General features: G+C 62.2%; 47 protein-coding genes. 21 read left to right on the top strand and 26 right to left on the bottom strand.

The features are described 5' to 3' along the window. Nucleotides 1-1,703: hypothetical protein (locus tag G7B69_RS14570; RefSeq protein WP_207786039.1), on the top strand; the 1,703-nt coding region annotated here is incomplete at its 5' end. Nucleotides 1,704-1,946: 243 nt separating this feature from the next. Here G7B69_RS14570 and G7B69_RS14565 read toward each other — a convergent pair. From G7B69_RS14565 to G7B69_RS14535, 7 genes are all read right to left on the bottom strand, one after another. Next, nucleotides 1,947-2,639 (bottom strand): hypothetical protein, encoded by a 693-nt coding sequence (locus G7B69_RS14565; protein ID WP_166180577.1) that lies wholly within the window; start codon nucleotides 2,637-2,639, stop codon nucleotides 1,947-1,949. After that, nucleotides 2,636-5,191 carry a TcfC E-set like domain-containing protein gene (locus G7B69_RS14560; RefSeq protein ID WP_166180575.1) on the bottom strand — a complete coding sequence of 852 codons (2,556 nt, stop codon included), beginning with the start codon at nucleotides 5,189-5,191 and terminating at the stop codon, nucleotides 2,636-2,638. The genes G7B69_RS14565 and G7B69_RS14560 overlap by 4 nt, the downstream gene beginning before the upstream one ends. Beyond that, entirely contained in the window at nucleotides 5,188-5,682 is a 495-nt protein-coding gene (locus tag G7B69_RS14555; protein ID WP_166180573.1) for a hypothetical protein, read from the bottom strand. The genes G7B69_RS14560 and G7B69_RS14555 overlap by 4 nt, the downstream gene beginning before the upstream one ends. Nucleotides 5,683-5,788: 106 nt before the next feature. Further along, a complete protein-coding gene (locus G7B69_RS14550) occupies nucleotides 5,789-6,316 on the bottom strand; it encodes a hypothetical protein (RefSeq protein WP_166180571.1) in 528 nt (175 codons plus the stop codon). Nucleotides 6,317-7,477: 1,161 nt separating this feature from the next. Beyond that, on the bottom strand, nucleotides 7,478-7,834 hold the full coding sequence (locus G7B69_RS14545) for a hypothetical protein (protein WP_166180569.1): 357 nt from the start codon (nucleotides 7,832-7,834) through the stop codon (nucleotides 7,478-7,480). A gap of 857 nt (nucleotides 7,835-8,691) precedes the next feature. Then, on the bottom strand, nucleotides 8,692-9,294 hold the full coding sequence (locus G7B69_RS14540) for a PEPxxWA-CTERM sorting domain-containing protein (RefSeq protein WP_166180567.1): 603 nt from the start codon (nucleotides 9,292-9,294) through the stop codon (nucleotides 8,692-8,694). A 154-nt stretch (nucleotides 9,295-9,448) separates the two neighbouring features. After that, nucleotides 9,449-9,688, bottom strand: a complete 240-nt coding sequence (locus G7B69_RS14535; RefSeq protein WP_166180565.1) for a hypothetical protein — start codon at nucleotides 9,686-9,688, stop codon at nucleotides 9,449-9,451. Nucleotides 9,689-10,364: 676 nt separating this feature from the next. Here G7B69_RS14535 and G7B69_RS14530 point away from each other — a divergent pair. The 9 genes from G7B69_RS14530 to virB11 all read left to right on the top strand — a co-directional run bounded on the left by G7B69_RS14530 (nucleotide 10,365) and on the right by virB11 (nucleotide 20,297). Beyond that, a complete protein-coding gene (locus G7B69_RS14530) occupies nucleotides 10,365-11,825 on the top strand; it encodes a sigma-54-dependent transcriptional regulator (protein WP_166180563.1) in 1,461 nt (486 codons plus the stop codon). Between the two features lie 791 nt (nucleotides 11,826-12,616). Further along, a complete protein-coding gene (locus G7B69_RS14525; protein ID WP_243415201.1) occupies nucleotides 12,617-13,177 on the top strand; it encodes a lytic transglycosylase domain-containing protein in 561 nt (186 codons plus the stop codon). A gap of 5 nt (nucleotides 13,178-13,182) precedes the next feature. Next, complete coding sequence (locus G7B69_RS14520; protein ID WP_166180559.1) at nucleotides 13,183-13,485, top strand: TrbC/VirB2 family type IV secretion system protein; 303 nt, start codon at nucleotides 13,183-13,185, stop codon at nucleotides 13,483-13,485. Nucleotides 13,486-13,494: 9 nt separating this feature from the next. Next, nucleotides 13,495-13,776 carry a VirB3 family type IV secretion system protein gene (locus G7B69_RS14515; protein WP_166180557.1) on the top strand — a complete coding sequence of 94 codons (282 nt, stop codon included), beginning with the start codon at nucleotides 13,495-13,497 and terminating at the stop codon, nucleotides 13,774-13,776. Nucleotides 13,777-13,793: 17 nt separating this feature from the next. Then, complete coding sequence (locus G7B69_RS14510; RefSeq protein WP_166180555.1) at nucleotides 13,794-16,229, top strand: VirB4 family type IV secretion/conjugal transfer ATPase; 2,436 nt, start codon at nucleotides 13,794-13,796, stop codon at nucleotides 16,227-16,229. Then, nucleotides 16,226-17,392, top strand: a complete 1,167-nt coding sequence (locus G7B69_RS14505) for a TrbL/VirB6 family protein (protein WP_166180553.1) — start codon at nucleotides 16,226-16,228, stop codon at nucleotides 17,390-17,392. The genes G7B69_RS14510 and G7B69_RS14505 overlap by 4 nt, the downstream gene beginning before the upstream one ends. Further along, the gene (locus G7B69_RS14500; RefSeq protein ID WP_166180551.1) at nucleotides 17,389-18,159 is read left to right on the top strand and encodes a TrbG/VirB9 family P-type conjugative transfer protein; all 771 of its coding nucleotides are present in this window, start codon (nucleotides 17,389-17,391) and stop codon (nucleotides 18,157-18,159) included. The genes G7B69_RS14505 and G7B69_RS14500 overlap by 4 nt, the downstream gene beginning before the upstream one ends. A 4-nt stretch (nucleotides 18,160-18,163) precedes the next feature. After that, nucleotides 18,164-19,282 (top strand): TrbI/VirB10 family protein, encoded by a 1,119-nt coding sequence (locus G7B69_RS14495; RefSeq protein ID WP_166180549.1) that lies wholly within the window; start codon nucleotides 18,164-18,166, stop codon nucleotides 19,280-19,282. A 10-nt stretch (nucleotides 19,283-19,292) separates the two neighbouring features. After that, nucleotides 19,293-20,297, top strand: a complete 1,005-nt coding sequence (virB11, locus tag G7B69_RS14490) for a P-type DNA transfer ATPase VirB11 (RefSeq protein WP_166180547.1) — start codon at nucleotides 19,293-19,295, stop codon at nucleotides 20,295-20,297. 20 nt (nucleotides 20,298-20,317) lie between these two features. On the opposite strand, the gene G7B69_RS14485 is transcribed toward virB11, so the two are convergent. After that, a complete protein-coding gene (locus tag G7B69_RS14485; RefSeq protein WP_166180545.1) occupies nucleotides 20,318-21,061 on the bottom strand; it encodes a hypothetical protein in 744 nt (247 codons plus the stop codon). Nucleotides 21,062-21,889: 828 nt separating this feature from the next. Beyond that, nucleotides 21,890-22,537, bottom strand: a complete 648-nt coding sequence (locus G7B69_RS14480) for an Npun_F0296 family exosortase-dependent surface protein (protein WP_243415203.1) — start codon at nucleotides 22,535-22,537, stop codon at nucleotides 21,890-21,892. Nucleotides 22,538-22,887: 350 nt separating this feature from the next. Here G7B69_RS14480 and G7B69_RS14475 point away from each other — a divergent pair, with 350 nt between their 5' ends. Further along, nucleotides 22,888-23,130 carry an XrtV sorting system accessory protein gene (locus G7B69_RS14475; protein WP_166180541.1) on the top strand — a complete coding sequence of 81 codons (243 nt, stop codon included), beginning with the start codon at nucleotides 22,888-22,890 and terminating at the stop codon, nucleotides 23,128-23,130. A gap of 50 nt (nucleotides 23,131-23,180) precedes the next feature. Continuing rightward, nucleotides 23,181-24,575 carry an exopolysaccharide biosynthesis polyprenyl glycosylphosphotransferase gene (locus G7B69_RS14470; RefSeq protein ID WP_166180539.1) on the top strand — a complete coding sequence of 465 codons (1,395 nt, stop codon included), beginning with the start codon at nucleotides 23,181-23,183 and terminating at the stop codon, nucleotides 24,573-24,575. Nucleotides 24,576-24,633: 58 nt separating this feature from the next. Here G7B69_RS14470 and G7B69_RS14465 read toward each other — a convergent pair whose 3' ends face one another. From G7B69_RS14465 to G7B69_RS14455, 3 genes are all read right to left on the bottom strand, one after another. Continuing rightward, on the bottom strand, nucleotides 24,634-25,674 hold the full coding sequence (locus tag G7B69_RS14465) for an acyltransferase family protein (protein WP_166180530.1): 1,041 nt from the start codon (nucleotides 25,672-25,674) through the stop codon (nucleotides 24,634-24,636). 69 nt (nucleotides 25,675-25,743) lie between these two features. Beyond that, nucleotides 25,744-26,499, bottom strand: coding sequence for an FkbM family methyltransferase (locus tag G7B69_RS14460; protein WP_166180529.1), 756 nt, complete (start codon nucleotides 26,497-26,499; stop codon nucleotides 25,744-25,746). Between the two features lie 214 nt (nucleotides 26,500-26,713). After that, a complete protein-coding gene (locus G7B69_RS14455; protein WP_166180528.1) occupies nucleotides 26,714-27,943 on the bottom strand; it encodes a glycosyltransferase family 4 protein in 1,230 nt (409 codons plus the stop codon). Between the two features lie 255 nt (nucleotides 27,944-28,198). Here G7B69_RS14455 and G7B69_RS14450 point away from each other — a divergent pair, with 255 nt between their 5' ends. The 3 genes from G7B69_RS14450 to G7B69_RS14440 all read left to right on the top strand — a co-directional run bounded on the left by G7B69_RS14450 (nucleotide 28,199) and on the right by G7B69_RS14440 (nucleotide 32,861). Continuing rightward, a complete protein-coding gene (locus G7B69_RS14450; RefSeq protein ID WP_207786038.1) occupies nucleotides 28,199-29,167 on the top strand; it encodes a glycosyltransferase family 2 protein in 969 nt (322 codons plus the stop codon). Further along, the gene (locus tag G7B69_RS14445; RefSeq protein ID WP_166180527.1) at nucleotides 29,164-30,354 is read left to right on the top strand and encodes a glycosyltransferase family 4 protein; all 1,191 of its coding nucleotides are present in this window, start codon (nucleotides 29,164-29,166) and stop codon (nucleotides 30,352-30,354) included. The genes G7B69_RS14450 and G7B69_RS14445 overlap by 4 nt, the downstream gene beginning before the upstream one ends. Before the next feature lie 365 nt (nucleotides 30,355-30,719). Continuing rightward, complete coding sequence (locus G7B69_RS14440; RefSeq protein ID WP_166180526.1) at nucleotides 30,720-32,861, top strand: WD40/YVTN/BNR-like repeat-containing protein; 2,142 nt, start codon at nucleotides 30,720-30,722, stop codon at nucleotides 32,859-32,861. On the opposite strand, the gene G7B69_RS14435 is transcribed toward G7B69_RS14440, so the two are convergent. Genes G7B69_RS14435 through G7B69_RS14425 form a run of 3 tightly spaced genes read right to left on the bottom strand, consistent with a single transcriptional unit; the run spans nucleotide 32,837 to nucleotide 36,271 of the window. Beyond that, the gene (locus G7B69_RS14435; RefSeq protein WP_166180525.1) at nucleotides 32,837-33,724 is read right to left on the bottom strand and encodes an FkbM family methyltransferase; all 888 of its coding nucleotides are present in this window, start codon (nucleotides 33,722-33,724) and stop codon (nucleotides 32,837-32,839) included. The two genes, G7B69_RS14440 and G7B69_RS14435, sit on opposite strands and share 25 nt — an antisense overlap. 56 nt (nucleotides 33,725-33,780) lie before the next feature. After that, nucleotides 33,781-35,184 carry an oligosaccharide flippase family protein gene (locus G7B69_RS14430; protein ID WP_166180524.1) on the bottom strand — a complete coding sequence of 468 codons (1,404 nt, stop codon included), beginning with the start codon at nucleotides 35,182-35,184 and terminating at the stop codon, nucleotides 33,781-33,783. Between the two features lie 34 nt (nucleotides 35,185-35,218). Then, nucleotides 35,219-36,271 carry a glycosyltransferase family 2 protein gene (locus G7B69_RS14425; protein ID WP_166180523.1) on the bottom strand — a complete coding sequence of 351 codons (1,053 nt, stop codon included), beginning with the start codon at nucleotides 36,269-36,271 and terminating at the stop codon, nucleotides 35,219-35,221. Between the two features lie 204 nt (nucleotides 36,272-36,475). Between G7B69_RS14425 and G7B69_RS14420 the strand changes: the two genes are divergently transcribed. Then, a complete protein-coding gene (locus tag G7B69_RS14420) occupies nucleotides 36,476-37,819 on the top strand; it encodes an O-antigen ligase family protein (RefSeq protein ID WP_166180522.1) in 1,344 nt (447 codons plus the stop codon). Beyond that, a complete protein-coding gene (locus G7B69_RS14415; protein ID WP_166180521.1) occupies nucleotides 37,816-38,877 on the top strand; it encodes an acyltransferase family protein in 1,062 nt (353 codons plus the stop codon). Before G7B69_RS14420 ends, G7B69_RS14415 begins: the two co-directional genes overlap by 4 nt. A 340-nt stretch (nucleotides 38,878-39,217) precedes the next feature. On the opposite strand, the gene G7B69_RS14410 is transcribed toward G7B69_RS14415, so the two are convergent. The 4 genes from G7B69_RS14410 to G7B69_RS14395 are packed head-to-tail and all read right to left on the bottom strand — an operon-like array spanning nucleotide 39,218 to nucleotide 43,203. Next, nucleotides 39,218-40,003, bottom strand: a complete 786-nt coding sequence (locus G7B69_RS14410) for a CpsD/CapB family tyrosine-protein kinase (protein WP_166180520.1) — start codon at nucleotides 40,001-40,003, stop codon at nucleotides 39,218-39,220. 1 nt (nucleotide 40,004) lies between these two features. After that, nucleotides 40,005-41,462 carry a Wzz/FepE/Etk N-terminal domain-containing protein gene (locus tag G7B69_RS14405; RefSeq protein WP_166180519.1) on the bottom strand — a complete coding sequence of 486 codons (1,458 nt, stop codon included), beginning with the start codon at nucleotides 41,460-41,462 and terminating at the stop codon, nucleotides 40,005-40,007. Next, nucleotides 41,459-42,694 (bottom strand): hypothetical protein, encoded by a 1,236-nt coding sequence (locus G7B69_RS14400; RefSeq protein ID WP_166180517.1) that lies wholly within the window; start codon nucleotides 42,692-42,694, stop codon nucleotides 41,459-41,461. Before G7B69_RS14400 ends, G7B69_RS14405 begins: the two co-directional genes overlap by 4 nt. After that, nucleotides 42,691-43,203, bottom strand: a complete 513-nt coding sequence (locus G7B69_RS14395) for a polysaccharide biosynthesis/export family protein (RefSeq protein ID WP_243415200.1) — start codon at nucleotides 43,201-43,203, stop codon at nucleotides 42,691-42,693. The genes G7B69_RS14400 and G7B69_RS14395 overlap by 4 nt, the downstream gene beginning before the upstream one ends. 157 nt (nucleotides 43,204-43,360) lie before the next feature. Between G7B69_RS14395 and G7B69_RS14390 the strand changes: the two genes are divergently transcribed. After that, the gene (locus G7B69_RS14390) at nucleotides 43,361-44,947 is read left to right on the top strand and encodes a tetratricopeptide repeat protein (RefSeq protein ID WP_166180513.1); all 1,587 of its coding nucleotides are present in this window, start codon (nucleotides 43,361-43,363) and stop codon (nucleotides 44,945-44,947) included. Next, the gene (locus G7B69_RS14385; RefSeq protein ID WP_166180511.1) at nucleotides 44,944-45,705 is read left to right on the top strand and encodes a WecB/TagA/CpsF family glycosyltransferase; all 762 of its coding nucleotides are present in this window, start codon (nucleotides 44,944-44,946) and stop codon (nucleotides 45,703-45,705) included. Before G7B69_RS14390 ends, G7B69_RS14385 begins: the two co-directional genes overlap by 4 nt. Here G7B69_RS14385 and G7B69_RS14380 read toward each other — a convergent pair. After that, nucleotides 45,689-46,864 carry a glycosyltransferase family 2 protein gene (locus G7B69_RS14380; protein ID WP_166180509.1) on the bottom strand — a complete coding sequence of 392 codons (1,176 nt, stop codon included), beginning with the start codon at nucleotides 46,862-46,864 and terminating at the stop codon, nucleotides 45,689-45,691. The genes G7B69_RS14385 and G7B69_RS14380 overlap by 17 nt on opposite strands. A 136-nt stretch (nucleotides 46,865-47,000) precedes the next feature. Here G7B69_RS14380 and G7B69_RS14375 point away from each other — a divergent pair, with 136 nt between their 5' ends. Then, nucleotides 47,001-47,957 carry a UDP-glucuronic acid decarboxylase family protein gene (locus G7B69_RS14375; RefSeq protein ID WP_166180507.1) on the top strand — a complete coding sequence of 319 codons (957 nt, stop codon included), beginning with the start codon at nucleotides 47,001-47,003 and terminating at the stop codon, nucleotides 47,955-47,957. Here G7B69_RS14375 and G7B69_RS14370 read toward each other — a convergent pair. The 4 genes from G7B69_RS14370 to xrtV form a co-directional block, all read right to left on the bottom strand. Continuing rightward, nucleotides 47,954-49,027 carry a glycosyltransferase gene (locus tag G7B69_RS14370; RefSeq protein ID WP_166180505.1) on the bottom strand — a complete coding sequence of 358 codons (1,074 nt, stop codon included), beginning with the start codon at nucleotides 49,025-49,027 and terminating at the stop codon, nucleotides 47,954-47,956. The genes G7B69_RS14375 and G7B69_RS14370 overlap by 4 nt on opposite strands. A 99-nt stretch (nucleotides 49,028-49,126) precedes the next feature. After that, on the bottom strand, nucleotides 49,127-49,987 hold the full coding sequence (locus tag G7B69_RS14365) for a SurA N-terminal domain-containing protein (protein ID WP_166180503.1): 861 nt from the start codon (nucleotides 49,985-49,987) through the stop codon (nucleotides 49,127-49,129). 29 nt (nucleotides 49,988-50,016) lie between these two features. Continuing rightward, nucleotides 50,017-50,703, bottom strand: coding sequence for an exosortase-associated protein EpsI, V-type (gene epsI / locus G7B69_RS14360; protein ID WP_166180501.1), 687 nt, complete (start codon nucleotides 50,701-50,703; stop codon nucleotides 50,017-50,019). Then, nucleotides 50,696-51,649 carry an exosortase V gene (gene xrtV / locus G7B69_RS14355; protein WP_166180499.1) on the bottom strand — a complete coding sequence of 318 codons (954 nt, stop codon included), beginning with the start codon at nucleotides 51,647-51,649 and terminating at the stop codon, nucleotides 50,696-50,698. The genes epsI and xrtV overlap by 8 nt, the downstream gene beginning before the upstream one ends. A gap of 338 nt (nucleotides 51,650-51,987) precedes the next feature. Here xrtV and G7B69_RS14350 point away from each other — a divergent pair, with 338 nt between their 5' ends. Continuing rightward, nucleotides 51,988-52,794: a cell wall hydrolase gene (locus G7B69_RS14350; protein ID WP_207786037.1), complete on the top strand. Its 807-nt coding sequence runs from the start codon at nucleotides 51,988-51,990 to the stop codon at nucleotides 52,792-52,794. Nucleotides 52,795-52,816: 22 nt separating this feature from the next. Here the strand turns inward: G7B69_RS14350 and G7B69_RS14345 are convergent, their stop codons facing one another. Together G7B69_RS14345 and G7B69_RS14340 are read right to left on the bottom strand one after the other, a co-directional pair. Beyond that, nucleotides 52,817-53,536: a helix-turn-helix domain-containing protein gene (locus G7B69_RS14345; RefSeq protein WP_166180495.1), complete on the bottom strand. Its 720-nt coding sequence runs from the start codon at nucleotides 53,534-53,536 to the stop codon at nucleotides 52,817-52,819. A 1,084-nt stretch (nucleotides 53,537-54,620) separates the two neighbouring features. Continuing rightward, nucleotides 54,621-55,145 carry a hypothetical protein gene (locus tag G7B69_RS14340; protein WP_166180493.1) on the bottom strand — a complete coding sequence of 175 codons (525 nt, stop codon included), beginning with the start codon at nucleotides 55,143-55,145 and terminating at the stop codon, nucleotides 54,621-54,623. Nucleotides 55,146-56,274: the final 1,129 nt, after the last annotated feature.

The following is a 56,274-nucleotide window of genomic DNA, read 5'->3' as shown; positions in this document are numbered from 1 at the left end:
GTATTCAGAACAACGTCACCTACAACAACGTCGGCCACTGCTTCTTCCTCGAGGATGCGGTCGAGCACGGCAACCAGATCGTCCACAATCTGGCGATCCTCACCAAGTGCCATCCCGACGGCAAGCCCTGCGAGCCGACGGACCTCGGCCCGTTCGGTGCGGAGGCGGACGGCAAGAACTTCAAGCTGGCCGGCCAGGACGCCAAGGATATCCTGATTCCCTCGGACAACACCGCGTCGAGTTTCTGGATCACCAATCCGGACAACACTTACATCGACAACGTCGCCGCGGGATCGGAGGCGACGGGCTTCTGGCTGGCCACACCGCAGCATCCGACGGGCGCGTTCCTGAACAAGGCGGGCAGCGAGAGCATCTGGCCGCGCAGTACCCGCTTGCGCGAGTTCAGGGGCAATACCGCCCACTCGAACTTCGACGGGTTCATGTTCGACCGCGGCCCCAGGTCCGATGGTCATTTCGGTCCCGGCGGCCATATGGCCCTTGCCAATCCGGCTGACCCGAAGAGCCCGGTCGTGGAGACGGTGTTCGAAGACCTCACCGGCTACAAGAACCGCAACAGCGGCATCTGGGCCCGCGGCGAGATGGACAGCTTCAGGGGCCTTAAGATGGCCGATAACGCGATCGGCTATACTCACGCGTCCGGCAACTTCGGCAATTCCGAATTCACCTCACGGGTGATCGATTCGCGCTTCGTGGGCGAAAGCGACAATATCGGCAATCCGAAGGCGCCGGCTGAGATCGCCTACGGCCGCAGCTTGCCACAGCCCAAAGTCCCGGACTTCCCGATCCGCGGCTACGAGTTCTACGATTACCTTCATCACCTGGACAACGACACCTTCGTGAATTTCCAGGACAACGAGACCCGCAAGACCGGGGCAATCTCCTACCTGTTGTATACCAGCTTCGGCATGAGCTCGAACAACACCGTGCAGCACGCGAAGTTCGTCAATGCCAAGCCGGTCTATTTCCCGCCGATGGAACACAAGTGGAGCAACGACGACTACGGCAACGGGAGCTACAGGACCTCGGTGTTCCACGATGTGGACGGTTCGGTAACAGGCGCCCCTGACTCATTCATTCTCATCAACGACGAAAACAACGCTGTCGCCATCGATAACGCCTGCGAGGTCAGGCCCAGCTGGAACGCCGCCGTGTGCAAGGGTGATATCGGACGCTTCACTGTTGGTGCGCTCGGCGGCCCTGGCCTTCCCGGCTTGGGCGGGGCTCCGGGCGCAGGTCCTGCCAGAGGCCCGGCTGCCCCTTCCGGTGCGGCCGCTGGTCCCGGTCGCGGCCCAGGCGCGGGTCCCGGCGGGCCACCGTTTGGCCGGCCCGCGGGACCTCCCCAACCACCCGTCGTTCTCAGCCGCAACGGCAAGGAGTTCACCCTGGCTGGAGATACCAACGTGCGCGCAGGGACCGAGATCAAGTTGACCACCGCAAGGCCGTCCGTCGCCCTGCGCCTCAGCGAACTCGACAAAGGCTCGTGGGTGATCTTCGAGATGCCGGGATTCACCACGGCGGCCGCGGGCACGCCGCAGGACAGCTTGGAGGCGTTGCGCAAGGCCAGCGCCACGTCCTTTTACAAGGACAAAGACGCCCTGTGGGTGAAGGTTGTCTCCACCGGCGAAGGCGCCCGCATCGCCGGCCCTGGCGCCGGTGGAACCAGCGTTGAGGTCAGCCGGTAAGTTTGGCCTGGCCCTTTAGGCAGCAGCCCCGGCGCAGGCCGGGCCCCTCTCCGCATCCTCCGGTCCACCGCCGCCGAGCATCCAGGGGCCTCACTTGCAGGAGGAGCAAAGTGGCGGAGAGCGAGGGATTCGTAGGTCGAGTCTAAGAACGTCAAGTTTCGCAACTTTCTCTAGTGGCGGGGCCGCTCAGCGACAATGGAACCCCGCGGCATCGCCAGCGCATGAGAGTGTGCCGGATGAAGGTTAGAAGCGCCTCTCGCGGATTAGCGAACCGATGGCGACCTTATAGATTACCGGCGTGTCGAACGGCAGCGCCTGCTGCCAAGTGGCGCCGGGGTAAAGCCGCTTCGCCTCAAGAGACCGACAGTTCTTGCCGCTCGTGTCGCACTGCCTGCCGTCAAACAGCTCCTGTGCGGTGTTGCCGGCGTTGGTAAGGAGGAGCGCCTTGCCCTTGCGCTCTGCGGCAACGTCGCCCGTAAACTGCGCTGGTCTGATGAGCACTAGCGCGTCATAGCCGACGAACATCTTGAGCGCGCTCGCGTCCGCCGAGAGGGGGCCGGCGACCGGTTTGATCGCCACGCGATAGACGCGGTCTGCGGCCGGCCGCTCGCCAATCGCGGCGATGCGGATCGTGCGTCGCTCGCCCGGAGAAAGGACAAGCTTTTGCGGCGAGACGAGGATGCCAGATCGTTCGGGGTCGGTCGCCGGCAGGCGTTGTTCGAAAGGTGTGCCGGCGAACCGGATCTCAAACGGCTCAGCCGAGACGTACATCCGCTCGGAGCCATCGTTGAACACTTCGATGTCATCGCGCGGGGGCTTACCCGGAAGCAGATCGACGATGACCTGGCTCAGGACCATCTCGGCGTGCGCCAACGAGGCGAACCCTAGCGCCATTCCGAACGCCAGCGTGACATGGACAATGGTCTTCTTTGTCATTCCGCCGTCCCCTCGACAGGCAGGACTCGTGGGTCGAGGGCGCCAAGCCACATTTCACCCGCGCCACAGCATAGCACCGATCCAAGCCGGACGACCCCGCCTTGCGGTTCACCCAATGGTAGCTTCGCCGCAAAGGAGCGGCCGTCATGCGTCGTCACGGTCAGCTCCGCATCATCGGGTGCCTCGACCTGGAAAAAGCCGTTGTCGTCAGTCTCACTCCAGACGCCCCTGCCGGTGATTGAGGCGCGAACGACCGGCTTGCCATCAGGGGCGACTAGGCGGCCGAATTTGATCGTGATGGGAGCAACCTTCCATTCGAGTCGGCTCACCGCGCCTGGGTAAAGGCCAATGTGGCGCGGAGAGCTGTCGTAGGCGAGCAAATCCTTCCCGGTCGGCCGGATGCGCACGTCGTAGGCGCGATAAGTCGCGAGGGGGAGCATGAGCGGCTGGTCACCCACGATCGTTCCGGCGACTTGCTCGTTGACGAGCATTTCGAAGCGATCGCCATCGCGTGCGCCCGCGACGTGGGCCACGACCAAGCTGTCGCTGGTGGTCTTGCCGGCAACCCGCACCGTTCCACCGCCGGCGATGATAGTTGTCTGCATGCCGACACTGTATTGTGATACGCTCGAGGGACCGTTGTCGCTGCGCACAAGATCGCCCGACAGCGAGCCCAGCGGGTGACGAAATTCGGACGACAGCACGAGATCGTCTTGCCGCGGCTGATGTTCAAAGCCGGCACCGAGAGCCAAATCGCCGCCTGCGGCGCCCGTCGTCCACGTCCCGGCGAGGGATGTCACAAGGCCATCGCCAAGATCGTCGGCGGTGATACTGGACGTCCTGCTTGCACCTAGCGCGGTCATAGACGCGTGTCCTCCAACTAGGCGCAGCGAAATACCCGCGAACTCGGAGGCGCCGCGCTCGGTCGCGGTCATATCGCCGCGCAAAGTTAGCGTGAACGGGCCCTTACGCAAGACATCCCACTCCAGTGAGGGGCCAACACTGTAACTCGCCACTTGCTCGTGATCCTCGCGGTAAGAGAACACGCCAAGAAAGCGGACGTTCGCCATGCTGTAGGATACGAGGCCGCCAATCTGCAAATAACTGTTGCCCAGCCGGGCCAAGCCAGCTGCGCCGAAGGAATTCGACAGCGAACCCCCGACTGGGCCAGCCGTTGGGCCTGCGGTCATTGAACCACCGTCGAGGCGCCGCAAATCGAAACTGAAGTTGAGCCGTGAGAATCCATTCGAGGCGAGCTGTAGGATGCCGCCGAAGCGCCCGTGAAAGTCGGCGATTGCGGCGGCGCGCACTTGCGCGAACTGCGTCAGCAGGGTCGCTCCCAGCTCCATCGACGCGGTTTTGTCGCTCGCCTCGATCTTACCCTCGACTGCCCAGCTCTGATTCATCCGGCGTCCGATGCCGGCTTCAAAGTAAGGATGGCGTGACGGCAGGAGGGCGCCCGGATCGCCGCCGCGGGCGAAGACGCCGCCGAAGGCGAAGAAGTCCGTCCGCCCGGGTGACGGGATTCGCCGGCTTTTCGTGAAAAATCGCCGCTCCTCGCGTGTTCGCCCGCCAGGTTCGTCAATCCGCAGGACAATTTGGTAGGAACCTTCGGGGAGATTGGCGGAATTCACCTGCTGATTCCCGGCTTCGTAGATCGCCGAATTGAGCACGCGGCCATCGCGGACCACATCCACCCGCGCTCTGCGATCGAGGTAGACTACAACCGGACTGCCGAGAATCTGGTCTTTGTCCAGACGCGTGTCGACTTGTGATTCGATGCCGAGACCAAGCAGCTTGCGCCGCCCCGTCAGGTCGGTTCCCGGAGCCCACAATGCACCGGCCGAGTAGCGCACCTCTGCCCGGTCCCATTCAAAAGCGAGCCGCTCGGCTTCGAGGCCGTGGTTTGTGGCGTAAGACATGTCTGCACGCAGCCGCCGCGTTCCATTCGCGAGTACGAGTCGGTCCTGCAAATTGTAGAAATTCCGGCCTGTGCCTGATTGCCCCGAAAGCACTGCACCAATGCCGTTGGTCATCGACAGGCCGCTCGTCGGCGTAGGCAGGTAGCGTTCCTCGACATTGTCGTGGATGACCAGCAGTCGAGGATTGAGGAACACGTCCAGGCGCAGCCGCTGCCGATCGAGGATGACGCCGACAATCTCGGGCGAGAGACGACCGCACGTGTCGCGGTCAGAGCCTGTCGAGCAGGCCAGGGCGGAATTTGCCCGAAGATCGGGCGCGGCAAGTGCCGCCTGGACGCGCGCCTGATCGGTTACAGCTGGCAGCAAATCAAACAAGGCCACGGGGTTTTTGACCCGCACGTTATCAGGCGTCGCGACAACAAGCGCCTCTCCCAGACGCACTCCTCCGAAATAGACATCAACCAGCAGCGTCTGATCCCCGGTCAGCTCGGCAAAGCCGTCGGGCTCGCCGACCGAGATCACCGGAGCGTTGCCGGCGCGCGCCTGCGCAGGCAGGAAGCTCGTGGCAACGGCCGCGCAGCCCAGCGCGAGCGCGCCGCGGCATCCGGTGAATGACCGTAAGTTGCTCATTCAGGCGCGATTGTGATTTGCAGCATACCCGAATAGGTCCCCGCCCTTGCCGACATCAGGGTCGCCGATCGGATAATCACAGTAAGGCTTGCCGAGGAGCTCGGACCGCTATTGCAGGTTTGCTGGCTGGCAGTGGAGGTGAAGCCCGACCTCGTCGTGCCCGGGGCCAGGGCGACGCCGCTGGTCTGGTTGCCGGCATCGGACCACAAGACATCGTACGGCAGCGGCGTGGCACCCGCGAGCAGCTCGAACGCTCCCCCTCCCCCGCTCCCGATCGCGGTGACCGAATATCCATTGGTATTGCTCGAGCTGTAAGCGCAAACGCTCTGGCTTGCCGACTGATCGACGTTGCTCGCGATCAGCCCGAAGGCGACGTCGCTCAGGCCGGTGAGGCGCGCCTTGTTGGACGCCGCGTGCGCAGGCGACGACGACGTGCCAGCGACAGCCGCCCACACAACCAGGCCCGCATTAAGGACTATCCCCGATTTCATGGTTAACGTTATGAACAGGGATCGTTAAGAACCGGTAAGCAAAGATGAGAAGCCCGCCCACGGCCAATGAACCGGGGCGGGCAAGTCACGAAGTGAATGACTTCGCTTACTGCGGCGTGACGAGAAGGGTCAGCGTTCCGGTGTAATTGCTCCCGGCGATCATCGTGCCGAGGTCAGTCGTGGTCATTTTGACGATTAGGCTGGCCGAGGCGTTCGGGGCGCTCGAGCACGTTTGGTTTACCGCGCCCGATGCCTGAGGAGAAGAGGCCGTCCCCGCGATCAGCGCCGACCCCGATGTCTGCCCGCTCGTGGCCGCCCATTCGACGGCGTAGGGCACTGTGCCGGCACCGTTCGACAGCGTGAAGGCGCTACCGCTACCGCTTCCGGTAGCCGTGATCGTGTACGCCTTGGTCGCGGTGTTGCTCCATACGCAGATATCCTGTGCGGCTGAAGCGGCCGTGCTGGGATCTTGATTGACAAACGAAACGTCGCTTAGACCTGTGATACGCGCACGGCTCGGTATCGACGCCGAAATGGCGATGTCGCCCGTCGACGTTGCGCCAAGTGTTCCCTGGTTTGCTGCCATCGCCTCACTTGCACTGATCTCGCAGGCAAGCAAAAGGCCAATCATCATCGATCGGCTAATCACGGCGCGAACCGTCCCTCCGCCAAGTGTCATCTTGATCCCCTGTTGTGGCTCTAGGTAAATGTCCCGAGGGGTCTTTTACGTGGGTGCGGTTAACAAACGGTTTGCCATGCAAGGAACCCTGCTCGCGCGCACCGCCCAGTTCTGACCACAAGGGTAATCGGCAGGCGCTACTTGTCTTGCGGTGCGCGGGGTGCATTCGTGCCGGTACGGCGCGGCCACCAACGTCAAGAATGGACTGGCGGCCGCGATGCCAGAAACGCTTCCCCGTCTTGGGCGTGCCGGGCATGTTCGTGCGCCAGCGATCAACTCCTGCGCTGCGGCAATCGCCATTCTTGTCGATCGTCGACGCGGCAGATCCGCTTTTCGATCGCCGGGCTTATGTCGCATTTTCACGAGCAATATCAAATTCGTATCGGGCACGGCGCTGGGCCCGGCAGCCATCGCAGCTCCATGCACATCGGAGCGCCGAATCTGAGGGTGAACTCGGCGCTCCTTTGATGCGGGCCACATCTGACCTCAAACATATGCTTAAGGCAGTCGTTGGGAGCGTCGGGCGCAACCCAGACCTATCCCGCGCGCGGCGCTCCTTCGGCTATCACTTCTTAACATTTGTAGCTGAGAATGTGACTCGGGAGTGCCGGGGGGTCGCAACCCCTCCTGACCCGGCGCTCCTTCCGCTCCCAAAAAGCGCCAGCACCCACCATCCACCGAAGGACATGCTTTTCATGGAAAAGGCGTTTGCTAAGGATTGAAGGTCGAAACCTCCGAGGGCCCACCACTCGGATTCCATGTGCGACCGCGGACTATAATGCACCACGCCAACGCCCCATCAGTGTCGAGCGCTGCCGAAACAGACCGATCGCCGGATTGCCATTGCCAAAGGAACAAGGCCCGGAACCGGAGCCGAGGTGGACGCGGTTCGATAGCGCAGACATAACATGGGCAGAGGCATTTCGGCGTTTGCCAGTTCTATCGTCGGGTTAATCGCCGGCCGACAACTCGTCCCGGATTCGCAACGCCGCGCCAACGGACACGGCTAGGCTCGCCGAATAGGCGTCAAAGACCACGCTGCGTTGCCCATCCTTTCCTCACAACCTGTCCTGCCGCGCTTCTGATGAAGAGTGACAGGCGAATGGCGTGCAAGTATTACTTGGCATGGGCCACCAGATTGGCGGCATTGATGTCTTGAGACCAAGCATCGAGTGCTCTCCGGCAAAATTCCTTTGCCGGCGGTGCCGACTTGCCGTCATCGACGCCGCGGGAATAAAGAGCCGCGCCTCTATCGAGCAACTCTCGACCGACCGCGCTGTGAGGAATAATCGTCTTGCTCCACCAGTTGCGCCACACGGCGATATCACTGCCCGGCAAGTAGCCGCCGCAATATCCGAGGAAATATTGACCCTCGCTCCAGATCGTGAGCGACCGAAACATCGGTTTGGTAATCCCCGCGGGCTCCAACCATTGGTGACCCTCCGACCACAGGTCGTCAAAGCGGTCGGCCATCGCAGCCGAGGCAGGGTACAACAGTATTGCCGCGAGCAAGAGTTTGTGCCTGAACATTGGAAAGGGTCGACCCCAACTCACCGTTCGATCAATGCAACCTAGAAGAGTAAAGCATAGTCATTCGAGTCGCGGAAGGAGAAGCGACTCGTCTCGCGATTTTCGCGCAGCGCTTATCGACTAGCCTTCCAGCGCCGATCCGCTGGGCAGGTACAGAATCCTCCGTCGGCCACCTGCGCAGTGAGTGGCGCGTTTGGACACGTGCGAGAGCAAGTGCCAAGCGTATCACTGGGCTCGAAGCGCAGCAACGAATTGCAAAGCAAGCCCCATCGCCGCTTCGGAAGCGCGCACCCAGCGCAGGGCGGCTTGAAGTCAAGCGTTGGTTAGATCTCGCTTACGGCTCACCACCCAACCACTTCAGGAGTCTGGCTGGCGAACTATCGCGGACATCCTCCAATGCAATCTCGAATACCTATACGAGCGAGGACTGGACGGCCAGACCGATCCTGCAGGACAGGACCACAATCGGGTGCCGGCTTGAAACCAAGATGGTCAGCCACCGCCTCAGGTAGGCGATTGGCGAACAGCATGCCGCCATATCGTCCCTGCGCCCAAGCAAGAGACCCGGCTGTCATACCGACGAGGGGCAAAGGCAGTTCGATTACGCCAGCGGCCCCGGGCAGCCGACTTCGCCATCGCCAGGAAGAGCGGCGATGCCTCTCCGGCCATCGATTTGGCATGCAGGAATTCGGGCTTCGCTTACCTCAATCGTCGAAGTCCAGAGTCGGCCGTGACCAAAGGCGCTTCCGGCAAGCCGCGGGAGGTATATTCACTCGCCGCCGTGCAAGCTCAAGCTGTCGCTAAGTGTCTTTGTAGGCGAGGGCCACTTTGGCGTTATTGCCAAGTCGCAATCGTCGCATCGCACCGCCAAGGGCGGCAAAACCGACGAGCAGCAGTGCCCAAGTCGACGGTTCGGGGACCGCCGGCGGGACCTGCGTCAAATAGAGTCCCGCATTCGAAATGCCACTTTGGGTATTCGAGTACCATGTGATCTTGTCGGTGTCCGCTGGCGCGTCGAGCAACCAGAACCCCGTCCCATTATATCCGTCACGGCCTCCGCCGAAATGGATGCCGATCACGGTCTTCCCGGATAGCGAGGTGAGGAAATCGATGGGATTGCCGTCTTGACCCGACCCCCATTCAATCTTTTCGAGCAGCGACGATGCATCGCCATCCAAGCCGCTCGTCAGGCCGAGAGCCTGAGTGAGCTTCGGTCCATCTTCGGCAACCAGGTTGCCCTCATAAAACCCAAGGCAGTCAAGGGTCGTAACGCTGAACGTGACGGTAGAGCAGCCTGGCGGCGGCGCAGCGACCGGCTTTCCCGCTTCAGCCGAGGACGCCCACGACAGGCCCGACAAAGTGGCGAGGGCGAAAAGGGTCAGGCGATTTACTCGACGAATCATGGGCCCTCGCGCGTGGACAGCGTTAAACTTCAGGGTCAAAACTTAACACCAGCCGCGGTGCACCGAAAGGCGAGAGTTCTTCTCGAGTTTCCCATTTTGGGATGCGTGTCGAGCTAGAACCGCGGACCAGACAAGGCTCAGGACAAGGCACGCGCTACACGCGCGTCCCTGACCCAATGGTAATTGGCCGCCATCCTCGCGGCATCATGAAGCCATCCAGAAACCCGCGGTGCTCGCGCCCGCCAAAGACGCTATTGTAATAAACAGCTCCGCAAAAGGAACAGCGCTCGCCCTTCGCCGCCCAGGGTTCGGCGATCTTCAACTGCTGGCCCGGGGTAAGCGGCAGGAAACGCGGCTTGGCCGCTTCGCAAAATGGATTGAGGCACTTGGCCATCTTCGACTCACTTTGTCTCGCGCCGATCTTTTGCCAGAACAGCGGTAATCACAAGCGCTAAGGTTTCCCCGCCAAATTAAACGCGAAATCCAACAACCGAAACGAACAAACTCCGCCGCAGAAGAGCCCGATCGACGCGCTGCTTTGGGCGCGAATTAACAGGCTTCCTGCCAAGCCCGGGGCCGCCAGCCGCTGGCCTCGAACGATGGCCTAAGTCGAGGCTGTCCCGTTGCCCTAAATGAGCTTGACTGGGTCTTGCCGCAAGCAGCTAGTCCTCTCGGACTATCGACCGGAAATCCATCGGGCGACGCGCCACCGCGCAGCGAACGAACTTTAGGCCTGTAGCCCGGACGTTAGGTTTCACCTTGGTGCCGTTGCTCACCTCGACAGCAGGCCATAGCTGTGCGGTGAGAAGGCAACTGGAGCTTGGGACGAATTCAACGTCCATGGGTAGTTCGGCGCGCCGAAAGTGTGGCTCGGCCAGCCCAAGTGGAAAGCGCAAGCGGCTTCCCAAAAGGGGACACCGGGAACGGCCTCGTTTCCTCACGCGCCGGAGGCAGTACTCGTGCGGCACGGTTGAACGAGAGTCGCCAATGGAGCTGTTCGAAACACTGTCGCCGAAAAGTCACCATGCCGTCCTATCAGGTAGGATATCGCATCGCGAAGTTGATGCAGTATGACAGCCGCAAATCCCTTCAATGCCCGCCAGCGCACGGTCCTGTTGGTTGGGCACCCCTGCACGGAAGTGACGGTGTTCGCCGATCAGGCGTGCCATCTGGGTTGGCGAACGATGTTCTGCACGGATCTGGCAGAAGCCAATTCCATGCTGGACACGTCGTCCGAGTTGCAGACGTCGGCGATAATTCTCGATCAAGACGCCGTTCAGGGGCCGATCGGGGAGGCTATTGCGGACCTAAGACGTCGCGAACGCAACCTTGGCATCGTCGCGATCGCCTCGAGCGCTTCATCGCGGTGGTTTTTTGATGCACTGCGCGCTGGAGCGGGCGATTGCGTCGCGAAACCTGTCACTCCGGAACAACTGCTCCAACTCCTGCGCAAAGCTACGAGCCGCGCGTACGATCACCTCCGCGAACGAGAGTCATGGGCCGATCAGCTTGAATTGGGGATCGGATTTGATTCGATGATCGAGGCCGATCCGTCGTTTCGCGCCGCCTGGGCACAAACAGAGAAAATCGCACGGGCTAATGTCCACGTGCTGATCGAGGGAGAACCTGGCACCGGCAAAGACCTCCTCGCCCGCGCCATTCACGCTGCCTCGCCACGGTCACGAATGCCACTCAAGCACGGCGATTTCAGCCACACCACAGCGAGCCAGATTGAAGCCGCGCTGTTCGGCTATGAGCGGGGGGCCTTTGTCGGTGCCTTTGACGCGCGTCCAGGACTGCTCGAGCAGAGTCACGGCGCCACGCTGATACTGAATGACGTGGACGACCTGCCAATACCCATCCAGGACCGGCTGGCGGAAGCCCTTTCAGACCGACGCGCGCTGCGCTTGGGCAGCGCGGCAGCCTACTGTTTCGACGTACGCATTATCGCGTTGGGCGATGATCCGATCGCCGAACTCGTCGAAAGCAAGGCATTCAGTACCGAGCTTTACAGAAAGTTCGAGTCGGCGCGCATCTACCTGCCTCCGCTTCGCAAGCGCCGGGAGGACGTGTCACTGATAGCGCGAGCGTTCGTCAGCACATTTCGAGACCCTCGAGATCTTCGCATGCTGGCGATCGACGACGATGCGCTGGCGCTGCTTCGGGGGCTTGATTGGCCCGGTAACAGCCGTCAACTCCTGGCGGTCCTCCTACGGGCGGTCGCGATGGCCACAGATCATGTTTTGACGCGCGCCGACTTCGTCGAATTAGCCGGCTCAGCCATGCCGGGCAAAGCCGTGCGCCTGGACCCGAGCCAATCGGCTACACCCGAGATGAAGATTTGCACCGAAGAGGGCCACATGCGTAGCCTCGACGACATAGAAGCCGATGTGATCCGCTTCGCGATCGAGCGTTACGGCGGGCGCATGGCGGAGGTCGCGCGAAGATTAAAGATCGGCCGCTCGACGCTTTATCGAAAGGCCCGTCAGCTGGGATTTGAAGGAATCTACGGGGCGAATGCGCGGGATTAGATCTGCGTAAGAACCTTCGGGCAATTCGGCTTCCGTTTGGCGCCCGCCTCGCTTGGAGCCGGCTGCTCCCGAGAAACTATCGGAGCCTCGCGGCTGCGATCACTCCGGTCAAGCGGATCGGCCAGGGCCGTCATGCGCCGCGGCATCAAAGGATTCGACAGGATCGGATCTTTCCCTGGCCAGCTCCGCCTCCTTTGTCGGTGGGCGCGACGGCTTGCATCTGACCAAGTCCTCCGGCTCGGAATCGCGAGCCGTTGCAGTTGGCGGCGTAGCTTAGCGCCGCATCGCGCGCTCGGATGCTCGGTTTGCGCGAAAATTCCCTACTCGAATTTGCACCCACGCGAGCCTGGGTCGCGCGCCTCCCTTCGATGTCTCAAGAGAAAAGGAAAGTTAGCGGCCATTAATCGGGAGCGAGACGGCTTCCGAGAACCTGCCCCTGGGAATGGCTACCGCAAGACCGACAGGCAATTTCCTCATTCTCTGCCCACGCGTCCACGGGCTCTAAGATTCGGTTAGCGTCCGATAACTTCATTTTAACCATAGCCCACCAAGGTACAAGGATGTGCTTATCCTCACTCTCTGCAGGCAACACGGCTGGTCTCACGGGCGACGCGGTTGATCGCACGACGTGGGAAAGGCGCGGGCCCTCAGATTGCGGCTTTGCCGGCTCACGGCGCAGCGGATGCAGCGTTGCGGAGTGCGAGGAGGAGGGGAGGTTTAGACGCTCGATGATGGTTTTGCGAATCTCGCCAAGTATAGCGCGAGCTGCTTTGGTGGTGGGATGTTCGATATTGGCTTCGGTCACCACTCCCGCGCGTGCCGACGTGCTCGAAGTCGGGGCCAGCGGCGCACAGTGGATCGCAGGCAACGGGGCTCCCGGTCAGCGGTTGACACTTCAGGTCGCGCAAGGCCCAGCGGTGCCCGCAGGCTCGCTGGCCGATCCTTCCGCGAGCGCTGGGAGGGTTCCGCAGCCCTATGCCGCAAAGGTACAGGAGCTTGCGGCCCGCTATGGCCTCAGCCCGGCGCTGATCGAAGCGGTCGTTTGGCAGGAAAGCCGCTGGCGCGCCGGCGCCGTCTCGCCGGTCGGCGCGCGGGGCCTCGCTCAACTGATGCCGGGCACGGCGCAAAGCCTCGGCGTCAATCCCGACGATCCGATGGCCAACCTCGAAGGCGGCGCGCGCTATCTGCGCCAGCAGCTCGACCGCTTCGGCGGCGACCTCGAAAAGGCGCTGGCCGCCTACAATGCGGGGCCCGGCCGGGTCGAGCAGGCCGGCGGCGTCCCGCGCATCCGCGAAACCCAGACCTACGTCGCGGCCGTGCTCGGCCGCCTTTCCGACCACACCCGGAGATAATTGCCATGCGTAAGCTTGCCCTCATTCCCGCGCTTCTCACGCTGTTCAGCCCGACCGCCGCGCTGGCGCAAGGCGTCGACCCGCGCGGCTCGGGCCCGATCGTCGCCGCGCTCGCCTGGATGCAGGGCACGCTGCTCGGCAACGTCGCCACCGCGGTCGCCGTAATGGCGGTCGCCGCAGTCGGCTTCATGATGCTCACCGGCCGTATGAACTGGCGCTTCGGGGCCACGGTGATCGTCGGCTGCTTCGTGCTGTTCGGCGCCGCCTCGATCGTCTCGGGCATCCAGTCCGCCGCTGCGGTCGGCTGAGCGCGGACGATGGAGCTTATCCGCCATCCCGTCCATCGCACGCTTACGCGGCCGCAGATGTTCGCCGGGGTGACCTACAACTTCTTCATCATCAACGCCGCGGTGACCACCGAGCTGTTCCTGATCACCGGCAGCTTCCTGGCGCTGCCCGCGGCGCTGGCGATTCACGGCATCGGCTACCTCGCCTGCCTGCGCGAGCCGCGGGTGTTCGACTTGTGGATGACCAAAGTCAGCAAGTGCCCGCGGGTCAGGAACTGGCAGCGCTGGGGCTGCAACAGCTACTCCGCATGAGCACCAAGGAACGGAAGATGACCAAGACCTGGCTCGGAGCAGCCGCCTGGAGCAAGCGCGAGGCCCACGCCGGCGACCGCCTGCCTTATGCGCGGTTGGTCGACGAAAACACGATCCTGCTGCGCGACGGCTCGCTGATGACGGCGCTGCTGGTTCCGGGACTGCTGTTCGAGACCGAGGACAGCATGACCCTGAACGCCCACGCGGCGACGCGCGAGGTCATGCTGCGCTCGAACCTAGACGCGCGCTTCGTGCTCTATCACCATGTGATCCGCCGCCGGGTGAGCGTCGAACTGCTGGCCAGTTTCGACGATCCGCTGTCGGCGCACATCGACCGCCGCTGGCGCGACAAGCTGGCAAGCGGCTCGCTGTTCGTGAACGACCAGTTCGTGACCCTGGTGCGCCGTCCCGCGCGCGGCAAGGCGGGGCTGGCCGAGCGCGCGGCGAAGCTCTGGCGCCGCGCAGGCCAGCGTGGGGGCCGCGAGCCGATCGAGGCCGATCCTCGGGAGCTGCGCAGCTTGCGCGCCGCGGCCCAGGCGCTCGCCGCATCGCTCGGCGACTACGGCGCGCAGGCCCTCGGCGACTACCAGGGGCCAAGCGGCGCAACCAACAATGAGCTGCTCGAGCTCTTGAGCGCGCTCTACAACGGCGAGATGCGCCCGGTGCGGCGACCCGCCGACGACACCGACATCGGCCGCATGATCCCCTATCGCCGGGCCAGCTTCGGGCTCGATGCGATGGAGCTGCGCGGCTCGGGCGGCAGCGACTTCGCCGCGATGCTGAGCCTCAAGGACTATCCCGACGCCACCTCGCCCGGTTTGCTCGACGCCTTGCTGCGGCTGCCCTGCGAGATGGTCGTCTCCGAGAGCTTCGCGCCTCACGAGCGGCAAACCGCGCGCGAGCGGATCGACCTGTCGCTGCGCCGCCTGCGCTCGGCCGACGAGGAGGCGATGAGCGAGCGCGCCGACATGCTGGCCGCGCGTGACGCGCTCGGCGCCGGCTCGGTCAGCTTCGGCGATCATCACCTCAGCGTGCTGGTGCGCGAGAGCGACCTCGAGCGGCTCGACGACGCCGCCGCGGCCTGCGCCGCCGCGCTCGCCGACACCGGGGCGATCGCGGTGCGCGAGGATACCAATCTCGAGCCGGCGTTCTGGGGCCAGTTTCCCGGCAACGAGGCCTTTCTGGTGCGCCGGGCGATGATCTCGAGCGCCAACATGGCGAGCTTCGGCAGCTTGCACGGTTTCGCGCTCGGCAAGGCCGAGGGCAATCACTGGGGCGACGCGGTGACGCTGCTCGAAACCACCAGCGCGACGCCGTTCTTCTTCAACTTCCACCACGGCGACCTCGGCAACTTTTCGATCATCGGCCCGTCGGGCTCGGGCAAGACGGTGGTGATGAACTTCCTCGCCGCACAGGCGCAGAAGTTCTCCCCCCGCACCATCCTGTTCGACAAGGATCGCGGCGCCGAGCTCTTCATCCGTGGGATCGGCGGACGCTACGACCGCATCCGCGCGGGGGAGCCGACCGGGTTCAACCCGCTCGCGTTGCCCGACAGCGCCGCCAACCGGGCCTTCCTCCGCGACTGGTTCGCGGTGCTGCTCAAGGCCGAGGGGCCGGAAGAGCTGGCAACCGTCGCAGCAGCCGTCGATGCCGCTTACGCCAACGCCTCGGCGCTGCGCCGCCTGCGCCATTTCCGCGAGCTGCTCTCGGGCGCCCGCCGCCCGCAGCCTGGCGATCTCGCCGACCGGCTGAGCCCGTGGATCGAAGGCGGCGAGCACGCCTGGCTGTTCGACAACGAAAATGACCGGCTCGATCTGGGCAGCCGCGTGCTCGGCTTCGACATGACCGCGCTACTGGAATCGCCCCGCTTGCGCACTCCGACGATGATGTACTTGTTCCACCGCATCGACGAGCGGCTCGACGGCAGCCCGACGATGATCCTGATCGACGAGGGTTGGAAGGCGCTGGACGACGAGGTCTTCGCGGCGCGTATCCGCGACTGGCTCAAGACGCTGCGCAAGCGCAACGCGCTGGTCGGCTTCGCTACCCAGAGTGCGCGCGACGCGCTCGACAGCAAGATTGCCACCGCGCTGGTCGAGCAAACAGCGACGATGATCTTCCTGCCTAACGCCAAGGCGCGCGCCGAGGACTATTGCGACGGCTTCGGCCTGACCGAGCACGAGCTGGCGCTGATCCGCAGCCTGCCTTCGCACAGTCGCGCGTTCGTGATCCGCCAGCCCGATGCCTCCGTGGTGGCGCGCCTCGATCTCTCGGGCGCTCCCGAAGTGCTGACGGTCCTCTCGGGCCGAGAAAGCGCCGTCCGCCGGCTCGACTTGCTGCGCGAGGCGGTCGGCGACGACCCGGCCGACTGGTACCCGGCATTGACCGGCCGTCGCTGGCCAGGCGCCGGCGCTAGCGAGGAAGAGTTCGACTTGTGGGAAGCGGCCGAATGAGCGCCGCTTCATGCCAACAGGCCGTCGAGGGCGTGGGCAACGGCGTTGCCGCGAGCCTCCGCGGCGTCGATTGCGCGGCGGGGCAGATGGCAGAGGCGGCGTTCGGGCGGCTGTTCGGTACCCACGGCGCGCTGCTGCCGGCGCTGACGATCCTGCTGACCATTTACGTCGCTCTGTTCGCTTTCGCCCTGGTTACAGGGCGCAGCCGCATCGGCATCAACTCCATGACCTCGCGGCTCGTCACGATCGGGCTGGTGCTGACTTTCGCGACCAGCTGGATCGCCTATCAGAGCGTGGTCTGGAACCTTGCCACCGGCGCGCCGAACGAACTTGCCGGAATCCTCACCGGCACTCCCGGCAACGCCACCGACGTCTTCGCCGCCAAGATCGACGTGGTGTTCCAAAGGCTCAACGAGGCTGCGGGAAACGGCGTCGCTCCGACCTCCACGTACTCTCCCCTTGGTCTGATGTGGCTCGGCGGTACGCTGATCCTGCTCGGCACGGTCGGCATTCTGGCGACCTCGCGCATCGCCCTCGCGGTGCTCCTGGCGCTCGGGCCGGTGTTCGTCGTGCTGGCGCTGTTCCCCGGCACCCGCGGGCTGTTTACAGGCTGGCTCAAGGGCGTGGTTCTGCTCGCGCTGGCGCCGCTGTTCGCCGTGCTCGGCGGCTCGTTCATCCTTGAACTCTCGATTCCGATCCTTTCGTCGCTGGCGCCAGTGATGCCGGGGCAGATTGCTCCTCAAGCCGCCATGGCGTTCTTCCTGCTGGGAGCGGTCCACGTCGCGCTGATGACTCTCGTGCTGAAAACAGCCGCCACAATGGTCGGTGGCTGGGACGTTTTCGGCCTCGCGTCCAAGCACTCGGCGGCGTCCTCGACGATTGCTGATCCGCGCCGTTCGGTTGAATCCCACTCGGTAGGGTCGGCCGCCGCAGGTCAGGCGCGAGCGGCCAGTTCAGCCCCCCGCCCCCTTATTCGCTTCGCCTCGAGCGGGCAAGTTGGTGCGAATTTCGGCGGCGGGATGGCGGCCCGCACCGACATGGAACGCGGCAGGCCCGCGATGCAACCCGCGGCTGCGACCGCCGGGCTGCACGTTTCACGGGCTCGCGGAGTGGGTAGCCGGTTTCGCTCGGCGCGACCTCGCCAGATCGGGAAATTGAAATGAGATTCGCTGTTGTCGTTGTAGCGTTCATCGCCACCGCTTCCTCTGCTTGGGCGGAGGATCCCCGGCTCGTGGACCTTGCTTACAAGCCGGGGCAGATTGTTCGGATTGAGGGTCGTTCCAATGTCCAGGCAACGATCCGTTTTGGCGGCGACGAGCTGATCGAGAACGTCGCCATCGGGGATTCGAGCGACTGGCAAGTGACGCCCAACAGGCGCGCCACCACGCTGTTCATCAAGCCTCTCGTGGACCGGGCGACCACCAACATGACGGTGATCACCGACAAACATGTTTATTTATTCGATCTGATCGCAAACCCGGCAAACAAGAATCCAATCTATATGCTGTCTTTCAGCCATCCTGGCGAACCCGCGGGGACCCAGCCACCTCAGCCGTCTGCGGACAAAACAATCGAAACGCCCACTACAATCGAGATGGCGGCCGCAAGCGACCCCTACGCCGTCGTCGACCCCGCCCAGCTCAACTTCGCCTGGGCCGGATCGGGTGACAAGAAGCTCCTTCCGGCACGCATCTACGATGACGGGGAAGCGACGTTTCTGACCTGGGCGAGCCGGAGCGCTATCCCCGCGATACTCGTCAGAGACCGGAATGGAACTGAGGGACCGGTCAACTTCGCAGTCCGTGGCAACGTGATCGTAATTGATGGCGTCCCGCGCGAGATCATTCTGCGCTCGGGCCGTGAAGCGGCCACCATCAGCAATAATGGGCCTTTGCCCGCGCCGGCCATACTGGCCCAGTCCGAGAGGTGAAGAAATGAAGCTTGCCATGCGCCTCGCCGCCAAGCCCAGGCAGGCGGACAACGACCGCGATCCGCGCGAAGGTGAATCCGCCGAGATCATTGATCTCGCCAGCCGTGCCGCCTATCCTGCGGTCACGCAGCGCAAAGGCAAGTCCGACGCGCTCGGCCTCGCCGCCGGCGTTGCCGTAGTCGCGCTGCTCGGTATGGCGACCTTATGGGGCTTGAATTCGGGGCGTACGGCGGACAGGGAGCCTGCCGCGTCGCAGGCGCCTCAACAGGCCGCTGCCAGCCTGCCCCAGCCGCCTTTAGCGCCGGTTGGATCTCCCTCCGTCGTCGATCCGATGCCCTCCTCGCCTCCACCTTCGCCGCTGGCGCCGGTGGTCGCTGTGGCACCCCAAGCTCGGCCACTGCCCGCCGCCAGACCATATCCGTCTTCAACGGTAATCTTCGACTCAAGCGCGCTTCCCGAATCAGTGGCCTCGGCAGCGGCGCCTTCGGCACCGCCAGGCGAGGCACCAAAGGCGGCCGCCATCGGCGATTTTGCCGCTCGCATTGGCGGTGTGGGCGGCGGGCCTGCGACAGCAGCTACCAATTTCGACCCGACAACGACAATTACGCAAGGCACCATGATTCCGGCTATCCTGGAGACCGCGATCAACACCGATGTGCCTGGTTATGCGCGCGCGGTGGTCAGCCAGGACGTGCGCAGCTTCGACGGCAGCCGCGTGCTCGTGCCGCGCTCGAGCCGTCTGATCGGCCAATACCAGTCGGGCGTGCAAGGCGGACAGAAGCGCGCCTACGTCATCTGGACGCGGCTGATCCGACCCGACGGGGTCTCGGTCGACCTTGCCTCGCCAGCGACCGGCTTCGACGGCAGCACCGGGCTCGAAGGCAAGGTCAACAGCCACTTCTTCCAGCGCTTCGGATCGGCGATGCTGCTCTCGGTGGTGGGGGGCCTCAGCGCCATCGGCACCGGCGGTGCCAGCCTGATCCTCGGCGGAGGCCAGAGCGCCGCGGCGACGGCGGTCCAGCAGGGCGGCACCATCGCCCCGACGATCCGCGTGCGTCAGGGCGAGCCGATCCGCGTGTTCACTGCGCGCGACCTCGATTTCTCGCGCGCTCCGCGCCTGTGAAGAGCGGAGCATGAGCGCCGAAGTCCACCGGTTGGCCGGAGCCGCGGCGGAGGCGCTTGCGCCAGGCGGCAGCGCTTACCTCGAGGCCTATCTGCAGCCGTTCCGGCGCTGGCTCGACCGCGACACGGTGACGGAAATCCTCGTCAACCGGCCCGGAGAGGTGTGGATCGAGGATTCGCAGCACATCGGGATGCAGCGGGTCGAGGCGGCGGAGATCGACGATCGCCTGGTCCAGCGCCTCGCCGAGCAGGTCGCCCGGGTCAGCCATCAGGGCATCAACCGCGAGCACCCGCTGCTCGGCGCGACCCTGCCCGACGGCGCGCGCGTGCAATTCTGCGGCCCGCCGGCGACGCGGCGCCATTGGGCGATGGCGATCCGCCGCCACCGCCGGCTCGACCTTCCGCTCGACGCCTACGTTTCCGGCCCCATCGGAACCGCTTCGGAAGCCGGGATGCCCGATTCCGCCGCCGAGCCGATCGCCTTCCTGCGCGCCGCCATCGCCGCCAGGAAAACCATCCTCATCTCCGGCGGCACCAGCACCGGGAAGACGACCTTCCTCAACTCGATGCTCGGGGAAATCCCGGCGGAAGAGCGCGTCGTCCTGGTGGAGGACACGCCCGAGCTGCGCCTGCCGGGCGCGAACGGCGTCGGGCTCGTCGCGGTGAAGGGAGAACTCGGCGAGGCGCGCGTCACAGCCAACGAACTGCTCCAGGCCGCCCTTCGCCTGCGCCCCGATCGCATCGTGCTCGGCGAATTGCGCGGCGCCGAAAGCGTCAGCTTCCTGCGCGCGATCAACACCGGCCATCCGGGCAGCTTTTCGACCATCCACGCCAACAGCTTGCGCGGCGCGCTCGAGCAGCTCGCCTTGATGGTGATGCAGACCGGCATCGGCCTCAGCCGGACGGACACGATCGAGTACGCCGTGTCGGTGATCGACGTGATCGTCCAGCTCGGCCGCGTCGACGGGAAACGAATGATTCGTGGTATTGCCCTAGCCAGTGATTTGACCGGCTAAAGGGTGGGCCGACGTTCTGATTAATTGTTCACTGAGAAGGTGACTTGCTGAGTAGCGGGATCAAGCTTTGCCTGGATGCCGGCAGCGGCGAGCGTTTTCAAACTGACGAACTTCGAGGCTGCGCTGGAAGACGTCATCCACACGAACAGCGGTCGATCGAAATGGTCTTCAAAAAGAGAGACGAGGTCGCCAAGCCTGATCGCAACCAGCTCATTGTCGTGAACGATCAGAGAGGATTCACTAACCTCGCGCGGCGCGGCTGCCGACGGCCGCACACTTTGGACAGTTCCCGTCCCTAGCTGAGCATGGCCGCGATCGACGAGTTGCTCCTTTTGCGCGTAGCGCTCTTTCACATGGTCGAGGTGCGTCTTGATCCGGCTTACCGTTCCCCTGCTCTCAGCTGGAAGAACACGACTTGTGCGTGCAACGCTCGCTGGGACCGGATCCGTGCGCTGAAGCTCGACCGCAGCCAAGGGCGCAACGCCGCTATGCTGGACCGCCAATTCGGTATCGCTCGCTTCACCAGAGCTGCTCTCATTCAAGGTACGAGTCGGACTGCCCGAAGCTGCATTGCCCTCCCCCGGCGCTTGGGTTTTCGCCTCAATCGCCATTGGGGTCGCTGCGGGCCGCGCCAACATCCCGTACTGCCCATCGGCTATGATCGCACTGTCTGGCAGCACGTCGACGATAAGCTGCGGGACCGGCGCGCTCGAGAGTGTCATGGTCGTCGGGACAGCCTGTAGACCACCCGTTTCGCTGCTCATGGTAGGCGCAACAGCTCCTTCCGAGCGCTCAGCTGGATCATGCCAACTCTCCGCCGACAGCCGAGTCACGTCGCTGTTGGTGGTCGCCGCACAGTCCGACTGACAAGCACTGGCCTCAGGTGAACGTGGTGGCCGATCAAGGCTGGGAGGAGTGTCGGGCTTTCGATCGTATCGCCCCGCCGCTTCGAGCCGTGGCAGTTGCACAGTCAATGCGGGAACTTTGGGGCGAGACGCGGGACTGGGTCCAAGAGGTCCATGGCTCAGCCCATTGCCTCCGTCGCCCCCGGTCGGCGGCGAAGGGGTCAGCCTAGCAGGAACGCGCCCGAACTGCGCATTGTCAAGCTCGAACAAAAATCCCGGTTCGACTGCGCGCCCAACATCTCGCACCGCTGGGTCACTTTGGCGCAAAGGACCACTCGCGGCTGCGGGAACGTGCAGCGCCTCGATGTCGCCTCCCCCAAAGGATATGGCGACCACCGATACCGTCCCAAGCGTCGCCAGAAGAGGAAGGCCGAACTTTCGACCGTTCGGACCAACCCGCGGCGCTACCATGTGGGATGGGCGGGCCTCGCCGACCGCGTATGAGGAAAAGGGATACTTTGTGCTGCTGCCGTACATGAGCGATGCCCTGGATACGCTCCAGAGTGAAGGCCGAACGAGGCAATCGCAACACAGCGCCTGACAAACTTAGTGGAAAAACGCAAAATCAATGCGTTCGGTTTGCCGAAACTTGCCGAGCCCAAAAACAGGAGCCCCAGAACGATCTGGGGCTCCCAAGTGCAGACATCAAATTTACAGGCACCGCGCGTGCGGTGTCGAGACGCTTCGTTACGCGAGCTTCAGACGCATGCGCTTCTGACGCTTTTGGCCGCGGAGAGAAGCTCCGATGAAGCCGAAGCCGAGCAGGAGCAAAGCCCAGATGGCGGGCTCGGGCACCGCGGTAACCGCGAAGTTATCGGTTTCGAATGCATTCTGCGAGGACCAGAGCCTTAGCCCGCCAATATTGCCTTGGGTGGTTCCGCTGAACGTAAGCGTGGCGAGCGGATTCGTGGCCGGATCGTGCTGATCTCCGTCGGCAGGCAAAGCGGCATCGCTCCCCGTGAAGGTCGCAATCACGTTGTTGAGCCGGTCCAGAACTTCGAGGGTGTTATAGGTATCGACCGAACCCCAGATGAAGGATATCGAGGCAATTCCTGCGAAGCTCGACAAATTCAGCACGCCAGGCGATCCATCGCTCGGCCCGACCGTCCAATAGCCGCCGGTGCTGCCGTACGGTTGAGCCGCAACACCGGAAGGAGAGGTGGTCCTCACCGCTCCGCCTGTGATCGGAGCGCCAGGCGCGTCGAAGTTATAGGTAGGTGTCGGTCCGGCATAGGGATCCGAGCCATTCACAACCCCCAGTGAAACCTGCGCAGACGCAGGAACAGCTACAAACGCGCAAAGCGCAGCCGCCGTGATCATTGTCTTCTTGAGCATATCAGTCACTCCGAAATAAAGAAATTCAACTCTACGTCTCACAACTCTTCATTGCGGCTCAGACTTGCGCGCCGCGACCCGCGAGCGATCCCATCGGTTGGGCACTCATAATGCAGGCGACTCGACTCGACGACTCATCCCCTGTCGATAGCTATGTTGATAACTTAGCGGGCGCTAAGGTGCGAGTCAGAAAATTCGCGACTCCGGCTCAACTCCGTGTCAAATCGGGACTGGGTTACACGGCTCCGCTAATTCGGGTGTGCTCGGGGCTCGTTTTGTGCTTGAGTTGGCAGGCGACATATGAACGAAGCTTTGCCTGCCGTCGCTGCAAGTGACCTTGGAGACGTGAGATGGAAACCGTTTGGGATTGGCTGACGATCTTCATTTTCGCAGGTCTCGTAACTCTGATGTTGCAAAGGTCGAGCGAGGAGACGCCGAAGGATAAATTATGGCAGTACATGCCTGCCGCCCTTGCCTGCGCCCTCGCCAATTACCTTGGAAACGAAGGCGTGGTCTGGGCCGCAGTGGTGATTTTACTCGCGACGTTGGCTTACGTGCTGATCGTCCTGAAGGTTCGCCTTCCCTGGGCTTAAGTTGTGGCTTTCGAGCACCATCCCATTAGCTGCAGGCCGGAGAGACGCTCGTGAACGTTTTTACGCATGGCTTATCAAACCCGCGATCCGCCAATTTGGGCGGGCCGCCAGCAGGGCGGCCGACTCGCGAAAAGCGCCTCATTCTATATTGCCTGTCACTCCTGTTTGACTGTGCCTCCCTGATCCTGGGGTATGCAATCGCGCTAAAGCTGCGCGATGCCATGTGGCTCGACAGCGGGGGGCAGCCGATCATTGCCATCGCCCTCCCCTTGTTTCTCATGTTCGAGATCGCTCGCGAAGTCCAATCGATCGAAGCGCTGGAGAGCCGCTCGCTGGCCATACAGCGAAGCCTGAGCGCATTGTTCGCCACGGCTCTGCTCGTCCTGGCGCTGTCATTTTTATTCAAGGCCGACGACATCTCGCGTCTCGGCTTTTTCGTCACATTCGGAGTGGCCGGGCTGCTCGTGGTCGTCGGCAAGCTCATCCTCGATCTGCTGTTCGATCGCTGGATGGGCGGTGCATCAACCGCAACGATCGTGTTGCAGGACGGCTTGCCGGCGGAGCCACGCGTCGGCTGCGACTTCGTGGATGTGGCGGAGCAAGGGCTTTGGCCGGACCTCAATGAGCCCTCGTCTGTCGACGCGCTATCGCGGCTGATCGCACCCTACGACAGAGTCGTGGTAAGTTGTCATTTTGAACGGCGCGCTGCCTGGGCAACCTTTCTCAAAAGCCAGGACGTCGGCGGCGAAATTCTCCTCGACCGAGATTTGCTTCACGGTGCTGTGGCGGTGGGAACTTACGGATTGGATGACACCCTGATCCTCTCGCGAGGTCCGCTAAGTTTATCCAATCGAGTGCAAAAGCGGGCCTTCGATCTGGCGGCGTCGATCGTCGCGTTGGCCGTCTTTGCGCCGTTGATGGTAATCGTGGCCATTCTGATCAAGCTGGAGAGCCCCGGGCCGGTCTTTTTCCGGCAGGTCAGGGTCGGCGAGGGAAACCGCCAGTTCAAGATCTACAAGTTCCGCTCGATGCGGCTCGAGAGCGCCGACAGGCACGGACACGTATCCACCCACAGAGACGATCCGCGGATCACGCGGATCGGCAAATTCATCCGCCGAACAAGCATCGACGAACTTCCGCAGCTGTTCAACGTATTGCGCGGCGAGATGAGCATGGTCGGGCCGCGGCCGCACGCGCTCGGGTCGCTCGCTGGCGAAACACTCTTTTGGCATGTCAGCCAGACCTATTGGATCCGTCACGCGCTAAAGCCCGGCATCACCGGCCTCGCGCAGATCCGGGGCTTCAGAGGGGCGACGGACACCGCGGAAGCGCTTCAGAGACGGGTTCGAGCGGACTTGGAGTACGTTTCCAACTGGTCCCTCTCGCTCGACATCCTCATTCTTCTACGCACGCTTCGGGTTGTGGTGCACAAGAACGCCTATTGATTGGGCGGCGCGACCTGCGGCGCCGTTTCTGACTCAGAAACTCGCCCAACCCACGCCTTCAGACTGTGTGTGTGAGCTCTTTCGGGTCGCACTCGATGCGGCGCTGCTCACGAGGGCCTGGAGCCATCCTTCCTAGGCCGAAATATGGCGCGACGCCTGACCGGCGTGCAGCCTCATGGACAATCAAGGGCAGGAGAACTCCCGCGACGACGGTGATGGCGAGTAGCACAAGGCCGCCAACCGGGAAGACTATCTCGAGCAGTTCCCTGACGCCCGCTGAAAAGATCGTATGCATCAGGTATATCGAGAGTGAAGCCTCGCCGAGATAGGTGACCGGGCGCACGCGACGGACAAGGTACGCCGCCGCGACCGTCAAGGAGATTCCCACACCGGCCATGGCGAACTTTGCCAACGCCGCAAGGTCGAGCTGACCGAAGACTGCGGCTGCTATTGCCGCCAGGAACACGCCGAGAACGAGCCCTCCGCCTGCCTCAATCTCCCGAGTCGGCGCGCCAGCCAGAAACCGGGGCGCCAGCACGAGGCCTGTGATAAACCATGGAAACTGCGTCCAGAAGGCCGGCACGTTGATCGGCGGCAGCGGCCCCAGGAGCATCCAGCCACTGAGCAATGTCAGCAGAGCAACGCGCGGCCAGGTGAACGCGGCCAAAAGTTGGCAAAAGAACAATACATATAGAAACCAGAGGTGCTCGATAGGATGCAACCAAATCCACAAGATGGCGTCGTAGTCGAGAGGAGAATTGACGCGTGAGGCGAAAAGGGTCTCAAGCAGCCAATAAATCGCCGACCACAACACATAAGGGTAAATGACCGTGCCGAATTTGCGGCCCAGGTAGGATTTGCGAGATTGGTTGAGAGACTTCACGCTGACCAGGCCGGCCAGAAAGAAAAATAGCTGCATGTGAAAGGCATAGACCAGGGTATCGATGGCTTTGAATGCGCCAAGGAACGGCAATACATCGACCAAGGCACGAGCCCCGTGAGCATAGACGACGAGAACAATGCCGATACCGCGGGCCGCATCGAGCCACATCAAGCGGCGAGCGACGGTGGCGGCCGGTTCGCCTGTAATCTGCCGCATTGGCTGCGCAATCGCCTCGCATGTGTCCATTTCAATCTCGCATGTCCGGAGCGGACCAGCCCTAATCCATTAAGTCGCTGTCTCGTCGAAGGACCGATCGACGGCTTGACTCGCGCCCCGCCATCTCTCTCGAGGCATGAAGACGTAGTCCCCATCCTCCCATACGCGCGGCATTGGCAAAAGGTGTAAGCGGCTCCGCCCTTCAAGGCCAAGCCGCTGTCCTTGGTAACCCAACCCTTCGAGCCAAGAGCAAAGATTGAAGGGTTCTTGTCCGTCTCGCGCGAGATGTCGCGCGATCATCTCCATCACTATCATTGGACGGACCCGCTCCAAGGTTCGCCGCAAACCAAGCAGGACGTGGGCCTCAAATCCTTCGACGTCGATCTTGATGAGTTTTGGCGCTCGGCCCTGCAATATCGAATCGCCGATGCGCACGGGGCACGGCGAGGAGTGCCCTTCGCTTGCGGTCGCTGGCGCGGTGAAAGAGCCCTCCCCACTGTTCGCGCAGGGGACAAAGAGCTGTAGCTCGCCGTCCTCGTCACCCAAGCCACACGCATGTAGTTCAACGTTCGTGATTCCGTTTCGCCGCAGGTTGCGTTGAAGGATCTCCCTCGGCACGGGATTCGGTTCAAACGACATAACTTTGCCGGTGTCACCCACCAGACGCGACCCAAGAAGCGTGATCATCCCTTCATTCGCGCCCACATCGACGAAAAGATCTCCGTCTCGCAATTCCTGCTGAAGCAATAGCTGCGTGGGAAGGTCGTAAAAGCGCTCGAGAAAGAAGGTCGATCGATTGGACCAACCCGCAATCCGCACGGACATTTCGTAACTGTGCAGTTTTCCGCGTACCCAACGCTCAGGCTCGCCCTGCCAAAGCCAATCGCGCTTGTAGGCGCCTACGAGTACTCGATACAGCACGCCCCAAGCTGGGAGTTCGCGCCGAATGTATGGTCGCGCTAGGACCATGATGGCTTTTCTATAAAGCGCTCTGAACGTCACCACGCTCTACCAGCAGCTGTCGAGAGACCAGAGCGGTTCATGAGACGACGCTCACTGGTGCACCTTGCGCCTGACCATCGATGATCCCGCTGGCCAAAAGCTGGCGCCGCAGCACAGCTTTGTAGGCCCGGTTAGGATCGTAGAACTGTGCCTGTAGAGGACTACAGTTGCTCACCTTGGAATTGTAAAGGGCGTAATCCTCGGCAAGCTTGAGCAGTGCGTCGCTATACCCTTTTACGTCGTTGGGAGGGACGCCGAGGCCGGCGTCCCCGAGAGATAACAAGGCAGGGCACACGGGAGAAGTCACAAAAGGCCGACCGGCCAGCACAGCTTCGACGCATGTCTTTGCCAAGCCCTCCTCGAAGTCGCTTCGGGTGGGGACGATGACCACATGCGACGAGCCAAGCAATCGAGCAAGCTGGTCTTTATCGCAGAAACCCAAGACTCTTACCGATGCTTCCAGACCACGTTCGTGTATTGCGGTGATGAGGGCCTGCTCCTGCGAGCCCTCGCCGCAAACGTCGAACCGGAACTCGCCTGGGCGTTCGTTATGCAAGCGTCCGGCGATCTCAAGCAGATCGAAAATCCCCTTGTTCGCTTCCACTCTTCCGTTGAACAAGACCACGAATGGCCGCTGCACATGATCGGCTGCCGCAACGGCATCAAAATGACCCGGTGAATACGTTGGCGTGATAACCTCAACATCAAATCGCTCACTTTTCGCCAGTCTTTTAAGCTGACTTGCCACCACACCGGAAATTGCCATGGCACGCCGCACACAAAAACGCAGGAATAGCCCGTCCAGCCAAAGTAAGAGGCGCACGTGTCGCGGGGTCGAGCCGTAGGGGCGCCACATGACGCAATGAGCCGACGGAATGATCTCCGTGCCAAGCATCTTTGTGTAGAGGAGTGCGAACCAGTAGTTCTGGTGCGCGGTTATAATGAACGCATCTGGCCTGAAGCGGATGAGGCTCGGAGCAAGAGCAAACATCGAGACAATTATAGCAAGGTGGTACCTTAGCCCACCAGTTGTAGGGGGCGGCCGGTTCTCAATGATTACCCGTCCGATCGTTTGTCTGCTTGATTTTCCCGGCAATGTGGTGATTACCAAAGCTTCGGCTTCGAGTTCGCTGCACAGCTCATAGAACTGCATGAGATAGCTTGTGCCGAACAGCTTGGTATGCTGGCCCGCTCTCCACCTCTCGTAGACCTCGGCCGCATCAACAGGGCCGCTTAAGTACGCCAGTCTGATCTTTCGCGTGTTCATTATCCGCCCATTGGCTGGAGATTTCTCGCCTAGCGGCGTAGGGAGGAAGAGCCAAGCGCGCTTGTAAGAGAATGGCGCCAAACGGAGCGGGTGTCTCATTCGGGCGCACGTAAACGAGCAGCTCTTGACGAAAACGTAAGCTCGCGGCGCAGTCACAACCGGGGTGGATGTGGAAAAGTGGAGTCACTTTCGCTCGTGCTTGCCGGATCGGATCGGCGCGACACAAGATGGGCAACTTAGTGTGGAGCCTCTTCCTTGATCGATTTGAGCGCCTTGGGAATCGTCGCCATAGGACGCAATGAAGGGGAGCGGCTGCGCAGTTGCCTCTCGTCAATTCCTCAAGACACTCGAACGGTTTACGTTGACAGCGCGTCGACCGACGACAGCGTAGCAATCGCCCAATCGCTCGGGGCTGAAGTGGTCCACCTCCACCTGTCGACCCCGTTCACGGCGGCGCGCGCGCGCAACGCGGGATTCGCGCGCCTGGCCGAATTGGCACCCAAGGTGAAATTTGTGCAATTCATCGACGGCGACTGCGAACTCGAGCGAACCTGGCTGGGGACGGCGCTTGACTTTCTTGAACGAAATCCGCAGGCGGCCGCGGTCTGTGGCCGGCGCCGCGAACGTCACGTCGATGCCTCGATCTACAACCGCCTCTGCGACGACGAGTGGAACACCCCTATAGGTGAGGCCGAAGCATGTGGGGGCGACGTGATGATGCGTGCGGAGGCGTTCAAGGGCGCGGGCGGATACGACGCGGCGCTGATCGCCGGAGAGGAACCTGAACTGTGCGCGCGCCTGCGCGATCGCGGCTGGCAGATTTGGCGGCTCGATGCGTCTATGACCGTTCACGATGCGGCGATGGAGCGGTTTTCCCAGTGGTGGAAACGCGCGCTGCGTAGCGGCTACGGCTACGCGCAGGTTTGGCACAAGACGCGCAGCGCTCGCAGCGGCGGCCTTTACGGGCGCGAACTGTGGCGCGCGGTGGTCTGGGCAATCGGAGTACCGTTGGCGGCCGTGGCCGCAGCGCTCGCCTGGGGCCCGCTAGCGCTACTGTTGGCTCCGCTTCTCTGGGTGTTCCAGCTCGGACGCCTTGGGCTTAGGTACGGCTTCGTGAAAGGCGCGCACTTGCTCCTGTCAAAGGCCGCGGAGTGCATTGGTGCCGCGCGATATGCGCAGGCGGCAGTGCTGCGCCGGCAGAAGATGGCCATCTATTACAAATGACCCGCATCGCCTATCTGGTCAGCGAATACGCAGCGCCGTCGCATACCTTCGTCCGGCGCGAGATCGCTGCGCTGCGCCGGCGCGGCCTGACAATCCTGCCGTTCACGATTCGCCGCGATGCGACAGCCGCTGATGAGGAAGTGCCGGCGGTGCTGGGCATCCCGCGCCACCGCTTAGTCGCGCGCGCGGTGTGGGTAATGCTCGGGGCGCCGCGGCGTAGCGCCCGAACTTGGCTGCTCGCTCAGCGTCATTGTGCACCGGGACTGCGCGGACGCCTGTGGGCGCAGTTCCACTTTCTTGAGGCGCTGGTGCTGGCGGCGATGCTGCGCGAAGCCGGCGCCGAACGGTTGCATTCTCATTTCGCCAACAGCGGCGCGACGGTTGGAATGCTGGCGGCACAGTTCCTCGCCATCCCCTGGAGCCTGACGTTGCACGGGATTTCCGAGACTGACCCGCCTGCAGGCGGACTGCTCGCCGGAAAGATCGAACGGGCCGAGTTCGTTGTATGTGCCAGCTGGTTCATGCGCGCGCAGGGCATGCGGGTGGTGCCGCCCGCACAGTGGGACAAATTCCACATCGTCCGCTGCGGTATCGATCCCCCTGTCAAACTGGCGGAGCCGGCCCACGGGCGCACGCGTACACGATTCGTTACTGTGGGCCGGATTTCTGCGGAGAAGGGCTATCCCGGTCTGCTGTACGCGCTGTGCGAGGTGATCGCCGTCGGCATTGATGCCGAGCTGGTAATCGTCGGCGACGGACCGCTACGCGGCGAGCTCGAGCAGTCAATCGCGCGCTCGGGCCTGGCCGATCGCGTCGTATTGCGCGGAGCGCTGCCAGAGTGCGAGACACTGCGTACGGTTGCCGCGGCCGACGTGTTCGTGCTTGCCAGCCTAATGGAGGGCCTGCCGGTAGTGCTGATGGAGGCGATGGCGCAGGGGGTGCCGGTCATCGCGCCGCATTTGGCCGGAATTCCCGAGCTTGTAAGCGACGGCCAGAACGGGCTACTGTTTCGCCCTGCGGACTGGGACATGCTCGCCAATTGCATGCACCGCCTCGCCGTCGATGCCGGCTTGCGCGAGCGACTTATTAGCGAAGCTAAGCAGCGTATTAAGGACGCCTTTACGATCGACGAGGCCGTCGAGCCGCTTGTCGACCTTTTCACGAAAGAGGCGCCAAGCGCCGGTTAGGTTGCGGGTGGGTTATGTTCGAACGTGTCCATAGCCGCCGCTGTCTGCCCGTTCCGCCGCACGGTTCGACTGATTTCCTTGGATTAAACCTTAGCGGCAATCTGATCTTAACCGTTGCTGTTATACTGCCACTAGCCATCAGACGAGGATCGTTTGGCGAGTTGGAGGGAACATTGGAGAGCAACTTTTCACGACGGCGCTTTCTGGGAAGCGCGCTCTCCAGCGGAACGGGTCTCTCGATCGCCATCCTCCTGGGCGGCTGCGATACGGGGTCGAGCGATTCCGCGGGAACTCCGAGCACCGCCCCGGCCAAGCGTCCGATTACCTTAAAGCGACCTACCGAAGCGATCTGGAAGCGACTCCGCGTGGGCGCTGGTGGTTATGTCACCGGGATTAGTATCGCCAGGGACGGTACTAAGGTCGTCCGCACCGACACGCACAATGCCTACATCTGGAACGACCAGACCAAAATCTGGGACGAGTTGCTCACGCGCAAAACTTTGCCGGAGGGTGACGTGCCGTTTCCCTCTTACAGCCAGCAAAGCGACGGCGGTAAGTCGGATGGTCCGGGCTGCTGGGAAGCCGCAGTGGCCAACAGCAATTCCTCAGTGATCTATGCTGTGTGGAACGCCTGGTGCTATCGCAGCACCGACCGTGGGAAGAGCTTTCAAAAGACCGCGCTGCCACGGATCTATGCGCGCGCCAACGACCAGAACTTCGCTGGCGGGATCGAGCGCGTCATGGGACCCAAGATGGCCATCGACCCTGCCAACGCGAACGTGGTTTGGCTGTCGGGTGACATGGGCGACGGGCTGTGGGTCACAAATGACGGTGGCGGTAGTTGGACGCAGAATTCCCGGCTGCCCCAACCAACCGATGGGACCGCGTCGAAGACTAGCTCGGGGCCGTACCTCGTCGCATTCGACCCGAGCTCGCCGATCATCGATGGCAAGACCCAGGGCATCTACGTGGCCGTTTATGGCCACGGACTGTTCCGGTCGCAAGACGGGGGGGCGACTTTTGCTCAAGTACCTGGCGCGCCAATCGCGTTCCGGCGCCTCACCTGTGACCAGCTCGGCCGCGTGTGGATTTGCGACACGTCGACAATGGCGCAGCCGATCAAGAAGTACGAAAACGGCACCTGGACGTCGCACGGTTCGTCGAACGCGCGGCTGATCGACGTCGCGGTCAACCCGGCCAACCCGGCGCATATCGTTGCTTGGTCGAACGCGCTGATCATCGTGCAATCCAAGGACGGTGGGGCGACGTGGCAGCAGTGGGTCAGCCATAGCGACCCGAACATGAGCAAGATCTCGACGACCGCCACCGACATTCCGTGGCTGGCGAAGTCGGTGAACAACGCCGGCCTGTCGATCGCGGCCGCTGCGTTCGATCCCTCGAGCGGCAAGTGCTACATCGCATCAGGCCTCGGGGTGTTCTTCGTCGAAAGCTACCCGGACACCAGCGCCATCAAGTTCGAGCTGGTTTCGCAGTCATGGGGCATCGAGCAGCTCTGCGTCTGGCGCATCATGGCGCCGCCAAGCGGCGCGCCGCTGACGGTGCAGCTCGACCGCTCCGCGATGAAGCTGTCCAACCCTGACGTCGCGCCGGATACTTACGGCCCCAACATCGGTCTCAAGGACGGCTTCGACCTCGACTATTCGTCCAGCGATCCATCCTACGTCGTGATGCTGTGCGCCAAACTGGGCAACTTTTCGGCATACTCGCGCGACCGCGGCGAGACCTGGACGTACTTCCCCGGCAAGGGCCTGATGTCGGCGTCGCCTGGCGGCTCGATCGCTGTGAGCGAGCCGGGAAACGTCGTCCATGTGCCGAGCAACAACGGCGTGGCTCGCTATACGCTCGACGGCGGAGTGACGTGGCTACCGCTGTCCATCCCCGGTCTCCCGGCGACCGACGGCATCGAGACCGGCTGGGGCTGGCTGTGGGCTCTCAACCGCAAGATTCTCTGCGCGGACAAGGTCCAGGCCAAGGTCTTCTACGCCTACAACTACGGGCCTTCGGGCAAGCCTGAACTGGCGGGGCTGTGGACGACGACTAACGGCGGCGTCACTTGGACAAAGGTAAAGGCCGGCACGATCGGTCAGTGGACGACCTATCACACCCAGATGAACTCGGTCCCCGACAATGCCGGTCACCTGTTCTTCACCGCTGGCCGGGAGCAGAACCAACCGCTCTACCGCTCGACCGATGGCGGCGCCACATGGAGCGAGGTTGCCAACGTCAAAGACGTCATCACGTTCGGATTCGGCAAGGCCGCCAACGGAGCGCAATATCCGGCGGTGTTCATCGCCGGCAAGGTGGGCGACGTGTACGGAATCTGGCGTTCGACCGACGACTGCAGCAGCTGGACCAAGATCGGCGAGTACCCGCTCGACGGCATCGACGCTCCGGTGACAATGGCGGGCGATCCCAACCTGTTCGGCCGCGCTTATGTCGGATTCGGTGGCTCGGGTGCTGCCTACGTCGACTCTGCCGGAGTGTAAGGCTTGGGTACTTTGTGCAGGGAACCCAACATTCCCCGCTTATCCTCATGAACGAACCAAAAGTTCCAGTTGGCCGAGTAACCTAGTTTCTCGAAAGAGTCGGCCTCGGGCAACGCTTCGAGCACGCCATCGGCGAGCCGATACACCTCGTAGCCGAGTCCGCGCATGAACCTGAGGAAGTCGGTTATCCGGGTGCCGAAACGACCGTGCAGGTGGTTGATCTCGCAGATGACTGTCGGCTTCGACGTCTTAAGCAGCCCTTCGGCACCCCGTAGCGCTGGCATTTCAAGCCCCTCGATGTCAATTTTGATCCAGTCCGGAGCTGGAAGGCTCTTCTCGGTAGCGAAATCATCGAGCCGGACCAACGGCACTTCGCGGTCGCCAGTCTCGCTAACGTGGTTGCTCGAACGCTTCTTCGTCGTCATGCGGACCACACCGGACGTCTCACCGACTGCGACGGCATGGACGTTTTCAGCGGACATCTGATTCAGCGCGAGGCTCTGGAGAAGTTCCTCGGGTTGCGGCTCGAACGAATGGACCTCGATCCCGGGAAAGCGGTGCCTGAGGGTGATCGTATAAACGCCTCCGTGCGCACCGATGTCGTAGAAAACCTGCCCATCCTTGATGCGGTGAAACAGCGCCAGACGAGTCGTGTTCTCGGCGTTCGGCTCCCAGTCGATGTTACCGGTGCTGCCAAACTCGAGCGGGTGATAGGTGAACCAGCAGCCCTCGAACAACGTGGCAGGGCCGTCTGGGCCTAGCCGGTAGGTTGGCGGTGCGGGATAGCGGCGATGCAGCCAACCAAGCGCCCCGATGAGAGCCGCATTGGCCGCGCGGTAGGCAAGTTCGCGGACTCTAATCATGCTTCAACGTTCCTAGGCATGCGAATTATGGCGAAATGTCCCGCCTCCGGCAGGTGCTAGAGAAGAAACGGAAGGTTGAGCGCTGAGCGAGCCAGCGCCACAAGACCAATCACACCAAAAAGAATGGCGGTCGCGGCCGCGTCCTGCCCCAGGAACGCAAACGAAGCGCGCCTTTGCTGGGGGATGGTTGCAAGATAACGAACGACGTCGCTGGCCGAAATCGCCGCAATCGCAGCCACCATTCCATAGACGCTCACCGCCAACGGCAGCGCCACTACCAGCCAGACCAGCTTGGCGCCGTTCGAGAACGAGGCGGCCTGCGGCCGACTGAGGCCGAGCAGAGAGGATTCCGCGGTCGAGGCGAGGACCGCGAACCAGACGCCGACCGTGAGGATCGAGGCCATCCAGCCCGCCGCGTGATAGCGGTGATCGAACAGCAGGTTGACCAGCAGGTCGGCCGAGCCCGCGAGCCCCCCGACCGCGAGCGCGGACGCCGCCAGGAACCGCAAGCGGATCGCGCCAATGTCGCGGCGGACCTGTTCGCGCGGCAGCCCCGCCTCGGCGGCGATGTGCGGGAACAGGATGCTGTTGTTGAGACGGATGAAGACCGCGTTGACGATGTCGGTGATCGTGCGGGCGATCGCGAAGATGCCGAGGAGCTGAAGCGAGATGACCGCCGGGAAATAGATCCGGTCGAGGTTCATCGTCACGAAGAACACGGCGGACGACAGCGTGATCCACTTCCCGAACGAGAGGATCTCCGCGAAATGGGAGCGATCGAGCGTGAACCAGTGATTGAGCTGCTGGAGTCGGAAACTCCCGGCAACGTTGACCAGACTGCCGAAGACTAGCCCGATCACGAGTGCCCAGACGGAAGGATATACAAACGCGACCGCGACCTGAAACACCGAGTAGAGCAGCGCGGTGACCACTTCGAACACCGCCACCCTCGGGAAGTTCATGCGGCGCCGGAGCAGCGGGAGAGCCATCGAAGTGAAGCCGGTGATGAGCAGAGTCGATCCGGCCGCGGGCAGCACGTAGAGGAGTTGCGGAATCTCGTAGATGGCCGAGATCGGCACCGCGAGCGCCGCGCACAGCAGGAACAGGCCGAGGCCGCGCCAGATCTGCAGCGTCCACGCGGTATTGTAGAACGCGGGCTCCTCGCCACGGGGCGAGCGGATCACGCTCTGACCTATGCCGATGTCCGACAGCAGCTCGGCACCGGTGCGGACCGTGTTGACGATCAGCATGATTCCGAACAGCTCGGGGGCGAGGAGCCGCGTGACCGCCATGCTAGTCGCGAACCGGATGACCTGCGCCACGCCGTAGCCGCCAAGCGTCCAGGCCGCAGCAGATGCCAGCTTCCGTGCCACCCCTGCGGCTGGCGCGGCAATTGCCGCGCGCGCCTCGTCCGGAAGCGCAGCACGTGTCCCCGCGCGCGATGCGTCGTCCGCGGTCATGAAGCTGCCGCGCCTTCGATTGCCTGAAGTCATTTCACCAGTACCCGGCCCCTGCTCCCTTGCGCATAAGCATGGTCGCTCTCAGGAAGACCACCAGGTCGAAACCCGCGCCGAGGATCGCAACCGCGCAAGATCGCAGCGTACGCGCCTGCGCCGGCGAGTTGCGCATCCGCCGGAGCCGCCGAGACACGAAGCGCGCCTCAAGCGGAAAATAGCTGGCCTGCATGCGGTCGCGAATCAAGTTGTTTACCCAGCCAGGGTCCTCGTCGTTCCTTCGCCTGACATAAGCCGAAACGTCGACACCTTGCTCACGCAGCTGCCGGATATGATCAAAGAGGAGGATGTTCACTGCGGTGCCAATCGCCAAACGCACGTTGTGGCGAACAACGCCACCGAGGTCGCGCATGGATTCGAATACGTGATAAGCGCCTTCGACGAATAGCAGGCGGTCGAGCTTCTCGGACTGCTCGAAGTTGGAGGTCAAAAGCATCGCCCGCAGGAACCCGTCTTCGCCAGGAAGTCCGATCGGCATCCAGATCCGGCGAACCTCGGAATAACGCACGCAGTAGCACGCGCCCGCGATCGCAGTGCGCGGGTCGGTCGCCGTTCCCGTAGCGAACTTGATCAACTTCTCAACCAACCCGCTGGGTTGCTCGAGTTCGATATCCTTGACCGACCGGTCGACAGCAACGACGGCGTTGGGCGAGGCCGCGAGCTCTTGCACCATCAACTTGAGCGAGCGCCGTTCGGGAATGCGGATGTCTCCATCGAGTAAGATCACAAAATCGGTAGCGTCTGGTACTATTCGGTGGATAAATTCGTTCCACGCGTTCGACTTGCCTCCTTGGAGCAGTTCATGCACGGTCGCGTCCACGCCGAGTTGCGCGAACTTGCCGGCGTCGAACGACTGGCGAGCGACCTCGACGGTCCGGTCGGTGCAGGCGTTCGCCACGACGTGCACCTGCACCCGCAGGTCTCCTTCGGTGAGCAAAGTCTGCTGTCGGAGGTCGTCGATAACCTGGGCGATCCCGGCTTCTTCGTTGCGCGCGAGAATGCCTACGGATACGTTCAGGAGGGCCTTGCGCATTCGCGTCGTCTACAAACGCTGCCTTGGCAAGACAAGGAAGCGGGCGGTATCACTACAACACGTCCCGCGTGGGTACACCTCAACGCCGGCGCTACTGCCCGCCGAGCATTCAGATAAGCTTTTGAACGCGGTGCACCGGTTACTGGCTGAGCGCGACCGAGGTTGGCGAAACGCCGTGAGGCGGCGTAGGTTTGAAAGCGATTTATGAGACTTCTCGCAATCATCATTGTCCTGGCCTCGTTCCCCGCGTTCGTGGCACTGCTGCAATCGAAAGCGCATCGAAAGTGGGCGTACGTCGCCCTTGGTGCATTGCCGATGCTCTATGCCCCACTCAATCTCGATGCCTCCTTCATCAGCTGGCCGCTGTGGCCTGGGCACGCACGCGGACTCACGCTGACGATCGTGGATCCGCTCGCGCTGGCCGTGTGCTTACGTTGTGCGCGCGGCCGTCCGCGACCGCGGCTACTATGGGCCTTTGCCATATATCTGGCTTGCCTGGTGCCCGGGCTGTTCACGGGCACGTTCACGCCGGCCCTGTTCTTCTTCTTCCAGGCGCTTCGTATCACGCTGTTTTTCTATTCTGTTTACCTCGCGGTGCTCGGTGGGCAAGCGATGCGGGTGGCCGAAGGTCTGGCAATCGCGACTATCGCAAGCGGCGCGGTGTCGGTTTACCATGGCCTGTCCGGCGCCTTGCAGGCGCAAGGAATTCTCGGCCATCAGAACCTGTCAGGTCTTGCGACCAATCTCTGCGTCCCGCTGCTGCTGACGCTCGGGCTGACCACTAAGCGCCGGTTGTTCTTGGTGGCCGTGGCTGCCGCTGCGATGGGCGCAATCGCGGGCGGATCGCGCGGAACGATTATCTTCCTTGGCGTCTCGCTTGCCGGCACGATGGGAGTGGTGCTGGCGGTGAAGCCGAACGGACGCACATTCGCGATTGCGGGACTGGCGGCGCTCGGTCTCGCGGCCGCCACACCGTTTGCGATCCACAAGCTGGACGAGCGCAACGCCGGCTTCGAGAAAGACCCCGAGCGGCTTGCCTTCGAGAAAACCGCAAGGCTAATGATCGCCGATCACCCATGGGGGGTGGGACTCAACCATTACGTCAGCGTCGCCAACCTTGGCGGCTACTTCGACAAGGCTGGCGTCCGCTGGGGCTACGAAGCGCGCTCGACCAACGTGCACAACACTTACCTGCTCATCCACGCGGAGGCTGGCCTGCTTGGGCTCTGTGGATTTCTGATTTGGCTGCTGAGTCCGATTCTTGCGTCCCTCGCGGCGCTGTTCCGCCGGCAAATGCCACTGCGCGAGGTCAGCGCCGCCTGCGGCTTCGCGATTGCCGGCACTGCTCTGCATAGCCAGTACGAATGGGTCACGGTCACGGCGACGCCGCAGTATTTCATCGCGCTGATGGCAGGGGTGATCGCGGCCGTGACATCGGCTTCTGCGCGCGCGCGGCGCACGCGGTCGGCGGCGCACGCGACCAAAGCCGGGTCCGGGACGATGCGGGAGCCGTCGCCCCAGCCATCGACGAAGACCATGGGGAGATGACTGCCGCAATCCCCGACGAGCAAAAAGCGGAAGCGAGCGGCCCGCTGGCAATCAGCGCCGCGGGGACCCACCTGCGGGTGCCCGAGCTTGACGGCTGGCGCGCCACCAGCATCCTGCTCGTGCTTGCCGGTCACCTGCTTCCACTCGGCCCCCACGCGTTGGGGCTGAACAATCAGGCCGCGCTGATGGGCATGAGCCTGTTCTTCGCCATTTCCGGATTCCTGATCGTGCGCTTCCTCGCCGAGGGAATGCCGGTCCCCGCGTTTGCGGCGCGCCGGCTGTCACGCATCCTCCCGCTGTCGTGGACAGCGATGGCCGCCGTGTACGTGATGAGTGACGCCGGCGCGGGCAAGCTCGTGGCCAACTTGCTGTTCTATGCCAACCTGCCGCCGGCGCGGCTGATGCATGGGGGCGAGCACCTGTGGTCGCTGTGCGTCGAGGTGCAGTTCTATGCGGTCGCGGCGGCGCTTGCGCTGCTACCGCGCCGACGGGGCCTCTACCTTGTGACGCTGCTGGGGCTGCTGGTGACGGCGCTGCGCGTGCAAGCCGGTGAGCCGATCAGCATCATCACCTGGCATCGCGTCGACGAAATCCTCGCCGGCGGGACCATCGCGCTGGTTTATTGCGGGTGGTACGGCGTGGGGGCGCAGGCGCTGCTGCGACGCACGCCGGTCGCGGTGGCGGTGGCGGCTTGGCTGCTGTGCAGTCATCCGGCGTCGGGGCCGCTGCTGTACATACGCCCATACGCGGCGGCGCTGGTCATAGGAACCTCGCTTCAAGGCGTCGCCGGACTGCCCGGTCGGCTGCTGACCTCGCGACCAATGGCCTACATCGCCGAGATCTCCTACGCGCTTTACGTGATCCACGGAATCCTGACGGTCACTTGGCTCGGGTCCGGCCCCAGACTCGAGAAGTACGCCAAGCGCCCGTTGCTGTTCGCGGCGACCTTCGCGCTAGCGCACTTATCGACGCGCTACTTCGAGCGGCCGTTCGTGAGGCTTGGGCGCAGGATTACGTCCTCGCCCAAGCGCGTCTCACCGCAGCCGGAATCGATCTGACGGCGGACGGCCGAGGCCAGGACCGCCGGGACGGGCCATTCCCCGGAATGCTCGCACACCGTCTACGATAAACAAGACGACAGACCAGGGATTCCCGATCTCCCAAGTCCGCAGCCACGCGTCTGCGGGCCGTCCGCTGCGCAGAGCGAACTTCGCGAAGGCCTTTGGACTAGGACCCTTCATGGACCGCGTTGGCAATTGCGTCGGCCAATATCGGCCGACGACCCAGATGCGGAGTTCGAGGCGCAATGGCTAAAAGGTCTGATCGACGCTTAGCTGCATGGTCGAAGCAGTGTCGGTGATAACCGTCGTCCGCCTGACGACCGCCGACTGACGGGCATTATGTATCGTAATATTTGCTGTAGGCTCCAGCGCCGTAACCATAGCCGTACTTGTCGAAGATGGGCCCTCTGTAGCGATTAAGGACGGTCCCGAGGCAGACTGCGGGCGCAAGCATCGACAAGGCGTCTTCGACATGCGCCTTGCGCGTTTCAGAACTGTCGACCACCAGGATGTAGCCATCGAGATGCTTGATCGACAGCATGGCGTCGTCGTTGGCAAAGATTGGGGGCAAGTCAAATAGAACTACCGTCTTCGCCGGCTGCGCTCGAATGGCACTCAGAAGCCTGGAAAAATTCTCTCCTGCCAATAGTTCTGCCGATTCCAGGGGTTCCGCATTCGTCGGCAAGATCGCTAGGGGCAGACCCTCAACGCGCAGTCCGATCTCGTGCAGAGCCGCGTCGCCTGAAAGGAAGTCTCTGACTCCCCGGGTTGGCGCCAAACCCAGTTCGGTCGCGATCGATCCGCGGCGCAAGTCCAAATCTACCAATAGCACGATCCCTTCGGCGACCTTCGCCAAAGACAAGGCGAGATTCGCGGAAATGTACGACTTGCCGGCCGCGGGAGTGGCGGAAGTTATGCCGATCAGTCTCGGCGTCTCGTCCGACCCCAACAAGTTCATCAGGCTGGTGCGCATGAGATTGAACGGCCTCGAGCGGCTATCGCCGCTGTTAAGGCCGACGATCTTGTGTTCGGCAAGCCAGCTTCGCTCGAGTTCCGCTTCAGGAAGACGCGCTAGGTCGAGCGTCATGGGACCCGCCGTGCGAGCGGGGTCGGCTTCGGCCATCTCAACTATATCCTTTTGCGGCCGTCTTCCGCCAGAACCGGAAGCCCGTCCGCCTGGCGCCTAGCGGCTTCTTGGGAACAAGCGGAACGACGCCAAGTGGCGGAGCACCAGTAATCGAAGTCAGTACCCTGGGATCGCGAATCGGCCGTAGCGCGAGCTCAACGAGCCCCGCGAGCAGCAGTCCGAGACCAAGGCCGCCAACAACGCCGCCCGCCAGGACGAGAAGTCGGTTCGGCCACACCGGCTCGTCAGGCATGACCGGAGGCTCCACCACCGTAAGCCTTTCGCCCATCTGCTCATCCTCGGCGCGCACGCCCGCCTTGGCCGAAAGCAATTTCTGCTGGACTTGCTGATACTGCTGATTGAGCCCGGTGAGGCGCTCCTGGAGAGCGGAAATCTGTTGCTGTACCAAGGGCGCGCGCGATTGGGCGGCAAGCTGCGACGAGACTTGGGCGTCCTCCCTCGCCTTGGCGGCCCGCAATTGGGCGATTTGCGAGTTATTGAAAGCGATCTGCTGATCGATTGAATCGAATGGTAACTTTTCGGCAGTGCTGCGTGCCAGCGCACGCGCTTCCTGAAGGCGCTGTTTTGCGATGACCACGTCGGGGTGATTTTCAGAGTAGACCGCACGAGCTGCGGCCAAGGCTGCTTCAGCGTTTCTGACCACCGGATCGCGCGTATCGGAATTCTGCGCGGCTTGCTTTTGGGCAATCAGATTGGCATTGTCTCGCTGCAGCCCGGCGATCTGCACGTCGTAGCTTCCCGAGTTCCCGGTGATGACCGTGCTGGCGCTCCCCAAAACGCTCCCGTAGCGAGAGTTGATCGCCGCCAATTCACTTTGGACTTTGGCAATCTGTTCCTCGAGACCGTGCGATTGATCGGCGAGGAACTGGGCCGTGTTGGTGGCCTGCTCCAGATTCCCGCTCGAATCGAGTTCCAGAATTCGATCCATGAGATCCTGGACGACCGCCTGAGCCGGTGCCGCTTCGGCGTATTCGAAGCTGAGCTCGAAAGCGACGGTGCTGTCCTTGGCACCCCCACTCGGGAGCGCCACGGTTGAAGGCGTTAGCGTAATCTTGTCGCGCATTTCGTCGATGACATCCGACAGCGGTTCGGACGCGCGTTCGCTCGAGTAGAGGCCATGCCGGTTTATCAGGTCGACGAGGTCCGGTCTGCTCGTCACGCGCTGCTTGATGGCGGCAATTCTGCGCTCGATGAGAGAATCGCTGAAATCGCCGATGATCTCGTCGGGCAGCTGCGGCGATTCCACCAGCATGACCGCGTTCGCCTTGTAGCGCGGCGGTATCAGAAGCACGGCCGCCACCGCTCCTACAACGCCAACAAGCGCAGGAACGATGATCCACCAGCGGCGCTGCCACAAGATCGCCGGAAGATAGGAAATAAATTTCCCGCCGTTATCCTGTGGCGCCTCCTCTGTGCCTAGCGTAAGCTCGTTCATCGTGTCCTTCCGAAGATGTAAGAAACGCCCAGCAGCGCCTGATAGTTTTGTCGCCTGCCGGACTGGTCATCGTTAACCGAGGCGAAGCTTGGAGTAACAAACGCTGCCACGCGCTCCGCCAGCTTGCGTCGATACGTGCCGCTTACGCTGACGAGTTCACTGCGCCTGCCGAGACCGGTCGAAAAGGGCAATCTCGCTTGACTGGTGCGCGCATAGACGGCGGTCACAGACGCCGTGTCGCGTGGACCGAAGGTGCGGGCGTAGCTGAGCCCGACGGAACTGACGGTGGTAAGGCCCCCGAAGGAGGTAGGCTGCGTCGCCCTCGTTCCTGTCAGACAAGCGCTACCCCTGCCGTCCTTGTCGCAAAGGTCGAGATTTCCCGCCCATGCGACGGTCGTCTCCCGATTTCCGCTTGGGGATTCGACGGCAGCTATCGAGGCGCCAATCTGCCCCGAAAAGTGGAGGGTTTGCGAGAGTTGATGGTCAACCCCAACCAGCGAGGTGACGAACAAGCCATCGCCCGCCCGCTGGCCGAGATAATTCGCGTACCCCCCGTTCACCGTGACCACCGCCGAAGTGGTCTCGCTCAAGGTCCGCGTGTATTCTAATCCGAAGTTGGAATCTCGATAGTCGCGGCCGGACCCGGAACTGACGCGAGTGAGTCCAACGCCCGCGCTCGCCACCAAAGAGCTCTTGGGATCCAAAAGATGTTTCAGCGAACCATTGACGCTAAGCCTGCTGGACCGGCCCGCGACGTTGGCCAGGGTAGGATCGATCGGCGAGCTGGCGGGCACTTGGCTCTGTCCGACGATGTCCGCTGGCGTGCCGAGGTAAAATTGCCGCGCCGCTGATTTGCTCGAGCGAAAATCGACGTTGGTGCTCAGCGTCGTTTTTTCGTCGATGCGATGCTCTCCGGCAGCCCCGAGTTGGACCGAGCCATCCAATCCATATTTGTCGAAGAATTCCTCGAGACTCAGACCACCCCAAAAGGTTACCGATGATGTGCCGGTTTCGACCGCCAGCGAAGGCCGGACTGTCAAATTGACGCCAACCGCCGATGTGTTCGGACCATCGAGCAGGTACGGATTGCTTGCCGCCGTAGCTCCTGCCGAAACGTCGACGTTGGCGCGAGACTGAGCCCTCGCGACAACAGGCGAGAGGCAGAGGCTTGCGGCGGCCGCGAACGATACGCCGCATAGGCCTCTACGATAGGAGAGCGGCAATGAGGTCATGGCACGATCAACGTGTCGCCAGGCTCAATCTTCGTGATGCTGGAAAGCACGCCCGCATCTTCCAGGTTGCTTCCCCCCTTAAAGACCGAGCCGATGTGCAGCCGAAAAGCCTTGAGCTGCCCCCCCTGCTTGCGCAGCAAAAGAATGTTGTCCAGATTGGCAAACTCGCCCGGGCCGCCAGCCATGCTGAGCGCTTCGAGCACATTGACATAGCGTCCGGGCGTGAATGTACCTGGAGCTTTTACGCGCCCCATGACCGAAAACTGCATTCCGCTGGGGTTCACCACGGAGACCGTCACCTGTGGAACTTGGCCGCGATACTGGCCTTGCAATTTAGAGGTTATCGATGCCTCCAATTGCTGGGGCAATAAACCTTGTGCCACGACTTGCCCTACCAACGGAAACGCGATCGTGCCGTCCGGCAAAACCTTGACGGTCCGCTGAAGGCGCTCTTCTCCCCAAACGTAGATTTCGAGCTCGTCCCCGGCGTTGATGCGATACTCCGGCACTTGTTGTCTCGCCTGAGGCACTGGTGATTGCGCCTGCTGGCCGAGAGCGGCCCCGGGCACCCCAAATCCCAATACAACCGCCAGAAGTGACGTCCCGAATCGCATTCCGCCCTCCAAAGATATCGACCTGCGCCTTGCTCGGCCTATAACAACCTGCATGCAAGCTGGCCAACCTCTCAAACCGCCAATCCCGTTCTGGTGCACCTTTCTTGTCCTGTGTTGCGCGGCTTTTGTCGCGCCCGGTTGCTCGAGCCGCAGCCAGGCAGCGGCTCAAGAAGCAGCTCTGGCGCAAAGAGCGCTGAACAGCAACGATTTGCCCGCCGCTCGCGCCGCGATCACAGCCGCGATCGCGGACAGGGACGATATTGCCGACTACCACATCCTGCGCGGCCGAATTGAATTCAACATGGGCTCATCAAGCGCGGCCTACAACGCCTACAGTAATGCACTGGCGCTGGACCCGACCAATATGGAGGCGCTTCTGCAAGTGGCGCAGCTGGGCCTCACCACCGGCAATCTGCGCGGGTCGCTCGACGCTACCGAGAAGGCTCTCGAGTTGGACCCCAACCAAGTCGACGCTCTGCTGATTCGCGGCATCCATTCCATGGTCGAGCACAATTATGCCCAAGCGATTACGTACGCCGACAAGATTCTTGCTCGCTCGCCCGGACAGGAGGGCGCCTCGATTCTGAAAGCGCGGGCGCTCTATACGCTCCATCGGCCCGCGGAGGCGTTGAAGACGCTCGATAGCATTTCGGGTGACGCAGCCAACTCCCGGGCTACGAGCCTGACGCGGCTCGAGATTTATCGCGCCGAGCGGCAACCTGCCGAGATGCTCGCCCAGTTTGAACGGTTGCGCCGGCTGCAACCGGGCGATCCCGACTTGGCTCTCGATGAGGCCAATGTTCGTTTCAAGTTGGGGCAGCGCGCTGAAGGTCATGCTCTGGTGGAGAAAGCACTGGTTAATCCGGCGATCAACGGGGCTACCGCCGATCAGGCCCTCGCGCTTTGGCAGGAGTATGGCTCATCCGACGTCGCGAGGAGCGCCGTCGAAAGGATCGGCCGCACCGCCTCCAACGCAGCTCGCATAGCGCTCGTTCGGTACCTTGTCGAACAGGCACGGGGTGAGGACGCGGCCAAGATCTATGCGCAGATTTCGAAAGCCCCGCCTGCCGGCCTCAAGGCCCGCCTGCTTCTCCTGAACGGTGACGGACAGGAGGCCGGGCAACTGGCCGCTACAATACTTGCCCGGGACAAAACCGATTGCGATGCGCTGGTTGCCGCAGCGGGAAGCGCGTTAAAGCGCGGCAGCGCCGAGGAAGCCTTGCGGTTTGCACAGCAGGCGTCGTCGGAATGCCCGGCGATGGTAGACGGATGGTTGCTTTCTGCCCATGCTTACGAGGCTTCGGGTGGGGACAGTGGTGCGAGCGGTGTGAGCCGAGTCTACCGAGATGCGCTCGAGGCGAACAAGCAGAGCGAACCGCTGACGGCGGCGTACGGTCAATGGCTCGCCTCTCACCACAGGACACGCGAGGCAGTCGCCATCGCACGGCGGCTGACGCGCTACGCGCCGGCTCTTTTGAACGGCTGGCGGCTGTACGCAGATCTTTGCCGAAGGTTCGACCAGAGTTGCGTCAGCTCTGCGACAACGGGTTTGGCGAATGCCCGGACGTTGTTCGGCGTGGATCTTGAACCGGGCCAGCCCCCGCCCAACGGTTTGCTGGGCAGGTTCGTAGCACAATGAACGTGTCCTCGCCCTTGAACGGACGAATTCCCTTTCTTGATCTTGATTTCGACGCGCTCGACGAGTCCGGCGCCGTGGAAGCGGTGCTATCTTTGCAACGCGGCGACACGTTCGCCTATATCGTGACGCCCAACGTAGATCATCTTGTCCGGCTACATCGGCGAAAGGACGATGCAGCACTCTGGTCGGCGTATCGCAGCGCAACGCTGTGCCTTTGCGACAGCCGCATTCTGCTGGCCCTTGCTAGACGGTCGCAGCTCGAACTCAGCGTTGTTACGGGCAGCGACTTGACCGCGCGCCTCCTTCGCGCTGCGAATTTATCAAGCGCGGCCGTCATCGGCGGCGATTCATGCTTGGTGCGCGATTTGGCTGCCAAGTACCCTCATGTGAGGTTCCTCCACCACCGTGCCCCGAATGGCATCCTACATGATGCCCAAGCGCAACTGGAGGTTGCGAAGTTCGTCGAAAGCTGTGCGGCAGGTGTGCATTTCTTCGCGATTGGGGCGCCGCAAAGCGAGCTCATCTGTGCGCTTATTCGCGAACGCGGGAAGGCGGCGGGGGTTGCCCTGTGCATCGGGGCATCGCTCGAATTTCTCACCGGCATCAAGCGCCGGGCCCCTCGATGGATGCAAAGGGCCGGCCTGGAATGGCTGTTCCGGCTGGCGAACGAGCCGGCACGGTTGTGGAGGCGGTACTTGGTCGAAGGACCAGCCATCGTTCGGATCTGGTGGCGCTGGCGCCTCAGTTTTTCTCGTTAGCTCTGCGCGTGCGGGTCCACTGTCTCTCTCGAGCCGAAAGGAGCCGGAGGTAGAGCGGGATCTTCCATAGCACGTAGACGGGTGCCCGCAGAAGTGCCCGCCAGGGAAGCGCGGCCCTCCCCTGCATAGTCCAGGCGGCGCCAATCGCCGCGATCGCAAAAGCGAAGGCGGTCAGCAACACCGCCGCCGGTCCAGGATTGCCATAGAAGGCTGCTGCAACAGCGGGGATGAGCGCCACCGCGCCGATAAGGAACAAAAGGGACAAAGGCGGGACCAACATGTGCGCTCCAAGGGCGACAAGGTGCCGCGATCGGCGGACGATCCCCAGCAAGAGGAGCGGCAAAGCGGTTCGAATGGAATGCGCCAGGAATCCGTGTTCCCATCGCCTGCGTTGCCCGAGACTGTCCGACAGTTGCGCGGCGGGGCTCGTCACCAGCAGATGTTCATCGAAATGAACTTTCGTTCCGGCCAGCGCCAGCGACAGCGCCATCCCGAGGTCCTCCACCGCTTCGGATGTGGCGAGATCCAGCTGCAGAAAGACCCGCCAAGGGAACATCATGCCGGTTCCGAATAGGGTAACCCCGCCCCCCAGACGGTACAGGCCCCTCGCCCGCACCAGGTTCTTGATCAGCATGGCGAAATTGGACACCAGCACAAGTGATGGCGCGTCCGTTGGGGCGGACAAGAGGTTCGCGTATTGGACCGGCTCGTGCAAAGCCACCGCATAGTTGGCACTTTGCTGAAGGTTGCCTTGGGCGATCCGACAATCCGCGTCGAGGACGAACACCGCATCCGGAGGCTGAGCCGACAAAAAATCGCGGGCGCATGCGAGCGCGAAGCCTTTTCCGCGGCGAAGCTGATCTTTGCGCTCGGCGACGGCTGCGCCAGCCGTACGCGCGAGCTCGGCTGTCGCGTCGGAGCAATTGTCAGCTATCACGACTAGCCGAGTTGTCGAGCCGATCTGCTTCCGAACGGCCTTCACGGTGTCGGCGATCAGCAAAGCTTCGTTGTGGGCTGGAATGACCACGGCTAGCTGCACATCGGGTCCCTGGCCGAGAGTCGGTCTGCGCGGGCGCAGGCCGGCGAAAACTTCAGCCGAGAAGCAGAACAGCGTGAGCGCCGGTGGAATCGCGCAGAACCAGACGAAAAAGGAGCCCATCGAACCGCTAGTTTCTCAAAGGCGGGATGAGTGCCAGGCGTTCGCCAGGTATGTTCCGTATTTGGATAGATCTCACGCGCGGCTTGCCTGGCCTCAGCGCCGCGCTAGACCGGCATGGCACCGTGAAAGGCAGCACATGACTCGCAGGTATTTTTCCCAAAGGCGCATTCTGGTGACCGGCGGAGCCGGATTCCTCGGATCGCACTTGATCGATCGATTGCTCGAAGGCGGCGACGAGGTGCTGTGCGTCGACAATCTCTTCACCGGGTCGAAATCGAATATCGCGCATCTGCATGGAAATCCCCGTTTCGAATTCATGCGGCACGATGTGTGCTTTCCATTGTACGTCGAAGTGGACGCGATCTACAATCTCGCTTGCCCGGCATCGCCGATTCATTATCAGCACGATCCGGTCCAGACCACAAAGGTCTCTGTCACGGGATCAATTAACTTGCTTGGGCTGGCCAAGCGGTTGGGCTGCCGCATTCTTCAAGCGTCGACCAGCGAGGTTTACGGTGACCCCGTCGAACATCCGCAGACCGAGTCATACTGGGGCAACGTGAACCCGATCGGCATTCGTTCTTGCTATGACGAAGGCAAGCGATGCGCCGAAACGCTGTTCTTCGACTATCACCGGCAACATAGTCTTGAGATCAAGGTCGCGCGCATCTTCAACACTTATGGCCCGCGGATGCATCCGGCCGACGGTCGCGTCGTGTCCAATTTCATCATGCAGGCCCTGCGCGGAGAAGACCTCACCATATTCGGCGACGGCAGCCAGACGCGTAGCTTTTGTTATGTCGACGACCTGGTCGACGGGTTGATCAAGCTGATGGAAAGCCCTGCAGACTTCCTCGGTCCGGTCAATATCGGCAATCCTGTCGAATTCACGATCCGCGAGTTGGCGGAACTCGTCATCGAAATGACCGGTTCGCGCTCGAGGCTGGTCGAACTGCCGCTCCCCTCCGATGACCCGACGCAAAGACGTCCTGACATCAGTCTTGCTCAGGCCAAGCTGGACTGGGCACCAAAGGTCCCGCTGACCGAAGGTTTGGAACACGCCATCTCGTATTTCCGCCGCCTGAGCAACTAACGTCCCGCCAGGGTCTCCAGCAAGAATTCATGGTACTGTGCGCTGACCGATTCCCATGAAAAGCGCTCGATCCCTTCCGGTGCGCCGGCATCACGGGCTGAAAGCGCAGCCTTCAGTGCGGTATACAGGGTGCGGGGATCTGTCGTGTCACAAAGAAAATGGCGGTCGCCGAGAATCCATCTCAGCCTTGCGCTATCGTGAGCCACGATCGGTAATCCGCTAGCCCAGGCTTCGAGAAACACGTTTCCAAAGGATTCGAGAAGCGAAAGATGGAGAAAGACATCGGCCGACCGGTAGAGGTCAGGCATGTCCTCTGGCGGGAGAGAAACCAGTTTAAATCGGCCCGGGAGGAGTTGCTCGGCCAGCCTAGTGACTTGTTGCCGCAGGGGGCCGTCGCCCGCGACAACGAGCGATGCGTCGGCCAATTTGGCTACGGCACGAATACCATCGATGACGCGCTTGCTGTCGATAAGGGCGCTGACCATGAGGACGACGGGACCATTGGTGGGCAGTCCCAATCGGCTCCGTTCTGCTTTGCCAGGCTTAAAGCGGGCAACGTCGACGCCGTTTGGAATGAGGCGGCAATTCCAACGATCGGCGTTGCGGGTCAAATAGTCTGGGTTTGTGCAAACAAGCCCTTCGCATGAAAATGTCCGATACTCCGACTTGTTGCTGAAAGCCGGCCAATCGCCGTTCTGAGTGACAAAGATGCTCGCCGGCCCCGTTCGGCCGAAGCGTCTCAGCGCCCAATGCGTAAAGGGAAAGGAACACGTGACGCTAGCGTCATATTGCTTCAGGTCGATCTTGCGCAGCAGATTGAGCGCGAAGGTGGCGTCTTCCCACGCCGTTTCCGATCGAAATGGCGGGAATGTCGGGAACTTTTCGAACCTCTCACGGCGAACCGAAGGGACCTGGACATAGTCGTACCCGCGGTCGCCGGCGATCGGTCCCGATCCGGCAACAGTAACATCCTCACCGCCTCGGGCGAGCTCCGCGGCAACGGCGAGAAGCGCGATTTCGGCTCCGCGGTCGTACCGGTGAATCCCCGGAAGGGCGAAAATCAGGCGCATCTGCTCTCAAGCTCGATGGTCGTGGCTCCACGAGGTCAGGCGAATCGAACCCGATATGCCGCAGTGCCGTCGGCATGGGCCAACTATAGCCGAGACGCCTCAGCCCGCCGGCTTCGAAGTTTGAGCGCTTGTGGAGGCGGGTGCCGGCGGTGAAAAGGAGTCTTGATATTCGATTTTCGCTTTGCCCTTCTGCGCTTCCAAGCGCTGTTGCATCGCCGCGGACAAGGATTGGTTACGGAGCAATTGCACCGCCGCGGGCCTTGCCTGGTCACCTTCGATCGGCTGCGGCTTGCTGCCGGTGATGACCGCGACCGTGACCACGCCGTTTTCCGCGAGGACGAATGGCTCGCCGGACGGTAAGCTGCGAATTTGATTGAGCCGCTCTTGCCCCAGACGCGCTGAGTCCAATTGACCGGCGTCCCTGCTAAATTCGATTCCCAGTTGCCGCAACCTGCTCGCCACGGCATCCATCGAGTGATCGCCCTGCAGCGCCTTCAGCTTTGCTGTATCCGCTGGAGCGGCGAATTGGATCCGGTCAACGGTGAAGATCGTGCGCCCGGAAAAAAGGGCCGGATTTCGCTCGGCAAAGGCATCGATTGCCTTGGCATCGGGCACCGCCACGCTGCGGCCCACTCTCTGGCTGAGAAGCTGAACGAGAAGCGCATCCTCCAATTGGCGGCGACGGATGAGAAACTCCGGAGTCTTGTCCAGCCCGTCGTCCCGGGCCGCTTGCGCGAGAAGCCGCCTGTCGACAATTCTTTGGAGCGCCGCTTTTTGGGCTTGCGTCTTGTCGACCCCCTGCGGAAGCTGCATGCTGCTAAGTTCCGCGTTCACCTCCTGAAGCGTGATCTCTTCGCCGTTGACGACCGCCGCAACTTGTCCGGTGGCTTCCTTTTGGCATCCGGCCACAAGCACGACGCCAACCAAGCAGGCGATCCTGAAAGCTCGAAAAGTCGTCATTTTACAGTTCACCTCCTGGGCTGGTCGTCCTAGACAATCAGCAGCTTCTGCAACGAAGGATTTGCCGCAGCGGCAAAGCCTTTGACAAACTGGCGCAACATATCGACTGCCGCATCTCTATCCGTACTGAGCACGGATACTCGCAACAACACACCGTCAGGAATCCGGCCCGCAAGGTTTTCCTCGATCACTGCAATGCGTTGTTCGGCCCAGGACCGCGGGTAGTGATGCCCGAGGCGGGTGAAGTAAATAACCTGCTCGGTCCGGTCGGCATTTGCGGCTGTGAACACATTCGAGGGGATCGGCCGCCCCAAGGCAGAAATTGCAATCCGCTTGGTTTCGGTGAGAACAAAACCGCCCGTCGGATAGCAGACTTCCGGCCGGTGCACCTGCAGGACGCCGTCCTGTCTGTTGTTGTAGGCGATCAGCATCATGACGTCCCCGGCGGGCGCGCTGTAAACTCGCGTAACGAGGTTGTCGTACAGACGCGCGCTAAGCGAATCCGGAGGAGGCAGGACGACGCCGCTGCTGCCCGCCAGGCTCCAGCCGTCGAAATTCACTGGAACCCACCTTTCGAAGGTCGACGACTTGATGAGCGGCCTGTCCACTCTCGGCTGACGCGCGAAGGCGACGCAGGACGCTGCGGCCAGCGCTCCTCCGATCACGAGGTGACGTCGCGACAGCATCTGCACGGACTTGGCGTTCTCATCAGTCATTCTGCAATCCGCCCGCACGCTCACCCGCGTGTCGCAACCACAAGGCCCGGATCGCTTCGTCCGCAAGGTAGATTGAGACAAGCGCCACCGCGAACATGACCACGCCCGCGGTGTTGTGGAGGAACCCCTGGGCTGCCGCCTCACCGAAGTAGTAGGTAACCAAAATCAACATCAGCACTCGCACGAAATTTGCGAGGAGCGCTACGGGGATAATCAAGCACCCCAGTAGCGCCGCATAACGCCACTCCGCTTGGTGCCGGATGTAGATGTAGAACAGCGAAATGGCGGTTAGAGAAATGATGGAATTGAGCCCGGAACAGGCCGCCGCGACGAGCAGCTCATACTGGCCGATGTATATCTTTACGCCCTCGCCGCCGATAGGATAACCGAGCGTGTGAAGCAGGCTGACCGCGGCTTTCGACAGCTCGATTTTCATCGGAAGAGTAACGGCTGCGACCAGCGTCTCTGGAGGAGGGAAGATAAACGCGAGGTAGAACAGCGGGAACCACAGCCGCCGCAAGGATTCGTGCCCGACCATGCTGTAGAGGACAACAAGGAGGCAGGCATACATTGCATACCCCTCGATCTCGACGATCTGCGTGATCCGAGTGAACGTATAGAGAGATAAGGAAAATGCCAGCAAGAGCGCCACTTTGGTGCCGCTCGGCTGTTGTGCGACCGCTCGGGCTTCAGGCCATTGGCGCCACAGCAGCCAAAGCCCGGTGAATAGCACGATAGGGCCGTGGGATCCCTGTTCTGTACTCCAACTCTCCTTCGCGACGAAGAACATCGTCGGCAGAGCGACGACCGCCACGCCGAGAAGAAGGACGACTAACTCTACGATCTGAGAGCCGGTCGATTGCACAGGTCGCGCGTACGCGCTCGGCAATCCCGTGTTGTCGCTCTCAATCCCATCACGCGGAGTTTGGGCGACGGTTGCATCCATGGTGGCGTGTCTAGCACAATCCAATGACCTCACAATCGCTCTTGGCTCACCCGTTCGCATTGTACCGAACTGGCGCAACACACAGGTCCCGCTTTATCGTGGCTACTGCCGACTCGCCTGAATCGCCCCAGTGAGTTAACTTGTAACATATGGGTGCGCTAAGAAATTCTTCCGGGATTAAGCTTGCTGGCTACGCCTTCGCTGCTGCCGTGGCCGTGGCATGCCTCGTCCTCGCTCTGCCGACAGGCGACGTCAAATCGTACAGCCAACCGGGGCACGCGCAGATCCATCGACCAGCAAGTTCCCCACCGCCGCGGCCTGAACCGCAGCTCATCCAGATGCTCACGCGGGAACAGGCACTTGCGATCAACGATGTCCGCCCGGTCGTTCTGGGCGGACTTCAAACGGCGCTTGCGTTCAACTACAGTGATAAGCTCATTTCCCCCACGGGACACCAATCCGCCGTCGATTGCCTGGCAACGGCGGTATACTATGAGGCAGGAGGCGAGCCCGAGGAGGGCCAACGAGCCGTTGCCCAGGTCGTACTAAATAGAGTGCGGCATCCAGCTTATCCGCAAACGGTCTGCGGTGTTGTCTATCAAGGTTCGGAGCTCCCAAGCGGTTGCCAGTTTACCTTTACCTGCGATGGCAGCTTGGCGCGGCAGCCGAGCGGCAGCGCTTGGCAGCGCGCGCGGCGAATTGCCGAAGAGGCCTTGGCCGGCCGTGTCGAGCCCTCGGTCGGCATGGCAACTCATTACCACGCCAATTGGGTTGTGCCGTATTGGGCGGCGAGCCTCGACAAGATCGCGGCCGTGGGAAGCCATATCTTTTACCGCTGGCGAGGATATTGGGGCCAGAGGCAAGCTTTCGACAAGCCGTACGCGGGAGAAGCGGCCGGTGCGACACGGCTCGCCTACGCCGACAAGTTGCTGGCCGCTTGGGACGAAAATACACCGCAAGGGATCGCCTTATCATCGACGCATCCCGCGCAATCGCGCGACGATCTTGTCGATCGTTTGCAGCCACGTCCCGCGGCGGACCTAGCAGTCCGCGAGCTCCTGGCGGACGACGCATCGGGAAGGCTTGTTGTCGATGACCCCGCGACGAGCGCGCCCCGGGCTATGTCGCTCACACTCGCGCCTTGAGGGGGATGAGAGCGGCGCGGTCCTAAATTTCGATGATCAACGTTACCTTTTCGGGAGTGGTGCCCGCGGCGTCGGCGATCGTGACCTTCGCTTGGTGGACGAGGCTCTTCAGTCTGCTTTCGTCCTCGGGCGCTTCTTCGCTCTGACCGGCAATAGCGGCAAGATTTGCGGGGCCCTCCAGTTCGCTTTCCGTGACCTCGAGGACTTTCAGCAACTGCTGACGTTTTCTTGGGCGGGGTGCATTCTTGTTCGCCTCCCAAGCCCATACGGTGGGCCGACTCACGTTCATCTTATGGGCGAACTCGACCAGCGAGAGCCCTCTGGCGAGCCTGATGGCCCTTATCCTCTCGCCGAGGGTCTGCGCTGTTGCGCGATTGACCGTCGAAGGTCCTGGCAGCGCCTCGCCCGGGCGCGACTTTGGGTCGCTCCGCAATAGAGCGGCGCTCACGGCGGCCTCGGAAAGCGGCCGGGCGAATGAACAGCCAAACAGGTTGTCGTCAGCCCAAACGATCCCCGCCGCGGCGTGGCCGATTTGAGGTAAGTCTATGACGAGCTTTTGGCCGACCACCAAGCCAACCGCAGCTTCAAGTAGCATACCTGTCGTCGACAGATTGCGGATGAGCACGTCAGTGGCGTTGCCAGCCCCGGGAGCGCCGCGAGCACGCAGAGTCATCTCGCGCCGGATCGAGCCCCGGCGGCCCTTGAGATTCGGCGTGCCTACTAGCTCTGCCGCAATTGCCACTCACGCCTCCAAGTCTGCAAAGGGAGGAGTGGCCGGAATACCGTTAATTAATCGTTAGCATCGAGCCCTCTTGCTGCAGTTCGGCAAATGACATGCACCTCCGGCCGTCCCCGGGGACGGCCGGATTCGCGACGCAGCGTCAATCCCGCCCAAGGAGCATTGTGGCGTCTGCAGCGCTTGGCCTGCTTCAGAGTGGCTTTGGAATCGGATGAAGCTTTGTCATGGTCTCGTGACGCGTGGTCCCGACCGCCCGCAACCGGAATACGCAACTCTCTCGTTCATCGTGCTGATTCCGCTGACGTACGTCACTGTCTGGACGCTGTTGGTGTTCTGCGGAATGTAGCCCCGCTCGCAAGAGAGCAGCCGATGCATCGAGGAGATCCCTTTCAACGGCGATTTCGCGCTGTCCAGGATGCCGGGAGCGCCGGGTCGATTTCGCGACCCCCCGGCACTCCCGAGAGGAAGCACCATAGTCTGCATCCATTAAGAGAGCGTTGCCGAGGAGCGTCGATCCCCGAAGGCGGGACTCAGCGCTCACCTGCGGTGGCTCGCTTCTGTTCGGAACATTGCCGGCTTATCGGTCACGCTGGGGCGTATACCGCATGCATCCACGCGTGGGCTTTTCGCCTCATGCGGCGCTGTTGAGCTCGAGAGTCGATCGCTCAAGCGACGACCGCACGCGTTACGAGCGCCACCACGGCCTAATATTTCGCAAGCGAACCTATGGTTCGTGTTGGGAGAATGCCCGAAACAGGAAGGCAACTTCCAGAAGCGCGGCGGTCACAAAAGCCGCGAGCGCGACATCGAACGAAGGGCTTTCGACAGTTCCAGCAATCACCATCTGGTAGAATAGGTACGCCCAGGACGGTAAGCCGACGCAAAGAACGTAGAGCTTACCCCACAGAGGATGAGAGCTCCAAATCGCCCGCCGCAGTTCCCGCAAAGTGGCCGAAGGCATGCGCATCCGGCGAATGATTGCATCATCTTCGTCATTACCGCAATAGATCGCAGGTTGCCGCAACGCCGGCGAGCGGAGCGTCAGCCTCGGTCGATGTTGAGGCATCCTTTCGTAATCGCATACCCCTTAGCCCGGTACGACGATCAATGTGAGAATGCCCGCAAATCCGGTGCCAGCCTGGATCTCGTCGACGCGCTCTGGATCAATCGCGACGACAAAGGCGATCGCGCGCTGCCCGTGCTCGCAGCCCCCGCGCGAACCGTCGCGGGTGCCGCCATTGTCGCCAGGCGCTGTGTCCGCCGGTGACGCAAACTTCACATGGTACGGCACGTTTCGATGCCCGTCGGAAAGCACCAGCGCGCCCGCCGTTCCACTGCCTGTGGCCGAAACACCGAAGGAATGGCCCGTCGTATTGCGCGACAGGCAAAGATGCTGCGAGGTTTCCGAATATGCTTTCGCAAGCGCGCCAAAATGAATTTCGTTCGGTGCGGACGTCCGGACCGGAGAGGCGATCGATATGGTGATGCCGATGGACCCAGTTGAGGTCGGGCCAAGCGGTCCCTGTCTAACCGCCCCAGCCTGGCTCGCCACAAACAACGAACTGGCGCAGATGGCCTGCCCAGCGAGCCACATGTTACCTCTTTTGTGCATGGTGACATGTCCTTCCGCTCTCAAATGCATGATCTTAAAGCCAGCGACATCCCATTTCGGGTGTCGCAGGGCGACTGGCCGCGAGCATCAGACAATCGAGCTATGGGCGGCGGTTTTCCGTACCGCTCCCCTTCTGAAGACATCCTGCGGTTCTGCACCGCGCGCAGCGAGCTAGTTCGTCGCGGAACCGGGCAACGGTCCACTGCTTTGCTGTGCTTCTGCAAGAGAACGATGAAGGTACGATTGCGTTCGCCCTCAGTAAGATGCCTCAGCTATCGTTCCAGTTCCTGGGCCAATTACGTGGGCGGCCTAGGCCGGGCTGGCGCACCGGCCAACAAGTCGGCAACTCACCGGGCGCGCATGGAGCTTTGACGGGCTGCGCGCCCGAAACATCGTGCTGGACGTGGTTTACGGCGGCGCTCGCGGCTGGGGCGGCAAGCGTGCCTGACGCTCCGCTCAGGACAACTATGACGGGTTCCGGAGCGACAAGGAAACCTGAACGCCGCCCGCCCGGCGCGGGAAGCATCACCGGCAGACCTGCGGGCACCGCGCTTACTGTAGCGACGAGACGTTCCCGGTCATTCGGTTAAAAGCCTGTAGCGCCGGTTCAAACGTCTGTTGGCTCCTTCAATGAGGATGGCTGCCAGGCAGGCGTTCACCCGAAGCAAGGAATTGATGTCTGGCGAATTCAAAGTTCGCCGGCTCATACCGCTGCTAAGCAACGCGCCGCTAACGGCGGAGAGCGAGCCAATGATTTAGTTTGATAAATGTCCAATTCGGGTGATCTTCCGGCACACATTTCTCCCGCTCCCACTTGGCTGGGAAATCCAACTCCGACCCATTGGGCAAAGTGACTTTGACGGTTTGCATGGGCCCCTGCCGGAAAAAAGGGTGCACTCGCATCGCCTTCGGCGCAAGCGCCTTTCGATATCAACAGCGAATGCTGGTCACTGGCCAAATCCCTTGCTAGCTCAGTCGCAAGTGAACTGCGGGATGCAAGAAGCGATGAACGATGACATTGAGCCGCTCGAGGCGGCGCTGTGGTTTCGTCGCATTGAAATGATTGCCCGGGGCGAGCTGCCGGGCGTCGAGAACGCGCTGCGCCACGCGGCTCATTTGCTGCAGCTCA

The sequence above is a fragment of the Croceibacterium segetis genome (assembly GCF_011320115.1).
GTDB classification, from domain to species: domain Bacteria; phylum Pseudomonadota; class Alphaproteobacteria; order Sphingomonadales; family Sphingomonadaceae; genus Croceibacterium_B; species Croceibacterium_B segetis.
Note: the sequence above shows the minus strand (reverse complement) of the source record. Positions and strands in the feature narration are given on the sequence as shown.

Excerpts from the sequence above, each read along its gene's own strand:
- G7B69_RS14385 (WP_166180511.1), top strand. The coding sequence starts at position 44,944 with ATGAACGTGTCCTCGCCCTTGAACGGACGAATTCCCTTTCTTGATCTT.
- G7B69_RS14415 (WP_166180521.1), top strand. The coding sequence starts at position 37,816 with ATGACTGCCGCAATCCCCGACGAGCAAAAAGCGGAAGCGAGCGGCCCG.
- G7B69_RS14390 (WP_166180513.1), top strand. The coding sequence starts at position 43,361 with ATGCAAGCTGGCCAACCTCTCAAACCGCCAATCCCGTTCTGGTGCACC.
- G7B69_RS14430 (WP_166180524.1), bottom strand. The coding sequence starts at position 35,184 with ATGACCGCGGACGACGCATCGCGCGCGGGGACACGTGCTGCGCTTCCG.
- G7B69_RS14555 (WP_166180573.1), bottom strand. The coding sequence starts at position 5,682 with ATGAAATCGGGGATAGTCCTTAATGCGGGCCTGGTTGTGTGGGCGGCT.
- G7B69_RS14435 (WP_166180525.1), bottom strand. The coding sequence starts at position 33,724 with ATGATTAGAGTCCGCGAACTTGCCTACCGCGCGGCCAATGCGGCTCTC.
- G7B69_RS14545 (WP_166180569.1), bottom strand. The coding sequence starts at position 7,834 with ATGGCCGACCGCTTTGACGACCTGTGGTCGGAGGGTCACCAATGGTTG.
- G7B69_RS14375 (WP_166180507.1), top strand. The coding sequence starts at position 47,001 with ATGACTCGCAGGTATTTTTCCCAAAGGCGCATTCTGGTGACCGGCGGA.
- epsI (WP_166180501.1), bottom strand. The coding sequence starts at position 50,703 with ATGACTGATGAGAACGCCAAGTCCGTGCAGATGCTGTCGCGACGTCAC.
- G7B69_RS14485 (WP_166180545.1), bottom strand. The coding sequence starts at position 21,061 with ATGAGCAGCGAAACGGGTGGTCTACAGGCTGTCCCGACGACCATGACA.
- G7B69_RS14445 (WP_166180527.1), top strand. The coding sequence starts at position 29,164 with ATGACCCGCATCGCCTATCTGGTCAGCGAATACGCAGCGCCGTCGCAT.
- G7B69_RS14475 (WP_166180541.1), top strand. The coding sequence starts at position 22,888 with ATGGAAACCGTTTGGGATTGGCTGACGATCTTCATTTTCGCAGGTCTC.
- G7B69_RS14505 (WP_166180553.1), top strand. The coding sequence starts at position 16,226 with ATGAGCGCCGCTTCATGCCAACAGGCCGTCGAGGGCGTGGGCAACGGC.
- G7B69_RS14530 (WP_166180563.1), top strand. The coding sequence starts at position 10,365 with ATGACAGCCGCAAATCCCTTCAATGCCCGCCAGCGCACGGTCCTGTTG.
- G7B69_RS14460 (WP_166180529.1), bottom strand. The coding sequence starts at position 26,499 with ATGTCCGTGCGGATTGCGGGTTGGTCCAATCGATCGACCTTCTTTCTC.
- G7B69_RS14540 (WP_166180567.1), bottom strand. The coding sequence starts at position 9,294 with ATGATTCGTCGAGTAAATCGCCTGACCCTTTTCGCCCTCGCCACTTTG.
- virB11 (WP_166180547.1), top strand. The coding sequence starts at position 19,293 with ATGAGCGCCGAAGTCCACCGGTTGGCCGGAGCCGCGGCGGAGGCGCTT.
- G7B69_RS14500 (WP_166180551.1), top strand. The coding sequence starts at position 17,389 with ATGAGATTCGCTGTTGTCGTTGTAGCGTTCATCGCCACCGCTTCCTCT.
- G7B69_RS14420 (WP_166180522.1), top strand. The coding sequence starts at position 36,476 with ATGAGACTTCTCGCAATCATCATTGTCCTGGCCTCGTTCCCCGCGTTC.
- G7B69_RS14365 (WP_166180503.1), bottom strand. The coding sequence starts at position 49,987 with ATGACGACTTTTCGAGCTTTCAGGATCGCCTGCTTGGTTGGCGTCGTG.
- G7B69_RS14380 (WP_166180509.1), bottom strand. The coding sequence starts at position 46,864 with ATGGGCTCCTTTTTCGTCTGGTTCTGCGCGATTCCACCGGCGCTCACG.
- G7B69_RS14405 (WP_166180519.1), bottom strand. The coding sequence starts at position 41,462 with ATGAACGAGCTTACGCTAGGCACAGAGGAGGCGCCACAGGATAACGGC.
- G7B69_RS14565 (WP_166180577.1), bottom strand. The coding sequence starts at position 2,639 with ATGACAAAGAAGACCATTGTCCATGTCACGCTGGCGTTCGGAATGGCG.
- G7B69_RS14370 (WP_166180505.1), bottom strand. The coding sequence starts at position 49,027 with ATGCGCCTGATTTTCGCCCTTCCGGGGATTCACCGGTACGACCGCGGA.
- G7B69_RS14410 (WP_166180520.1), bottom strand. The coding sequence starts at position 40,003 with ATGGCCGAAGCCGACCCCGCTCGCACGGCGGGTCCCATGACGCTCGAC.
- G7B69_RS14425 (WP_166180523.1), bottom strand. The coding sequence starts at position 36,271 with ATGCGCAAGGCCCTCCTGAACGTATCCGTAGGCATTCTCGCGCGCAAC.
- G7B69_RS14350 (WP_207786037.1), top strand. The coding sequence starts at position 51,988 with ATGCTCACGCGGGAACAGGCACTTGCGATCAACGATGTCCGCCCGGTC.
- G7B69_RS14495 (WP_166180549.1), top strand. The coding sequence starts at position 18,164 with ATGAAGCTTGCCATGCGCCTCGCCGCCAAGCCCAGGCAGGCGGACAAC.
- G7B69_RS14480 (WP_243415203.1), bottom strand. The coding sequence starts at position 22,537 with ATGCTCAAGAAGACAATGATCACGGCGGCTGCGCTTTGCGCGTTTGTA.
- xrtV (WP_166180499.1), bottom strand. The coding sequence starts at position 51,649 with ATGGATGCAACCGTCGCCCAAACTCCGCGTGATGGGATTGAGAGCGAC.
- G7B69_RS14535 (WP_166180565.1), bottom strand. The coding sequence starts at position 9,688 with ATGGCCAAGTGCCTCAATCCATTTTGCGAAGCGGCCAAGCCGCGTTTC.
- G7B69_RS14550 (WP_166180571.1), bottom strand. The coding sequence starts at position 6,316 with ATGATGATTGGCCTTTTGCTTGCCTGCGAGATCAGTGCAAGTGAGGCG.
- G7B69_RS14340 (WP_166180493.1), bottom strand. The coding sequence starts at position 55,145 with ATGCACAAAAGAGGTAACATGTGGCTCGCTGGGCAGGCCATCTGCGCC.
- G7B69_RS14400 (WP_166180517.1), bottom strand. The coding sequence starts at position 42,694 with ATGACCTCATTGCCGCTCTCCTATCGTAGAGGCCTATGCGGCGTATCG.
- G7B69_RS14520 (WP_166180559.1), top strand. The coding sequence starts at position 13,183 with ATGCGTAAGCTTGCCCTCATTCCCGCGCTTCTCACGCTGTTCAGCCCG.
- G7B69_RS14510 (WP_166180555.1), top strand. The coding sequence starts at position 13,794 with ATGACCAAGACCTGGCTCGGAGCAGCCGCCTGGAGCAAGCGCGAGGCC.
- G7B69_RS14515 (WP_166180557.1), top strand. The coding sequence starts at position 13,495 with ATGGAGCTTATCCGCCATCCCGTCCATCGCACGCTTACGCGGCCGCAG.
- G7B69_RS14560 (WP_166180575.1), bottom strand. The coding sequence starts at position 5,191 with ATGAGCAACTTACGGTCATTCACCGGATGCCGCGGCGCGCTCGCGCTG.
- G7B69_RS14455 (WP_166180528.1), bottom strand. The coding sequence starts at position 27,943 with ATGAACACGCGAAAGATCAGACTGGCGTACTTAAGCGGCCCTGTTGAT.
- G7B69_RS14465 (WP_166180530.1), bottom strand. The coding sequence starts at position 25,674 with ATGCGGCAGATTACAGGCGAACCGGCCGCCACCGTCGCTCGCCGCTTG.